General features: G+C 64.5%; 53 protein-coding genes and 2 tRNA genes (2 of these 55 only partly in view). 29 read left to right on the forward strand and 26 right to left on the reverse strand.

The window, feature by feature from the left end; translation table 11 throughout:
* Positions 1–767: the 3' portion of a ThiF family adenylyltransferase gene (locus OU999_09370; GenBank protein WAC21983.1), read on the forward strand. The gene continues 622 nt to the left of window position 1, outside the view; 767 of the gene's 1,389 nt are visible here — the last part of the coding sequence; the start codon falls outside the window, past its left edge; it ends in the stop codon at positions 765–767.
* Positions 764–1,129: a DUF6527 family protein gene (locus tag OU999_09375; GenBank protein WAC21984.1), complete on the forward strand. Its 366-nt coding sequence runs from the start codon at positions 764–766 to the stop codon at positions 1,127–1,129. Before OU999_09370 ends, OU999_09375 begins: the two co-directional genes overlap by 4 nt.
* 176 nt (positions 1,130–1,305) lie before the next feature.
* Here OU999_09375 and OU999_09380 read toward each other — a convergent pair whose 3' ends face one another.
* Entirely contained in the window at positions 1,306–2,508 is a 1,203-nt protein-coding gene (locus OU999_09380; protein WAC25396.1) for a tyrosine-type recombinase/integrase, read from the reverse strand.
* A 176-nt stretch (positions 2,509–2,684) separates the two neighbouring features.
* Positions 2,685–2,771 (reverse strand) — tRNA-Leu (locus OU999_09385).
* 237 nt (positions 2,772–3,008) lie between these two features.
* On the opposite strand from OU999_09385, the gene OU999_09390 reads away from it, so the two are divergent.
* The gene (locus tag OU999_09390; GenBank protein WAC21985.1) at positions 3,009–3,953 is read left to right on the forward strand and encodes a complex I NDUFA9 subunit family protein; all 945 of its coding nucleotides are present in this window, start codon (positions 3,009–3,011) and stop codon (positions 3,951–3,953) included.
* Between the two features lie 21 nt (positions 3,954–3,974).
* On the opposite strand, the gene OU999_09395 is transcribed toward OU999_09390, so the two are convergent.
* Positions 3,975–4,571, reverse strand: coding sequence for a TetR family transcriptional regulator (locus tag OU999_09395; GenBank protein ID WAC21986.1), 597 nt, complete (start codon positions 4,569–4,571; stop codon positions 3,975–3,977).
* A 60-nt stretch (positions 4,572–4,631) separates the two neighbouring features.
* On the opposite strand from OU999_09395, the gene OU999_09400 reads away from it, so the two are divergent.
* Positions 4,632–5,540: a metal-dependent hydrolase gene (locus OU999_09400; protein WAC21987.1), complete on the forward strand. Its 909-nt coding sequence runs from the start codon at positions 4,632–4,634 to the stop codon at positions 5,538–5,540.
* Between the two features lie 115 nt (positions 5,541–5,655).
* Here OU999_09400 and recR read toward each other — a convergent pair whose 3' ends face one another.
* Complete coding sequence (gene recR, locus OU999_09405) at positions 5,656–6,252, reverse strand: recombination mediator RecR (GenBank protein ID WAC21988.1); 597 nt, start codon at positions 6,250–6,252, stop codon at positions 5,656–5,658.
* 50 nt (positions 6,253–6,302) lie between these two features.
* On the opposite strand from recR, the gene fmt reads away from it, so the two are divergent.
* On the forward strand, positions 6,303–7,208 hold the full coding sequence (gene fmt, locus OU999_09410) for a methionyl-tRNA formyltransferase (GenBank protein ID WAC21989.1): 906 nt from the start codon (positions 6,303–6,305) through the stop codon (positions 7,206–7,208).
* Positions 7,205–7,945, forward strand: a complete 741-nt coding sequence (gene truA / locus OU999_09415; GenBank protein WAC21990.1) for a tRNA pseudouridine(38-40) synthase TruA — start codon at positions 7,205–7,207, stop codon at positions 7,943–7,945. The genes fmt and truA overlap by 4 nt, the downstream gene beginning before the upstream one ends.
* Here the strand turns inward: truA and OU999_09420 are convergent.
* From OU999_09420 to OU999_09440, 5 genes are all read right to left on the reverse strand, one after another.
* Positions 7,942–9,261 carry an ATP-binding protein gene (locus OU999_09420; protein ID WAC25397.1) on the reverse strand — a complete coding sequence of 440 codons (1,320 nt, stop codon included), beginning with the start codon at positions 9,259–9,261 and terminating at the stop codon, positions 7,942–7,944. The two genes, truA and OU999_09420, sit on opposite strands and share 4 nt — an antisense overlap.
* A 76-nt stretch (positions 9,262–9,337) precedes the next feature.
* Positions 9,338–10,015, reverse strand: coding sequence for a response regulator transcription factor (locus OU999_09425; GenBank protein ID WAC21991.1), 678 nt, complete (start codon positions 10,013–10,015; stop codon positions 9,338–9,340).
* Between the two features lie 118 nt (positions 10,016–10,133).
* Positions 10,134–10,454, reverse strand: coding sequence for a PepSY domain-containing protein (locus tag OU999_09430; protein ID WAC21992.1), 321 nt, complete (start codon positions 10,452–10,454; stop codon positions 10,134–10,136).
* Positions 10,455–10,606: 152 nt separating this feature from the next.
* On the reverse strand, positions 10,607–11,338 hold the full coding sequence (locus OU999_09435) for an SIMPL domain-containing protein (GenBank protein ID WAC21993.1): 732 nt from the start codon (positions 11,336–11,338) through the stop codon (positions 10,607–10,609).
* Positions 11,339–11,578: 240 nt separating this feature from the next.
* Positions 11,579–12,430 carry a D-amino-acid transaminase gene (locus OU999_09440; GenBank protein WAC21994.1) on the reverse strand — a complete coding sequence of 284 codons (852 nt, stop codon included), beginning with the start codon at positions 12,428–12,430 and terminating at the stop codon, positions 11,579–11,581.
* A 120-nt stretch (positions 12,431–12,550) separates the two neighbouring features.
* Between OU999_09440 and OU999_09445 the strand changes: the two genes are divergently transcribed.
* Positions 12,551–14,371 (forward strand): ABC-F family ATP-binding cassette domain-containing protein, encoded by a 1,821-nt coding sequence (locus OU999_09445; protein WAC21995.1) that lies wholly within the window; start codon positions 12,551–12,553, stop codon positions 14,369–14,371.
* A 58-nt stretch (positions 14,372–14,429) separates the two neighbouring features.
* Here the strand turns inward: OU999_09445 and OU999_09450 are convergent, their stop codons facing one another.
* Entirely contained in the window at positions 14,430–14,957 is a 528-nt protein-coding gene (locus OU999_09450; protein ID WAC21996.1) for a DUF6456 domain-containing protein, read from the reverse strand.
* Between the two features lie 96 nt (positions 14,958–15,053).
* Here OU999_09450 and OU999_09455 point away from each other — a divergent pair, with 96 nt between their 5' ends.
* Both OU999_09455 and OU999_09460 read left to right on the forward strand, forming a co-directional pair.
* Positions 15,054–15,617, forward strand: a complete 564-nt coding sequence (locus OU999_09455) for a helix-turn-helix transcriptional regulator (GenBank protein WAC21997.1) — start codon at positions 15,054–15,056, stop codon at positions 15,615–15,617.
* Positions 15,618–15,630: 13 nt separating this feature from the next.
* Positions 15,631–16,794 carry a glycosyltransferase gene (locus tag OU999_09460; GenBank protein WAC21998.1) on the forward strand — a complete coding sequence of 388 codons (1,164 nt, stop codon included), beginning with the start codon at positions 15,631–15,633 and terminating at the stop codon, positions 16,792–16,794.
* On the opposite strand, the gene OU999_09465 is transcribed toward OU999_09460, so the two are convergent.
* Together OU999_09465 and OU999_09470 are read right to left on the reverse strand one after the other, a co-directional pair.
* Entirely contained in the window at positions 16,791–17,138 is a 348-nt protein-coding gene (locus OU999_09465; GenBank protein ID WAC21999.1) for a PilZ domain-containing protein, read from the reverse strand. The two genes, OU999_09460 and OU999_09465, sit on opposite strands and share 4 nt — an antisense overlap.
* 231 nt (positions 17,139–17,369) lie before the next feature.
* Positions 17,370–17,657 (reverse strand): hypothetical protein, encoded by a 288-nt coding sequence (locus tag OU999_09470; protein ID WAC22000.1) that lies wholly within the window; start codon positions 17,655–17,657, stop codon positions 17,370–17,372.
* Between the two features lie 531 nt (positions 17,658–18,188).
* Between OU999_09470 and OU999_09475 the strand changes: the two genes are divergently transcribed.
* Positions 18,189–19,178, forward strand: coding sequence for an aldo/keto reductase (locus OU999_09475; protein WAC22001.1), 990 nt, complete (start codon positions 18,189–18,191; stop codon positions 19,176–19,178).
* Between the two features lie 30 nt (positions 19,179–19,208).
* Here OU999_09475 and OU999_09480 read toward each other — a convergent pair.
* Positions 19,209–19,285, reverse strand: a tRNA-Pro gene (locus tag OU999_09480).
* 280 nt (positions 19,286–19,565) lie between these two features.
* Between OU999_09480 and yajC the strand changes: the two genes are divergently transcribed.
* The 4 genes from yajC (at position 19,566) to OU999_09500 (ending at position 22,979) form a co-directional block, all read left to right on the forward strand.
* Positions 19,566–19,820 (forward strand): preprotein translocase subunit YajC, encoded by a 255-nt coding sequence (gene yajC, locus OU999_09485; GenBank protein WAC25398.1) that lies wholly within the window; start codon positions 19,566–19,568, stop codon positions 19,818–19,820.
* Positions 19,821–19,952: 132 nt separating this feature from the next.
* Entirely contained in the window at positions 19,953–21,557 is a 1,605-nt protein-coding gene (gene secD, locus OU999_09490) for a protein translocase subunit SecD (protein ID WAC22002.1), read from the forward strand.
* Between the two features lie 15 nt (positions 21,558–21,572).
* Positions 21,573–22,559: a protein translocase subunit SecF gene (secF, locus tag OU999_09495; protein WAC22003.1), complete on the forward strand. Its 987-nt coding sequence runs from the start codon at positions 21,573–21,575 to the stop codon at positions 22,557–22,559.
* A 27-nt stretch (positions 22,560–22,586) separates the two neighbouring features.
* Positions 22,587–22,979 carry an Mth938-like domain-containing protein gene (locus OU999_09500; protein WAC22004.1) on the forward strand — a complete coding sequence of 131 codons (393 nt, stop codon included), beginning with the start codon at positions 22,587–22,589 and terminating at the stop codon, positions 22,977–22,979.
* A 103-nt stretch (positions 22,980–23,082) separates the two neighbouring features.
* Here the strand turns inward: OU999_09500 and OU999_09505 are convergent, their stop codons facing one another.
* Positions 23,083–24,030, reverse strand: coding sequence for a DUF3137 domain-containing protein (locus tag OU999_09505; protein WAC22005.1), 948 nt, complete (start codon positions 24,028–24,030; stop codon positions 23,083–23,085).
* 59 nt (positions 24,031–24,089) lie between these two features.
* Here OU999_09505 and OU999_09510 point away from each other — a divergent pair, with 59 nt between their 5' ends.
* Together OU999_09510 and OU999_09515 are read left to right on the forward strand one after the other, a co-directional pair.
* Positions 24,090–24,647: a LemA family protein gene (locus OU999_09510; GenBank protein ID WAC22006.1), complete on the forward strand. Its 558-nt coding sequence runs from the start codon at positions 24,090–24,092 to the stop codon at positions 24,645–24,647.
* Between the two features lie 78 nt (positions 24,648–24,725).
* On the forward strand, positions 24,726–25,538 hold the full coding sequence (locus tag OU999_09515; protein WAC22007.1) for a formate/nitrite transporter family protein: 813 nt from the start codon (positions 24,726–24,728) through the stop codon (positions 25,536–25,538).
* Positions 25,539–25,568: 30 nt separating this feature from the next.
* Here OU999_09515 and OU999_09520 read toward each other — a convergent pair whose 3' ends face one another.
* From OU999_09520 to OU999_09530, 3 genes are all read right to left on the reverse strand, one after another.
* Positions 25,569–26,339 carry a sulfite exporter TauE/SafE family protein gene (locus tag OU999_09520; protein ID WAC22008.1) on the reverse strand — a complete coding sequence of 257 codons (771 nt, stop codon included), beginning with the start codon at positions 26,337–26,339 and terminating at the stop codon, positions 25,569–25,571.
* 37 nt (positions 26,340–26,376) lie between these two features.
* On the reverse strand, positions 26,377–28,866 hold the full coding sequence (locus OU999_09525; protein ID WAC22009.1) for a TonB-dependent receptor: 2,490 nt from the start codon (positions 28,864–28,866) through the stop codon (positions 26,377–26,379).
* Positions 28,867–29,009: 143 nt separating this feature from the next.
* A complete protein-coding gene (locus OU999_09530) occupies positions 29,010–29,171 on the reverse strand; it encodes a YezD family protein (GenBank protein ID WAC22010.1) in 162 nt (53 codons plus the stop codon).
* 281 nt (positions 29,172–29,452) lie between these two features.
* Here OU999_09530 and OU999_09535 point away from each other — a divergent pair, with 281 nt between their 5' ends.
* Entirely contained in the window at positions 29,453–30,454 is a 1,002-nt protein-coding gene (locus tag OU999_09535; protein WAC22011.1) for a DUF4118 domain-containing protein, read from the forward strand.
* A gap of 18 nt (positions 30,455–30,472) precedes the next feature.
* Here the strand turns inward: OU999_09535 and OU999_09540 are convergent, their stop codons facing one another.
* The 3 genes from OU999_09540 to OU999_09550 form a co-directional block, all read right to left on the reverse strand.
* Positions 30,473–30,916 carry an Rrf2 family transcriptional regulator gene (locus OU999_09540; protein WAC22012.1) on the reverse strand — a complete coding sequence of 148 codons (444 nt, stop codon included), beginning with the start codon at positions 30,914–30,916 and terminating at the stop codon, positions 30,473–30,475.
* Between the two features lie 78 nt (positions 30,917–30,994).
* Positions 30,995–33,514: a PBP1A family penicillin-binding protein gene (locus tag OU999_09545; protein WAC22013.1), complete on the reverse strand. Its 2,520-nt coding sequence runs from the start codon at positions 33,512–33,514 to the stop codon at positions 30,995–30,997.
* 198 nt (positions 33,515–33,712) lie between these two features.
* Positions 33,713–34,972 carry an N-acetylmuramoyl-L-alanine amidase gene (locus OU999_09550; GenBank protein ID WAC22014.1) on the reverse strand — a complete coding sequence of 420 codons (1,260 nt, stop codon included), beginning with the start codon at positions 34,970–34,972 and terminating at the stop codon, positions 33,713–33,715.
* Positions 34,973–35,528: 556 nt separating this feature from the next.
* On the opposite strand from OU999_09550, the gene OU999_09555 reads away from it, so the two are divergent.
* A complete protein-coding gene (locus OU999_09555) occupies positions 35,529–38,315 on the forward strand; it encodes a ribonuclease E/G (GenBank protein WAC22015.1) in 2,787 nt (928 codons plus the stop codon).
* 86 nt (positions 38,316–38,401) lie between these two features.
* On the opposite strand, the gene OU999_09560 is transcribed toward OU999_09555, so the two are convergent.
* A complete protein-coding gene (locus OU999_09560) occupies positions 38,402–39,865 on the reverse strand; it encodes a hypothetical protein (protein ID WAC22016.1) in 1,464 nt (487 codons plus the stop codon).
* A gap of 123 nt (positions 39,866–39,988) precedes the next feature.
* Between OU999_09560 and OU999_09565 the strand changes: the two genes are divergently transcribed.
* The 5 genes from OU999_09565 to OU999_09585 all read left to right on the forward strand — a co-directional run bounded on the left by OU999_09565 (position 39,989) and on the right by OU999_09585 (position 45,280).
* Positions 39,989–40,996 carry a phosphoribosylglycinamide synthetase gene (locus OU999_09565; protein WAC22017.1) on the forward strand — a complete coding sequence of 336 codons (1,008 nt, stop codon included), beginning with the start codon at positions 39,989–39,991 and terminating at the stop codon, positions 40,994–40,996.
* A gap of 94 nt (positions 40,997–41,090) precedes the next feature.
* Complete coding sequence (locus OU999_09570) at positions 41,091–41,873, forward strand: succinate dehydrogenase iron-sulfur subunit (protein WAC22018.1); 783 nt, start codon at positions 41,091–41,093, stop codon at positions 41,871–41,873.
* A gap of 64 nt (positions 41,874–41,937) precedes the next feature.
* Positions 41,938–42,399 carry a PaaI family thioesterase gene (locus OU999_09575; protein ID WAC22019.1) on the forward strand — a complete coding sequence of 154 codons (462 nt, stop codon included), beginning with the start codon at positions 41,938–41,940 and terminating at the stop codon, positions 42,397–42,399.
* On the forward strand, positions 42,396–43,526 hold the full coding sequence (zapE, locus tag OU999_09580; protein ID WAC22020.1) for a cell division protein ZapE: 1,131 nt from the start codon (positions 42,396–42,398) through the stop codon (positions 43,524–43,526). Before OU999_09575 ends, zapE begins: the two co-directional genes overlap by 4 nt.
* Before the next feature lie 113 nt (positions 43,527–43,639).
* A complete protein-coding gene (locus OU999_09585; protein WAC22021.1) occupies positions 43,640–45,280 on the forward strand; it encodes an ATP-binding protein in 1,641 nt (546 codons plus the stop codon).
* Between the two features lie 4 nt (positions 45,281–45,284).
* Here OU999_09585 and OU999_09590 read toward each other — a convergent pair whose 3' ends face one another.
* The gene (locus OU999_09590; GenBank protein WAC22022.1) at positions 45,285–46,787 is read right to left on the reverse strand and encodes an aldehyde dehydrogenase family protein; all 1,503 of its coding nucleotides are present in this window, start codon (positions 46,785–46,787) and stop codon (positions 45,285–45,287) included.
* Positions 46,788–46,979: 192 nt separating this feature from the next.
* Here OU999_09590 and OU999_09595 point away from each other — a divergent pair, with 192 nt between their 5' ends.
* From OU999_09595 to OU999_09605, 3 genes are read left to right on the forward strand one after another with little or no spacing between them, the layout of a single operon-like run.
* Positions 46,980–47,693: a response regulator transcription factor gene (locus tag OU999_09595; GenBank protein WAC22023.1), complete on the forward strand. Its 714-nt coding sequence runs from the start codon at positions 46,980–46,982 to the stop codon at positions 47,691–47,693.
* A complete protein-coding gene (locus OU999_09600) occupies positions 47,690–49,018 on the forward strand; it encodes a FecR domain-containing protein (protein WAC22024.1) in 1,329 nt (442 codons plus the stop codon). Before OU999_09595 ends, OU999_09600 begins: the two co-directional genes overlap by 4 nt.
* On the forward strand, positions 49,008–51,215 hold the full coding sequence (locus tag OU999_09605; GenBank protein WAC22025.1) for a CHASE2 domain-containing protein: 2,208 nt from the start codon (positions 49,008–49,010) through the stop codon (positions 51,213–51,215). Before OU999_09600 ends, OU999_09605 begins: the two co-directional genes overlap by 11 nt.
* Here the strand turns inward: OU999_09605 and OU999_09610 are convergent.
* The 4 genes from OU999_09610 to OU999_09625 form a co-directional block, all read right to left on the reverse strand.
* A complete protein-coding gene (locus OU999_09610) occupies positions 51,212–51,751 on the reverse strand; it encodes a hypothetical protein (GenBank protein WAC22026.1) in 540 nt (179 codons plus the stop codon). The genes OU999_09605 and OU999_09610 overlap by 4 nt on opposite strands.
* Entirely contained in the window at positions 51,748–53,004 is a 1,257-nt protein-coding gene (locus OU999_09615; GenBank protein ID WAC22027.1) for a M20/M25/M40 family metallo-hydrolase, read from the reverse strand. Before OU999_09615 ends, OU999_09610 begins: the two co-directional genes overlap by 4 nt.
* A gap of 134 nt (positions 53,005–53,138) precedes the next feature.
* Positions 53,139–53,312, reverse strand: a complete 174-nt coding sequence (locus OU999_09620; protein ID WAC22028.1) for a hypothetical protein — start codon at positions 53,310–53,312, stop codon at positions 53,139–53,141.
* Positions 53,309–54,682, reverse strand: a complete 1,374-nt coding sequence (locus OU999_09625; GenBank protein ID WAC22029.1) for a 3-deoxy-7-phosphoheptulonate synthase class II — start codon at positions 54,680–54,682, stop codon at positions 53,309–53,311. The genes OU999_09620 and OU999_09625 overlap by 4 nt, the downstream gene beginning before the upstream one ends.
* A 154-nt stretch (positions 54,683–54,836) precedes the next feature.
* On the opposite strand from OU999_09625, the gene OU999_09630 reads away from it, so the two are divergent.
* The 3 genes in view from OU999_09630 to OU999_09640 are tightly spaced (at most 8 nt apart) and all read left to right on the forward strand, a layout consistent with a single transcriptional unit that may run on beyond the window.
* Positions 54,837–55,319, forward strand: a complete 483-nt coding sequence (locus OU999_09630; protein WAC22030.1) for a YbgC/FadM family acyl-CoA thioesterase — start codon at positions 54,837–54,839, stop codon at positions 55,317–55,319.
* Between the two features lie 8 nt (positions 55,320–55,327).
* Complete coding sequence (gene tolQ / locus OU999_09635; GenBank protein WAC22031.1) at positions 55,328–56,029, forward strand: protein TolQ; 702 nt, start codon at positions 55,328–55,330, stop codon at positions 56,027–56,029.
* A protein-coding gene (locus tag OU999_09640) for an ExbD/TolR family protein (protein WAC22032.1) crosses the window boundary here: on the forward strand, positions 56,029–56,394 show its 5' portion. The gene runs 93 nt beyond the window's last position; 366 of the gene's 459 nt are visible here — the first part of the coding sequence; its start codon is at positions 56,029–56,031; the stop codon falls past the right edge of the window. Before tolQ ends, OU999_09640 begins: the two co-directional genes overlap by 1 nt.

Consider the following 56,394-nt stretch of genomic DNA (forward strand, 5'->3'; position numbering starts at 1 on the left):
CCCGAAATTGCGTCGGCGAACTGGTGCTCGTCGACCCGGACGTGATCGAAGAAAAGAACCTCAATCGCATCGTCAATAGTACGCGCTCCGACGCCGAGGCCCGCCGGCCCAAGGTCGAAGTGATGGCCGATGCCATCCACCGGCTCGCGTTCGGCACCGAGATCGAGACTTATAAATCGTCGCTCTTTGCACCCGAAGCCGTGAGGGCCATTGCATCCTGCGATATCGTCTTCGGCTGCATGGACAGCATAGACGGGCGGCATTTACTCAATCGCCTCGCGACCTTCTACGGGCTCGCCTATTTCGATCTGGGAGTGAAGCTGGAGGCGGACGGCAGAGGCGGCATCGAACAAGTGTGCGGAACAGTCCATTATCTGAAGCCCGGCGGCTCTAGCCTTTTCAGCCGACACGTCTACTCGATGGAGCAGGTTCGTGCTGCGGGCCTGATGCGGGCCGACCCCGCTGGCTACCAAGCGCTGAAGCGTGAGGGCTATATCAGGGGGATCGACGAGGACCGCCCCGCCGTCATCCAGCTTAATAGCCTCATCGCTTCGCTCGCGGTGAATGAGCTGCTGGCACGGCTGCACCCCTACCGCCTCGATTCTAATGGCGAATTCGCGGTGCACAGGATCAGTCTCAGCCATGGCATTTACGAGTATCTCGAAGACGGCGAACCCTGCGCCCTTCTGGCCCCACATGTCGGGCGCGGCGATATAACGCCTCTTTTGAACCTTCCAGAACTCAGCATGGAGGCAGCTGCGGCATGAATTTCTTCGAGCGACTTAAGCAATGGCTCGACAGGCTGTTCGGGCGAGATTTATGGCTGGTCGAGCATTGCGAAGACCCGCCGGAAGTGCCGCGTCCTCGGCGCGTTTATCTCGTCGGCGACCCTGGCCTTCAGTGGGCAGCGGCCTTCCTTTGCCCGTGCGGATGCGGTGAACTTGTCAAACTCAGCCTGATGCGCGACGACGACCCGAGCTGGATCGCATGGGGCGAACCGGGCGCGAAGGCCAGCCTCCACCCCTCGATATGGCGTGTGCGCGGTTGCCGAAGTCACTTCTTCATCAAGGAAGGCAAGGTAGTCTGGGCCAAGGAGGCCAGACCAGACCGACGATTGCCCGCCAACTAGTAACCGCGAACGACCGGTTCCGGCGAGTTAGGACGCTCAATACTGATGACCTGGGCGAACGGAGTTGGGTCGGAGTTGGCCGATCAGCAACACTTCAGCTTCAGGGCAAGTCGGCGCGTTGGAGCGGTCCTGCGTCGCCTCACCAGAGGTCCCGTAGTTCCGCTCCGGATGCTCGCCTAATTGACGGCTTTGCCCGCCCTTAGATCATCGAGATAGTCGCTCCACCACTGCGCCATCTTAACTCGCTCATCCCAGTACTGGCCCCGATTGTAGGTTCCACGGATCGCGTTGCTGTCTCCATGGGCAAGCGCGCGTTCGATGGCATCAGGGTGCCATAGCCCACTTTCGTTGAGCAGGGTTGAAGCCGTGGAACGGAACCCATGTGCAGTCATGTCATCTTTGCTGTAGCCCATACGGCGAAACGACGAGTTGATCGTGTTCTCGCTCATCGGGCGCAGACGGGTGTGGAAGGCAGGGAAGATATAGCCTTGCCCCCCGGTGATGGCCCTCAGCTCCCTGAGCAGTTCGAGCACCTGGCGTGACAGGGGCACGGCGTGGGTGCGCCGGGCTTTCATCTTTCCCGCGGGGATGGTCCAGATCGCCTTGTCGAAGTCGATCTCCTGCCACTCCCCATGCCGCATCTCGCCCGGTCGAACAAAAATGTGCGGGGCGACTTTCAAAGCCAACTTCGTGATCGGGTAGCATTCGAACGCGTCGATAGCGCGCAGCAGCTCGCCCAGCTTTTCCGGTTCGAGGATGGCTGCGTAGTGGCGCGCTTGCGGGGTCAGCAGTGCGCCCTTGAGAATGGCCGTCGGGTCCGTCGTGCAGCGGCCGGTGGCCGCGCCATAGCGGAACACCCTGCTAGCAAAGGAGCGGCATTTCTTGGCGGTCTCGCGGTTGCCCCGCGCCTCGAGCTTCTTGAGTGGAGCCAGCATCATCTGCGGGTCGACATCCGAAATCGGCATTTGGCCGATCGCAGGCTTGAGAAGATCGAGGAACCAGCGAGCCTTGAGCAGGGTGGCCTCGGCACGGCCTTCGCCGACCATCTTGTTCTCGATATACTCGCGCGCGACCGACTCGAAAGTGTTGGCGGCGCTGATCTTGGCTGTGGCCTTGCTCTTCTTTCGCGTCAAAGCAGGGTCTTCGCCCTTCGCAATACGCAGCCTGAGTTCATCGCGCTCGAGGCGGGCCGCCTGAAGACTAACTTCGGGCCAGGCACCAAGAGCGATACGCTTTTGCTTGCCGGCGAAGTTGTACTTCAGCCGCCAGAGTTTTGAGCCGTTGGGGAAGACCTCAAGGTAGAGCCCGCGTTCATCAGTTTTCTTGTAGGGGGTGGTTTCCGGCTGAAAGCTACGGATTTGCAGTGCGTTAAGAGGCATTTCGTGGCATGACCTTTCTGGAAAAAGGGCAAATGCGGGCCAATGGCCCTTTCCATGCCACGAATTCGCGTGGCATGGCGTGAAACGGCCTGAAACGCAGAGCATCAAAACCTGTCCAAAAATGGCAGATTTCTGCGGTTTTTTCAAGGTTTTTGATGCCACTCCCGCAGGAGTTTTGGTGCCCAGAAGAGGACTCGAACCTCCACGCCCTTGCGAGCGCCAGCACCTGAAGCTGGTGCGTCTACCAATTCCGCCATCTGGGCACGGGGTAGGAGCGCGCCTCTAGCCGGAGTGTTTGCAGGCGTCAACCGCCTCTTGCCACATTCGGCAAAGAAAATTGCTGCCGCCCCCAAACCATCGCGTAAAACCGCAACTGGAACGTTGCGCGGCGCGTTAGGCTGATGCAAAGGCGGTGGCGGAGACGCATTGGCTCATCGCCCCGCGCGCCCCTTGCGGGACAGCGCAGGACCTGGCCGAGAAGAATCACGGGACGTAACAGCATGCGCGACACTTTGATCACGATTTTTGGCGGTGGCGGTTTTCTGGGTCGGCATATCACCCAGCATCTGACGGCTGCAGGCGCGCGGGTGCGCATCGCCCAGCGCAACATCCGCATCGCGCAGGATGTGAAGCCGCTCGGCAATCTGGGGCAGACCCAGCTGGTCGCCGCCGATATCCGCAAGCCGGAAACCGTGGCGCGCGCGGTGCATGGCGCCGATGCGGTGATCAACCTCGTCGGCATCCTCAAGGGCGATTTCGACGCCTTCCACCATGAAGGCGCGGCCAATGTCGCCCGCGCTGCCGCAGCCGCGGGAGTGCAGGCGCTGGTCCATGTCTCGGCGATCGGCGCGGATGCAGGATCCAAAAGTGCCTATGGCCGCAGCAAGGCCGAAGGCGAGGCCGCGGTCCGCGCTGCCTTTCCGCAGGCGACCATCTTGCGCCCCTCGATCGTGTTCGGGCGCGAGGACCAGTTCGTCAACCGCTTCGCCGGGCTGATCGCCAGCCTTCCTGTCGTGCCGATCATCGGCGGCAAGGCACGCTTCCAGCCGGTCTATGTCGATGACGTGGCCGAGGCCGTGAAGCAAAGCCTTTCCGATCCCGCACGCTTTGGCGGCAGGACCTTCGAGCTGGGCGGCCCCGAAACCATCAGCATGGCCGATCTCAACAAGCGCATCGCCAAGGAGATTGGCGAAGACCCCAGCTTCATCGACATGCCCGATTCGCTCTCCGGCCTGATGGCGGGGATGACCGGATGGCTGCCCGGCGCGCCGATCACGCGCGACCAATGGGCGATGCTGCAGACCGACAATGTCGTTGCCCCCGGTGCCGACGGGCTTGAGGCGTTCGGCATCACCCCCACCCCGATGGCCGCGGTCATCGGCGACTATCTGGTGCGCTTCCGCAAGCACGGCCGGTTCGGGGTACGCGCCAAGCGCTCCAGCTGACCCGCCGCGCGGCGCTGCGGCTCAGGCGGGCTGTTCGGCCTGCCAGCTGAGCAGCGACGCGGCGAGCTGCCGTTCCGCGATGGCGCGGCCCGTGTCGCGGTCCAGCCCCAGCGCGCCGGCCAATTGCGCGCCCATCAGCGCATCGCCCAGCGCCATGGTGCACAGCGAGAGCGTATCCTCATGCAGCGTGCGGCCTTCGGGCGCGTGTTCGGCCAGTTCGTCGACCAGCTGATGGATCGCCTCGACAATCGGGTCGAGCGCATCCTCATTGCCCGATAGCAGCATCCAGCAGGCCAGCGCCCCTGCCCCTTCGCGATCAAAGGCGTCGAACGCCATGTCGACGATATCGCGCGGCGTGCCATCGCCATTGCGCAGCCGGATGACCGCCGCACCGATCATCTGACAGATCGATTGCGCGAGATACTCGGCCAGCGCCTTTTGCAGCCCCGATGCCGATCCGAAATGGTGGAGCAGATTGGCATGGGTGCGGCCGATGCGACCGCTCACCGCCTTCAGCGTCACGGCCTGGGGTCCTGTTTCGATCAGCAGCTCACGCGCGGCGACCAGTGCGGCTGTGCGGCTCTGCTCGGGGCTCAGCCGTCTTTTGGCTATTGACATCTATGTAAGTAACCTTATTGTCATCAGTGTAAGCAACAACTCAGCATTATGGACCCTGGCATGAACGCTCCGCAATCCTTTTCCACGCCTGAACCGATTGATCGCAAGCACACGCCGGCCGATCTGGAGCTTGTCATTCGCGACCGCCGCTTTGGCCGGGGCAATGCGATGCGCCGCTGGTGGATGGGCGGCGATCCCATCGGCACGGCTTTCTACAACGCGCTGTCGGTGACCTTCCCCAAGGGCGAAGCGTTCTTCATCGAAAGCGTCAAGGAATTCCGCGAAGGTACGCCCGAGCGGCTGGCGAACGAGATTCGCGCCTTTGTGAAGCAGGAGATCAACCACACGCGCGAGCATGTGGCATTCAATCGCCGCGTCGTGGACGCCGGTTACGACGTGAAGCTTCTGGAAGAGGATGTCGACAAGGCGCTGGCGCTGACCAAGGGCCGTCCGAAGATCGCCAACCTCGCCTCCACCATGGCGCTCGAGCATTTCACCGCGATCCTCGCGCAGCAGCTGCTCGCCAACCCCAGGCATCTGGAAACCGCCGATGCGGATTCGCGCGATCTGTGGCGCTGGCACGCGATGGAAGAGATCGAGCACAAGGGCGTTGCGTTCGATACCTGGAACCACGCAACGAAGGACTGGAGCCGCTGGCAGCGCTGGAAGGTCAAGTCGCTGGTGATGCTGGTCGTCACCAAGAATTTCCTGCACCATCGCGCCGTCGGCATGCTCGAACTGCTGCGCCAGGATGGCCTCACGGGGCCCAAGGTCTGGGCACAGCTGTTCTGGTACGCATTCGGCAACCCCGGCATGGCGCGCAAGATCATCCTGCCCTGGATGAGCTATTTCCTGCCCGGCTTCCACCCCTGGAAGCATGACGACCGCCACCTGATCCAGCTGGCCGAAAGCGACTATCAGGATGCGGTGATGGCCAAGGCAGAACCGGCGCTGGTTCCGGCGGAATAAGGCGATCCCACTCATGCTGTTCTCCGGCGAAAGCCGGAGGCCAGAGCGGCATGGCACAACCTGATTCCTGGACTCCGGCTTTCGCCGGAGAACGGGTAAATCAGGGGAAGCCCCGTTAGACTACCGGTTTCCTCGCTCTTAGCGCCTGCGCCAAAGTACCCTCGTCGAGATAGTCCAGCTCGCCACCCATCGGCAGCCCCTGTGCGAGCTGGGTGAGGCGGACCGGATAGCCCTCAAGCCGCTCCGCCAGATAATGCGCGGTGGTCTGGCCCTCCAGCGTCGCGTTCATGGCCAGCACCACTTCGTCGATGCCGCCTTCGGCCACGCGCGCGATCAGCGAGACGATTCCCAGATCCTCCGGCCCGATGCCGTCGAGCGCCGACAGCCGCCCGCCCAGCACATGATAGCGCCCGACGAACAGCCGCGAGCGGTCGAGCGCCCAGAGGTCCGACACCTCCTCGACCACGCACAGGCTGCGCGGGTCGCGGCGCGGGTCGGTGCAGATGCCGCAGGGGTTCTGCGTATCGACATTGCCGCAGATGTCGCAGGTCGAGAGGTTCGCGCGCACCCGCTCCATCGCCTCGACCAGCGGGGTGAACGCGCTCTCGCGCTTCTTGAGCAGATACAGCACCGCGCGGCGCGCCGAACGTGGGCCCAGCCCCGGAAGACGGGCGAGCGCAGCGGCCAGATCCTCAATCTCTTGCGATGCCATGGCCTGAGCTTTACGGAGCCGCATCGCCACCTGCAAAAGAAAAGTCCGCCATGCGCCTCGCCTTTATGGGAACTCCCGATTTCGCCGTGCCGACACTTCAGGCGCTGGTCGATGCCGGGCACGACATCGCGGCGGTCTACAGCCAGCCGCCGCGCCCGGCCCATCGCGGCAAGAAGCTGACCCCCTCGCCCGTGCACCAGCTGGCAGAATCGCTGGGGCTTGAGGTGCGCACCCCGGTGTCGCTGAAGGGCGAAGACGAAAAGGCAGCCTTTGCCGCGCTCGACCTCGATGCGTGCGTGGTCGCCGCTTATGGCCTGATCCTGCCGCGCACGGTGCTCGATGCGCCGCTCCATGGCTGCCTCAATGTCCATGGCTCGCTGCTGCCGCGCTGGCGCGGTGCCGCGCCAGTGCAGCGCGCCATCCTGGCCGACGACGCGACGACCGGCGTTACCATCATGCAGATGGAGGCCGGGCTCGATACTGGGCCGATGCTGCTCAAGGGAGAGACCCCGGTCGCGGGCAAGACGGCAGGCGAGCTGACCAGCGAGATCGCGGAACTCGGCGCACGGCTGATGGTGCAGGTGCTGGGCGACCTTGCCGCCTTCCCGCCGGTGGTGCAGCCTGAGGACGGCGTGACCTATGCCGCCAAGATCGACAAGACCGAGGCGCGGCTGGATTTCACCTGCAGCGCTGACCAGGTCGAGCGTCAGGTGCGTGCATTCAACCCGATGCCGGGCGCGTTCTTCGAGTTGAATGGCGAGCGGCTGCGCGTGCATGCAGCCGAGATGGTGGCAGGCACCGCCGCACCCGGTACCGTGCTCGACGAGCAACTCACCATCGCCTGTGCCGAGGGCGCGATACGTCCGCGCATCATCCAGCGCGCCGGGCGTCCGGCCATGCCGCTCGATGATTTCCTGCGTGGCTTTGCCATTGCACCGGGCACCGTCATCGCATGACCCGCTATGCGCTGACGCTGGAGTTCGACGGCGGCCCGTTCATGGGGCTGCAGCGCCAGGCGCATGGCCCCAGCGTGCAGCAGCATGTCGAAGAGGCGGTGCAGGCGATCACCGGCGAAGCGGCGGTCCTGCACGCCGCCGGGCGCACCGATGCGGGCGTGCATGCGCTGGCGATGCGCGCGCATGTCGATATCGCCAAGCCCTTCGACCCGTTCCGCCTGATGGAGGCGTTGAACGCGAAACTCCGCCCCCAGCCCATAGCTGTGCTCGCCTGCGAGATCGTGCCCGATGACTGGCACGCGCGCTTTTCCTGCACCGGCCGCGCATATATCTACCGCATCACCAACCGTCGCGCACCGTTGACGCTGGAGCGGGGCAAGGCGTGGCAGGTCTCTGCACCGCTCGATGTGCCCGCGATGCACGCCGCTGCGCAGCATCTGGTCGGCCATCATGATTTCACCACCTTCCGCTCGGTTCATTGCCAGGCGGCAAGCCCGGTCAAGACGCTGGACCGGCTGGAGGTCATCCGCGATGGCGACGAGATCGACATCCACGCTGCCGCACGTTCGTTCCTGCACCATCAGGTGCGATCGATGGTGGGCTGTCTGGTGCTGGTCGGGCGCGGCAAATGGACGGGCGATGACCTGAAAGCGGCGCTCGACGCGCGCGACCGCGCCGCGCTCGGCTTCAACGCCCCGCCCGACGGCCTGTATTTCGCGGGCGCAACCTACGCCTAAAGCGCGCGCGGCAGGCGCAGCCGCACCAGCAGCCCGCCCAGGTCCTCGCTCTCGTCGAGCTCGACCTTGCCGCCGTAAATTTCCGCCACATCGCGCACGATGGCAAGGCCCAGCCCGGTGCCAGGCTTGCCCGTATCGAGCCGCGCGCCGCGATCAAAAATGCGCTCGCGCTCGCGTTCGGGAATGCCGGTGCCATCGTCCTCGATCCAGATATCGACCAGCTTCGGGTCGGTTGCATCCTTGGGGTCGATGGTGACGAACACGCTGCCGCCGCCATATTTTCCGGCGTTTTCAACCAGGTTGCCCAGCATCTCTTCCAGGTCCTGGCGCTCGATGGCGACCTCGGCGGTCTTGCTGCCATCCAGATCGCAGCGGACATGCGGATAGAGCCGCACCACCGCGCGTTCGACAGCCTGCGCGCTTTCCCAGACATTGGCGCGGGCGAGCGCCTGGCCGCGCCGCCCGACTGCGCGCGCGCGGGCAAGATGGTGGTCGACCTGGCGGCGCATCACCGCTGCCTCGCGGATGACAGTATCGGCCAGGTCATCGGCGCGCGCGGTGGCGCTGTTCATCACCACCGTCAGCGGCGTCTTGAGCGCGTGCGCCAGGTTGCCGGCGTGCCGCCGAGCCTCTTCCGCCTGCTTTTCGTTATGCTCGAGCAGCGCATTCAATTCCTCGACCATCGGCATCACCTCGATCGGCATCGGATCGCGCACCCGGTCCATCCGGCCGGTCCGCATCGCCTGGATCGCCTCGCGCACCTTGCGCAGCGGCCAGAGGCCATAGAGCGTCTGCAGCCCCGCCATGATGATCAGCCCCAGCGCGAGCAGCGCGAAGCTGTAACCGAGCGTCTGGCGAAGCTCGCGCAGCTGCAGGTCCATCTCCTCGCGCGACTGCGCCACCATGAAGCGCCAGCGCACCCGCGAGCCGGGCAGGTAGATCGACTGTTCGATGATGCGCAGCTCGTGGTCGGGAAACTGGTCGCTGTCATAGATATGCGGCTGCGCGTCGCTATGATCGGTCTCGATCTTCAGCGCGCGATCCCAGAGCGAACGCGAAGTGAAATCGGCATGGCCGCGCCCGCTGATCTGCCAGTACAGCCCGCTATTGGGCTCCAGAAAGCGCTGGTCGCCCAGCGGCCGGTTGAAGAACACCTCGCCATCAGGCCCGATCTCGGCCGAAGAGATCATCGCGGTCAGCACATATTCGAGCTGGTCGTCGAAGCTGGTGGTGATGGTGTTGGTCAGGATGCGGTCGAGCGCCAGGCCGCCGCTCAGCAGCAGCACGAATATCCATGCCGCCGCGATGCCTATCATGCGGCGGCTGAGCGACCCGGTATTGGGCAGTGGCGCGGGTGCGGGCACAGCCTCTCCCGCGCCGCCATCAAGAATTTCAGCTGCCGGCACGCTCGGCGGGGTCTTCAAGGCTGTAGCCCAGGCCGCGGATGGTGGTGATCACATCGGGGCCCAGCTTCTTGCGGATGCGCGTGACGAACACCTCGATCGTATTGGAATCGCGGTCGAAATCCTGGTCATAGATATGCTCGATCAGCTCGGTACGGCTGATCACCTTGCCCTTGTGGTGGAGCAGGTACGACAGCAGCTTGTACTCCTGCGCGGTCAGCTTCACCGGCTCGCCGTTGAGCGAGACCTTGCCCGAGCGCGTGTCCAGCCGGACATCGCCTGCGGTCAGCTCGCTTGAGGCATTGCCCGAGGCGCGGCGGATCAGCGCGCGCAGCCGTGCGATCAGCTCTTCGGTCTGGAAGGGCTTGGCGAGATAATCGTCCGCGCCCGCATCGAGCCCCGCCACCTTGTCCGACCAGCTGTCGCGCGCGGTGAGCACCAGCACCGGGAAGGTGCGGCCTTCCTTGCGCCACATGCCCAGCACGGTCAGGCCGTCAATCTCGGGCAAGCCAAGATCCAGAATCACCGCGTCATAATCCTCGGTCGACCCCATGAAATGGCCGTCCTCGCCATCGACCGACAGGTCGACAGCATAGCCGGTCGCCTCCAGCGTGGACTTGAGCTGTTTGCCAAGGGTGGGTTCATCCTCGACGATCAGAATGCGCATGGGCAACTCCTGGAATACGGGTGCAATTCCGGACGACGGACGCCGCCCTGTTGGGAAAGCTCCCCATATCGGGGAAAAGCAAGGGGGTTACAAGATTGGACGGACTGACGGCACCGGATCAGCCGGCCTGGCGCAGGATCGCGCCAGTACGGGCGTCGACATCGACAAAGATGACCCTGCCATTGTCGAGGAACTTCAGCCGATAGACCTGTGATCCGGCGTCATATTCAGGGCCCAGATACTGCATGCCTCGCATTCTGGGGAGAATGCGTCCTTCGATTTCGCGCAGCGACTTGACCTGGCCCGCCATGAACTGTTCGCGCGCCTCGCTCTGTTCGCCCCGGCGCTTGCCATCGAGCGCATCCACCTGGGGCGAACCCATGACGAGCACGGCGGACGCCAGCGCCAGAGCAGACAGGGAGGAAGCAAGCAGGTTCATGATGTTTGTCTAGACCAGCCTCATTGAATGACCGCTGAATACCCCGCTAACGCCTTGTGCAGCCTTTGACCAGAGCCTCGCGACCGCTCGCCGCCCCTCCCCCGTCATTCCCGCGCACGCGGGAATGACGGGTTGAGCTTGAGGGAAAACCGTCAGCGCGTCATCTGATAGGTGACGTTGACGGTGACGCTGGTGCCGACCTGGCCACCTTCCACCGGCGGAGCGGCGGCGACGATGCCGCGCGGCGCCATCATTTTCATATCTGCGCCGCCAAAGGGCGAGGCATTGTAGGTCGCCTCAGACACCGCAAGCACCTGCACGCCGGTAAAGCCGATGCGCTTGGCATAATCCATCGCCTGCATCTGGGCGCGCTTCATCGCCTTGTCGCGGGCTTCGTTCTGCGCGGCGCTATCATCGTCGATGCTGAAGAAAGGCCCGGAAATGTTGTTCGCGCCCTGCGAGACGACCGCATCCAGGATCGCACCCAGCCGGTCGACCTGGCGTACCTTGACCGTTACGGTGTTGGTGACCTGATAGCCGATGAACCGCGGCGCGCGGCCATCACTACCATATTCATAGTCCATGTTGAGGTTGATGCCCGAGGTCTGGATGTCCTCGCGCTTGATGCCCAGGGCCACGATCTGCTTGATCACCTTGTCCATGTCCGCCGAATTCTGGCGCAGCGCGGCCGATGCGGTGGGGGCCTTGCTGGTCACGCCGGTGCTGAAGGTCGCGGTATCGGGCGCACCGAGCACGGTTTCGGTGACGCTCAGTTCCACGACCGGCGCGCCGGCGCTGGGCGTGATCTCGACGGCAGCCATGGCAGGCGTGGCCGCAGCAGCGAGGATCGCAAGGGGAAGTGCGCGGACGAGCGAGGTGGTCATGGGGTATTTCTCCAGTAATCAGAACGGTTTGGCCGCTTTTGTCTCATCCCCTTCGTCACCCCCGCGAAGGCGGGGGTCCCGCTTCACTCTCAATCGTTGAACGAGAAGCGGGATTCCCGCCTTCGCGGGAATGACGGAAGGGCTTGTTCAAGCGAACGGCCATCCATCTACGCCTCTGCACGGTTCAGCGTTGCGCGCGGCTGAACGATGAGATCAGACGCCCGACAGGAATGTAAACATTCAACCCTGCGCAAGCGCGTGGTCGATATAGGCCTTGCGCAGCGCCATCGTTTCCATGCCGGGGCGGCCATCGCCGACGCTGAGCCCGTCAATCTCCACCACCGGCATCACGAACAGCGAGGCGGAGGTGACGAACGCCTCGGCCGCGCCCTGTGCCTCGGCGATGGTGAACGGCCTTTCCTCGACCGTGATCCCGCTTTCGCGCGCGATGTCGATCAGGCTCAGCCGGGTGACACCGGGCAGGATGTGATGGCCCAGATCGCGGGTCACCAGATGGCCAGCCGGTGTGATGATGCAGGCGTTCTGCGACGTGCCCTCGGTGATCACATCACCCTCGACCAGCCAGCAATCGTCGACGCCTGCGGCCTTGGCCTCCATCTTCATCATGCTGGCATAAAGCAGTTGCACCGTCTTGATATCGCGCCGTCCCCAGCGCCGGTCTGGCCGGGTGATGATGCGCATGCCGCGCTCGGCCATCGGACTGGCGACCAGCGGCCGTGCCTGGGTGAAGGCAAACACCGTGGCGGGCGTACCCGCTGCCGGAAACAGAAAATCGCGGTCCGCAGCGCCCCGGCTGACCTGCAGATAGATGGTACCCTCGGTGAGCGCGTTGCGCTCGATCAGCGTGGCGACCACGCCAGGCCAATCGGTCGTGGCGACATCATGCGCGATCATCATTTCCGCCAGCGAGCGCTCCAGCCGCGCCATATGCGCCGCATAGTCGATGATCCGCCCTTCAATCACCGAGAACACCTCGTACACGGCATCGGCGAACAGCAGCCCGCGATCAAAGATCGACACATGCGCGGCATCTTCCGCGACGAACTGCCCATTGAGATACACTGTGCGCACGGCCGACCCTTTCTGGCTGTTTTGCCCGCGTTCTGCGCCGGGCACGGGCCGGGGGTCAAGCCGGTTGTCGGACCGCGCGCGGGGATTGCGCCCCGCCGCGCCCCCGCCTAAGTGGCAGCCATGTCCACTCCCCCCGTCCTTTCCTATGAAGACCTTGGCCTTGTCCAGGGCACCGGCTGGCTGTTCCGCGATATCAACCTGCATATCGGGCCGCGCGATCGGCTGGCGCTGATCGGGCGCAACGGCGCTGGCAAGACGACGATGCTGCGGCTGATCGCGGGCGATATCGACGCGGATCGCGGACGGCGCACGGTGCAGCCGGGTGCCCGCGTGGTGATGCTGGCGCAGGATCCGGACTTCAAGGGCTATGCGACGTTGAACGACTGGGCACTGGCGGGCGACGATGCACCGCCCGCGCACGAGGTGGCCGCGATTGCCGACCAGATCGGCATCGACCTGTCGCGTGATGCCCAGACCGCCAGCGGCGGCGAGCGGCGTCGTGCTGCGATCTGCCGGGCGCTCGCCAGCGAGCCCGATGTGCTGCTGCTCGACGAGCCGACCAACCATCTCGATCTTGCCGCCATCGACTGGCTGGAAAGCTGGCTCGGCCGGTTCAACGGCGCCTTCGTCGTGATCAGCCACGACCGTACGTTCCTGGAACGGCTGACCCGCCAGACCTTGTGGCTCGATCGCGGCAATCTGCGCCGGCAGGAGATCGGCTTTGGCGGCTATGAGGCCTGGATGGAGCAGGTCTATGCCGAAGAGGCGCGCGCTGCCGAAAAGCTGGATGCCAAGCTGAAGATCGAGGCGCACTGGCTGGAACGCGGCGTCACCGCCCGGCGCAAGCGCAACCAGGGCCGCCTTGCCAAATTGTGGGACATGCGCGCCCAGCGTGCAGCGATGCTGGGGCCGCAGGGCACCGCCAAGCTGGAGGCGGTGAGCGACAACAGCAAGACCAAGTCGGTGATCGTCGCCGACCGCGTGTTCAAGACCTTTGGCGAGGATGAGGCGAAGCGCACGATCATCAAGGACTTCTCGCTGCGCGTCCAGCGCGGCGACCGCATCGGCATCGTGGGGTCGAACGGCGCGGGCAAGACCACACTGATCCGGCTGCTGACCGGCGAACTGGAACCCGACAGCGGCACCATCACGCTCGCCAAGACGCTCGACGGCGTCATCATCGACCAGCAACGCAAGCTGATGCAGCCCGAAAAGCGCGTGCGCGATGTGCTGGCCGAGGGCGGCGACTGGATCGACGTGCGCGGCGTGCGCAAGCATATCCAGGGCTATCTGAAGGAATTCCTGTTCGATCCTGGCCTGGTCGAGGCGCGGGTCGGTACGCTATCAGGCGGCGAACGCTCGCGGCTGCTGCTGGCGCGCGAGTTCGCCCGAGCGAGCAACCTGCTGGTACTCGACGAGCCGACCAACGATCTCGATCTCGAAACGCTCGATCTGCTGCAGGAGGTCATCGCCGATTACGATGGCACCGTGCTGATCGTCAGCCATGATCGCGACTTTCTGGACCGCACCGTCACCGTGACCCTGGGGCTGGACGGCAGCGGCACGGTGGATGTCGTGGCCGGCGGCTATGCCGATTGGGAGAAACAGCGCAAGCAGCGCATGGCGAACTGGGTGAAATCCGGCGCGTCCAAGGCCGCGGCTGCTGCCGCCGCAGCGGCTGCACCGCCCCCGCCCAAGCCGCAGCGCGCCAAGCTCAGCTACAAGGACCAGCGCGACTATGACAGCTTGCCCGAGCGGATCGAGGCGATCGAAGCTGCGATTGCGCGGGACGAGGCCGCGCTGTCCGACCCTGCGCTCTACACCCGCGACCCGGCCAGGTTCGCCGCTTTGACCCAGGCGATCGAAAAGGCCCGCGAGGAAAAGGACGCTGCCGAAATGCGCTGGCTGGAGCTGGCCGAGCAGGTCGAGGCCATGGGCTGACCCTGGCCGCGCCGCACAAGTTGGCACAAGCGCGGGGCGTGGAGACTTCAAAGGCCTGTCAGCCTGGCAGGCGGTAGTAATCGGCCAATCGGTCGAGCGCGAGGCGGAGCACGAGCCTGCCCGAGCGCACCGGCCAGCCCAGTGCCTTTTCGGCCATCGGCATCGCCTCGCCCGAGCAGATGACGCGCCAGGCGATATCGTTGAGGTCGCGGCCCAGCGCGGTCATCGCCGCATCGAAGCGCTGGCGCGCCGCGGTCTGGCGTTCGGTCGGCTCGAGATGATCGTCGCTGCCGCGCCGCGCACCGCTGCGGGGAGCAGCATCCCAGCGCATGGTAAGCGAGGGCGCAAGATTGGCGCGCTCCCAGTCGGCGCGCAGCTTTTCACCGGCATCGAACTGCCGCTGGTCGATCAGCCCGCGCGCCAGCAGCCAGCCGAGCGGCGATTCCCCCAGATTGACCGTAACCGAACGGGCGGGGCGCCGCGCGCCATCCACCCGCCTGCCCGGGGTTTCGCCTTCCATCACCCGTTCCGCCAGCAGCCTGCCCGCCTCTGCCCGGATGCTGCCTGTCGCCTGTCGTCCTGCCATGTCCTGATCCCCATTGGTTCACCTGATCAAACAGGCTTGCCACAGGCGTTGGAATGTAGGAAAGGTGTTTATCCATATAGGTTAGGATCGCATCTCATGATCAACCGTATCCGCGATGTCCGCCGTGCCCGCAACCTGACGCTGGAAGAGGTGGCGCAGCGCTGCGAGCCGCCCACCACCGCGCAGACTATCGGCCGGCTGGAAACCGGAACGCGTACGCTCTCGCTCGACTGGCTGAACCGCATCGCTGCCGCGCTCGAGGTCGAAAGCAGCGCGCTGGTGAGCAGCTCGGCCGCCGCCGACCTGCCTGTCGCAGCGTTGCTGGCCCCCGATGGCGCGCGCGCGCCGACCCGGGCCGAACGCGCCCTTCCCCCTGCAGCGGCGGACAATCTGATCGCGCTGCGCGTCACTGGCAGCATCGGCGAGTATCGCAGCGGCGACGTGCTGTGGCTGCGGCGGATCGAGCAGGCCGATCTGGCGAGCGCGCTCAACCGCGACGTGCTGGTCCCGCGCCCTGCCGGTCGCTTTGTCTTCGGGCGGCTGATCGCGCGCGAGGAAGGACGGATGCAGATCCTGCCGCCGGGTGCAGGCACCCGCCAGCAGGTGGTGAACGATCCGCCCTGGCTGGCAGTGGCAGAAACGTTAATCCGCCCGCTGTAGAAGCAGCGGCTCCATGCGCATCCTTACCCTCGCCACCCTGTTCCCCAATGCCGCTCGGCCGAATTTCGGCATTTTCGTCGAGCGCCAGACGGCCGCGATTGCCGCACGCGAGGGTATCGACATCACCGTCATCAGCCCGCAGGCGCTGCCACCCTGGCCGCTGTCACGCCATGCGCGCTACCGGGCGCTGGGCGCTCTTCCCGTGCACGAGAATTGGCATGGGCTCAGCGTCTACCGGCCTCGCTTCGTGCACATTCCCGGCATCGGCGGGCACTGGCAACCGCAGCTGATGGTCCGCGCGATCTGGGCGCTGGTCGAGCGGCTGCACCGCGAGCGGCCGTTCGACCTGATCGATGCGGAATTCTTCTATCCCGACGGCCCGGCGGCGCGCATTCTGGCGCAGCGGCTGGGGATTCCCTTTTCGGTCAAGGCGCGCGGGGCGGACATCCACCATTGGGGCCATGCCGAAAAGACGCGGGCGCAGGTGCTGGAAGCAGGGCGCGATGCCGCAGGCCTGCTCGCCGTGTCGGCAGCACTCAAGCAGGATATGGTGGCGCTGGGCATGGCCGCCGAGAAGATCACCGTCCACTATACTGGCTGCGACCAGGCGCGCTTCAGGCCGCAATCCGGCGATGCGCTTCGCGCCGAGCACGGCATTACCGGCCCGATGCTGATCACGGTCGGCGCGCTGATCGCGCGCAAGCGGCAGCATCTGGTGATCGAGGCGCTGACCGAACTGCCCGGCACCACGCTGGTGCTGGCAGGCCAGGGAGAGGAAGAGCCGCGCTATCGTGCGCTCGCCACCAGGCTGGGGGTTGCCGATCGCGTCCTGTTTGCAGGTTCGGTGCCGCATGACGATCTGCCGCGCTGGCTGGCTGCCGCCGATGCGATGGTGCTGCCCTCACGCTCCGAAGGGCTGGCCAATGCCTGGGTCGAATCGCTCGCCTGCGGCACGCCGATCGTGATCTGCGATGCCGGCGGTGCGGGTGAACTGCTCACCGATCCGGTGGCGGGGCGGATAGCTGAGCCCGATCCGGCGAGCCTTGCGTCCGCGATCCGCGAGGTTCTGGCATCCGGCGCACAGCCCGAGCAGGTGCGCGCCACGGTCTCCCACTTCACCTGGCAGCGCAATGCCGACGAACTGCACCGGCATTTTGAGCGGATTGTCGCGGGTTAGCGCTGGTCCTGCTGCTGACGCAGCGTGCGGATGATGCGATTGCAGATGGTCGGGCTCAGCGCTTCGGCAAAATGGCAGCCCATAAGCTTGCCCTCTGCCCAGACGATCTCGCCCTGGATCGGATCGACGCCCTCGATGGTCAAGGTGATCGGCGCGGGCATCCGCAGCGGCTGGTCGGTTTCAAAGCGGCAGCCGGTGATCGACAGGTTGGTCAGCGTGACGGTGCAATGACGCCGGCCCTGATCGACCAGCTCCGCCTCGATATTGACGTTGATGCGGATGGCATAGCGACGGTCCGTCGCCGGCTGGCTCGCCGCATGCCGATTGCCTGTCCACGCTGCCATCTGCGCTCTCCGGAACCTCCTGCCGACCGCAAAGCTACCGTTCGGGGGAAAACGGCGCGGGGTTCGGCTGGCGCTGCTTGTAACGCAAAGTGCCTAAGCGAGCGTAAACATTGGTGAAGATCAGGTGACCGCCGCTCGCGCAGGGCGAAGACGCAAAAACGCCCGGTAACCCCAAAGGGCTACCGGGCGTCTCTGAAACTTTGCCTTATTCAGGCGAAGTGAAGCCTAGGCTTACTTCTTTTCTTCAGCCGGAGCAGCGGCAGCGTCAGCGGCCGGAGCAGCGGCTTCGGCGCCAGCAGCGGCACCAGCTTCAGCACCGGCTTCGGCGCCAGCTTCTGCACCGGCTTCCATGCCAGCTTCAGCGCCTTCAGCGGCCGGAGCTTCCATGGCTTCTTCAGCGGGAGCTTCGGTGGTGGCTTCTTCGGCGGGGGCTTCTTCAGCCTTTTCCGGCGAGCAAGCGGCGAGAGCCAGAACGCCAGCGACGGCGAAAACCGGGCTCAGCTTGAAAATGGACTTCATGGTACTTTTCCCCTTCGTTGCGGAAACAAGAGCCCGCGTTGTATCGACACCCTAGGGACTCTGGCAAGATATATTTCTTGCACTGGCGCAGGAAGGACACGCCGCGATGGCCCGACCCCTTTCCCCCGCACCCTTGGGAACCGTGCATATAGCCGGTTTGTGGGGGGTGGAAAAGAGGATAAAATATTGACAGCGCAGGTGTCTTTTTCGGGAACGGAAGCCTGGCTGACGAATGTCCAGCAGGCCCTTGCATGACCCCGCCCCAGCTGGGGTTCAACCACTCGGCTCATCATGAAACCCGTTTGTTATCTGTATATTAACCGCGTGGCGTAGCAGCATTTCAAACAGGCGCAGCATGCGATTGGGCCTGCTTGGGCCCGTGTGCTGCGCAGCCAGACAGGGCCCGCAAGGTGTGGCGCGGGACAGCCGGAGCGGTGCAGCCGAATCATCGGCTTGACCCGCCCTCGCCATCTGTGCGAGCGCGGCGCAAACGGCGGCACCGGCCGCGCCTCAACCAGGAAGGCACCTCCCGTGACCACACGCACGATCAACTCCCGCCCCGTCCGCCCGATCGGCCTTGGCTGCATGTCGCTGAGCTGGGGCTATGGCACCCTGCCCCCGCGCGAGACCGCGACCGCGCTGCTCCACCGCGCGCTCGACCTGGGCTATGACCATCTCGACACCGCCAATATCTATGGCCTGGGCCATAACGAGACGCTGATCGGCGAAGCGCTGAAGGGGCGGCGCAGCGAGTTCTTCCTGGCGACCAAGATGGGAATCGTCATCGAGGGCGAAAAGCGCGGCGTCAGCTGCCGCCCCGAAGCGATCCGCCGCTGCATCGATGAATCGCTCACCCGGCTGCAGACCGACCATGTCGACCTTTATTATATGCACCGCCGCGACCGCGATGTTCCGATCGAGGAATCGGTCGGCGCAATGGCGGACCTGATCAAGGCGGGCAAGATCGGCAGCATCGGCCTGTCCGAGATGTCGGCCGAGACCTTGCGCCGTGCCGCCAGGGAACACCCCATCGCGGCGATGCAGACCGAATATTCGCCCTGGACGCGCGAACCGGAAATCGCGGTGCTGGAAGCCTGTGCAGAGCTGGGCACGACCTTTGTCGCCTTCTCCCCTGTTGCGCGCGGTGTCCTGGCCAATGGCGTGCAGGACGTCGAGACGCTGACCGACAAGGATCTGCGCCGCGGCATGCCACGCTTCAATGCAGACAACTGGCCGACAAACCGAACGCTGGCCGACCGGTTCTGCGCCATCGCTGCCGAGTTTGAGGTCACACCCGCGCAGCTTTCGCTCGCATGGGTACTGTCGCGCGGCGAGCATGTCGTCGCCATCCCCGGCACCGCATCGATTGCGCATCTGGAAGAGAATTTCGCCCGGGCCGACTGGACCATCCCCGCCGACGCCGCAGCGCGCATCGACGAGCTGATCAACGAACGCACCGTCAGCGGCCCGCGCTACAGCGACGCGATGCAGCGTACGATCGATACCGAACAATTTGCGTAAAATCTGCGCGCGGCGATTGCGGCGATAAATTGGTCGGGACGAGAGGATTCGAACCTCCGACCCCCACACCCCCAGTGTGATGCGCTACCAGGCTGCGCTACGTCCCGACCGTGGCCTTGCCGCGCCTGCGGCAAAAGCGAAGCGCGCCTATATGGCGATGCGACGCGGTTGGCAACCCCGTGATGCACAAGAACGCGCAGGTGATCGCCAATTGCCTTGCGCTGCCGATAATGATAGGCGCGCGCATCGCTGCGACCGGCTGTTTATCGGCCTGACGCTCACTTTTTCCATTCAGACATCCGGATATTACAGCCCATGGACTCGACACTCCTGCTCGCACTGGCCGCCGCCGCTCCCGGCGCTGCACCGGCCTGGACCCAGCTTTTGATGTTCGTGCCGCTGCTGCTGATCTTCTATTTCCTCATCATCCGCCCGCAGCAGCGCCAGATGAAGGCGCACAAGGCCAAGATCGATGCGGTCAAGCGCGGCGATCAGGTGATTACCGGCGGCGGTCTGGTCGGCAAGGTGACCAAGGTCGATGACGCCTATGTCGAAATCGATCTGGGCGGCGCCAAGGTGCGTGCGGTCAAGGCCACGCTGAGCGATGTCATCCAGCCCGGCGGCGCGCCTGCCAACGATTGAGCCGCGGCCCAATCTGCCTGCCGCCTTGCCGCCTGTCCCGCGCATGAATATATGGCGCGCACATCCGGCCCGCGCTCGCTGGACACGGCAGCACGCCGCATCTGAGCCAGCACTGCCAAGGAAGCGATAAGAATGTTAGATTTTCCGCGCTGGAAAACGATCTCCATCAGCCTGTTGCTCGCCTTTGGCGTGTTGATGGCGATCCCCAGCCTGCTGCCCGTAGGCGCAGCCAAATATTATCCGTCCTTCCTGCCGCAGGAAAAGATCAACCTGGGCCTCGACCTGTCCGGGGGCAGCCACATCCTGCTCGAAGGCGATCCCAAGGATGTCGCCGCGCAGCGCTTGCAGAACATGGAAGAGACCGTGCGCGCCGCGATGCGCAACGCCAAGCCGCGTATCGGCATCGGCGATATCTCGCGCGAAGGCGGCAAGCTCTCCTTTCTGGTGCGTGATGTCGGCCAGGTGGATGCCGCGCGCGAAGTGATCCTGCCGCTGACGTCCGGCGCGGGACTGACCGGCCAGCGTGACTGGAATATCGAAGTCCGCGACACCAGCCGCATCGTGCTGACGCCGACCGAGGCCGGCCTGACCGAGGCGCTCGACCAGGCAATGGAAACCGCGACCGAAGTGGTGCGCAAGCGCATCGACGAAATGGGCACGCGCGAGCCGACCATCATCCGCCAGGGCGACAACCGCATCGTGGTGCAGGTGCCCGGCCTCGACGACCCCGAAGCGCTGAAGGACCTGCTGGGCCAGACCGCCGAGCTGGAGTTCAAGCTGGTCGATCAGACCGCCAGCCCCGAAGATATCGCCGCCGGCCGTGCGCCAGTGGGTAGCGAGATCGTGCCCTACCCCACCAACCCCGCTGGCGGCACGCCGATTGCGGTGCGGCGGCTGGGCGGCATTCGCGGCGACAAGCTGACCAATGCGCAGGCGAGCTTCGACCCGCAGACCAACGAGCCGGTCGTGTCGATCACCTTCGACCGCGACGGCGGTGCGCGCTTTGCGCGGCTGACGCAGGAGAATGTCAACAAGCCTTTCGCCATCATCCTCGACGGTGAAGTGCTGTCCGCCCCCAATATCAACGAGCCGATCCTGGGCGGTTCCGCCCAGATTTCGGGCAGCTTCACCACCGAAAGCGCCAACCAGCTCGCCATCGCGCTGCGATCGGGCGCGCTGCCGGTGGAACTGAAGGTGGTCGAGGAACGCTCGGTCGGGCCGGACCTGGGCGCAGAATCGGTGCAGCTCGGCCTGCTGGCGGGCGGGATCAGCACCTTGGCGGTGCTGGTGCTGATGGCGGTGACTTATGGCCGCTTTGGCATCTACGCCAATATCGCGCTCATCCTCAACGTGTTCATGATCCTGGGCATCATGGCGCTGATGAATGCCACGCTGACACTGCCGGGCATTGCCGGTTTCGTGCTGACCATCGGCGCGGCGGTGGATGCCAACGTGCTGATCAACGAGCGCATCCGCGAGGAACGCAAGAACGGCAGGCGCATCATCCAGGCGATCGAGGTCGGCTATACCGAAGCTTCGCGCGCGATTTTCGATGCGAACATCACCAATGTCATTGCTGCGGTGCTGCTGTTCCTGTTCGGATCCGGTCCGGTGCGCGGCTTTGCCGTGGTGCTGATGATCGGCATCGTCACATCGGTATGGACCGCCGTCTATGTCACGCGCATGCTCGTGGCGCTGTGGCTCAAGCGCGCACGTCCGCGCGAACTGCACATTTAAGGAAGGCTTGATCCCATGAAGCTCCTCAAGCTTGTTCCCGACAACACGAATTTCCGCTTCCTGCGCTGGCGCAAGCTGGCGATGACGATCAGCATGCTGTCGATCGTGGCTTCTTTCGTGCTGGTCGGCGTGCGCGGCCTGAACCTGGGCGTCGATTTCGTCGGCGGCCAGATGATCCAGGTGACGTTCGACAAGGTGGCGGAGGCCCCGGTGGCCGATCTGCGCGACGATATCGAGGCGCTGAACCTCGGCGAATCGACCATCCAGCGCTTTGGCCAGCCCAATCAGGTTTCGGTCCGCATGCGCCTTTCGGGCGACAATGTGGATGAGGTCAACGCCGTCACCAAGCGCGTGACGACGATGATCACCAAGGAATATGCCGCCCAGGGTGCGCGGATCGACGGGGTTGATTCGGTCTCCGGCAAGGTGTCCGAAGAGCTGCTGACCACCGGCGTCTATTCGCTGGTGTTCGCGATGCTGGCGATTGCGGTGTATATCTGGTTCCGCTTCGAATGGCAGTTCGGCGTCGCGGCGCTGTTCGCGCTGTTTCACGACGTTGCATTGACCTTCGGCTTTTTCGCGCTGACCCAGCTCGAGTTCAACCTGAACATCATCGCCGCGCTGCTGACCATCATCGGCTATTCGCTGAACGACACCATCGTCGTGTTCGACCGCGTGCGCGAAAATCTGCGCAAGTACCGCAAGATGGACATGATTGCGCTGCTTGACCTGTCGACCAACGAAACGCTGTCGCGCACGGTGATGACCTCGCTGACCATGCTGGTGGCGCTGCTGGTGCTGCTGTTCATCGGCCCGGGCGTGATCTTCGGCTTCACTGCGGCGATGACGCTGGGCCTGTTCGTCGGCTGCTATTCGTCGATCTATATGGCCAACCCCATCCTCGTCTGGCTGGGCGTGGGGCCGCACAGCTTCGTTCCGCAGCAGAGCGAAGCGGACAAGGCCGAAGCCAAGCTGAAGGAAGGCATGGGCGGCCAGCCCTGATCGGCTGACCCCCGGATCGTCTTCGACATGGCCGAATTCAATCAGGATCCACGCGCCTCAGGGCCAGTCATCACCGGCTTTACCGCGAATGGGTTCAAGCTGGATGGCGACAATCTGGGCCCGCGCCGGGTGGATTCGCACCTGGTGCTGACCCCGGTTTCGGCCATGCCCTGGGATGCGCCGACGATTGGCGCGCTGGATATCACCGCGATGGCACAGGTGCTGGCGCTCGATCCGCAACCCGAATTCATGCTGCTGGGGACCGGGCCTGGCCTGGTCCATCCGCCCCGCGCCTTCATCCGCGCGATGGAAGAGCGCGGCATCGGCGTCGAGGTGATGGACAGCCGCGCCGCCGCCCGCGCCTGGGGCATATTGCGATCCGAAGAACGCTGGATCGCGGCGGCGATCATGGGGTTGTGACCGCCCCATAACTACCAAAGCCGTTCTCCGGCGAAAGCGGGAGTCCAGGAGTCAGATCAGCGCAATCTCGCTCTGGGCTCCGGCTTTCGCCGGAGAACAGTAATCAGGACGTACCGGTCCCCTCGCGCCGCCGCTCGTTCAGGCTGGCGATCATCTCGGCCAGCGCGCGGAACTGATCGATCGTCCGGCCCAGCAATTCGCGGTCCTTTTCGGGGTTCAGCGAGGCGCTTTCGAACAGGTCCTCGCTATCCACCACCACCACGACATCGCCCTTATGGAACAGCGCCTTCAGGCTCTTGCCCTGGAACCGCTCTTCCAGCGCCACCAGCCGTTCGGCATAGGCCGGGTGCACCAGATAGCGCGCCTCGACCTGATCGCTGCCATAGACATCGAAGGTCTTTTCAAAGCGCGGATCGACCATCTTCACCCGGTCCAGCTTCATGCCGTTCCTGGTCAGGCTGTCGCCAAACAGGGCCAGGCGCATCTTCTGCCGCTCGACCAGCGTCACCCCGTGAAATTCGCGCGCAAAGCGGATGGTGAGGATGACTCCGCGAAACACCGTGACATCCCGGCGGTCCTTGCCCGATCCGCGCCGCTCGATCAGCGTCGCCTCGTACAAGCAGAAGCGCGTGCCGCCGAGTTCGCCTTCCCACAGGTCCTCGCAGGTCTTGCGGGTATAGCCGGGCAGCAGATCATAGGCATAAGCCAGGTTGAATTCATCGCCGAAGCGCGCCGCCGGATCGAAGCTGATCCCCAAGGTGCGGGCCAGCGCACCGTTCATTTCGCGCTTCAGGCTGCTCACCATGTTCTGGCGGATGATCCCGCCCAGGGTGAAGCCGATCGCGACGATGCCCAGGCCAGCATAGCCCAGCGCCTGCCAGACGAACCCTTCGCCGCCAAAGCACAACAGCAGCGGCGCCCCCAGCACCAGCCCGCCGATCCAGCGCTGCCACGCCTTGCGCTTGGCTTCCTGGCGCGCCTCGGCCTGGCCCTGAAGCCACCGGCCCAGATCGCCTGCCAGCAGTGTGTCGACATCGGGTATTGTGATCACCGGCATTCCCCCACCCCAGCGCGCGTGATAATGCTAGGCCTTACAGAGGGGGACTGTCTATGGAATGGATCATACTCGTCATCGTCATCGTCGTGCTGCTGGCGGTGATCATGATCTATAACCGGCTGGTGGCGCTGCGGGCGAACTGCCGCCAGGGCTGGGCGGATATCGATGCGGGCCTGCGCCAGCGGCACGACCTGATCCCCAATCTGGTGAGCACCGTCCAGGGCTATGCCGCGCATGAAAAGAGCGCGCTGGAGGCGGTGATTGCGGCGCGCGGCAATGCGCTTGCCGCGCGCGGTCCGGCCGAGGCCCAGGGCGCGGAAATGGCGCTGGGCGGCGCGCTCAAGAACCTGTTCGCGCTGGCAGAGGCCTATCCCGACCTCAAGGCCAACACCAATTTCCAGACGCTGCAGCACGAGCTGGCCGATGTCGAGGACAAGCTCGCCGCCGCGCGCCGCGCGTATAATGCCGCCAGCGCCGACTATAATACCGGCATCGAATCCTTCCCCGCCGTGCTGTTTGCAGGCGCGCTGGGCTTCAAGCCGCAGGGCTTCTGGGAACTGGGCGGCGACGAGCGCGCGACCGTTGGCGCAGCGCCCAAGGTCAGCTTCTGAGCCGACGGTGGCGACCAACCGCAACGAACCCTCCCCCAGCGCGTTGGACAGCGATACGCGCGTTCAAACGGGGGGCATATGGCACGACAAAGCAGGCGAAAGACAAGCGAGCCCGCGCTCGATGATCTGGCCGATGTCACCACCGCGCTGATCTATCGCGCGATCAGCCGGTCGGGCCGACATGAGCTCGCGCGCTCGTTTTCCGCCCTGTGGTGGTCTGGCGTCGGCGCAGGGCTGGCGATCAGCCTGTCCATCCTGTGCAAGGGGCTGTTGACCGCGCTGCTGCCCGATACCGCCTGGGCCCCGGCGGTCACCAACCTGGGCTATTCGGTCGGCTTTCTGGTCGTCATCATGGGCCGGATGCAGCTGTTCACCGAGAATACCGTCACGCCGATCCTGCCGTTGCTGGCCTATCCTTCCGCATCGCGGCTGGCCCAGACCGCGCGGCTATGGGGCATCGTCTTTGCTGCCAACATGACCGGCTGCCTGATGGCGGCCGTGCTGATGGTCCATGCCGGGATCATCCCCCCGCTGCAGATGGAAGGCGTGGTCACCGTGTCGCGCCATTATGCTGAGGTGGCACCGCTCGACCACCTGCTCTGGGGCATGCCCGCCGGCTTCATGATCGCATCGCTGGTCTGGATGCTGCCGCGCATCGAAAGCGCAGGCGAGGTGCTGATGATCATGCTGGTCACCTATATGATCGGCCTGGGCGGTTTCTCGCATGTGGTGGCAGGATCAACCGAACTGTTCATCGTCATGCTGATGGGAGAGATCAGCCCGGTTCAGGCGGTTTTTGGCGGAATCCTGCCCGCTTTGGTGGGCAATGTCATCGGCGGCACGGTGATTTTCGCGGCGCTGGCTTATGCGCAGGTCCGCGAAGAGATCTGAGCGCACCGCCTCGACAGGACGCGCCCCGTCTCAGCTGAGCGCCTTGTAGATGCTGTAGATGCTGGTGATGGTCAGCACTGTGCCGACCATGAACAGCAGCACCCGGGGCCTGACGTTCTTGGCCAGGATCGCTCCGAACGGCGCGGCCAGCACCCCGCCGATCAGCAGGCCTATCGTGGCGGTGGTAAAGGCCTCGAACCCCATGGTCAGGATGAAGGTGACCGAGATCGACACGGTCAGGAAGAATTCGGATGCGCTTACCGTGCCGATGGTCTTGCGCGGTTCGCCGCCCTGGATCAGCAGGTTGGAGGTTACGACCGGACCCCATCCGCCGCCGCCTGCAGCATCCAGGAACCCGCCTGCCGCGCCCAATGGCGCAACAATGCGCGGGTCTTCGAAGCGCGGCGTCGGGAAACGCCAGGCGCGGTAGAGCAGCACCAGCCCGATACCGGCCAGATAGGCCATCACCAGCGGCCTGGCGACGCCGGCATCGATATTGGCCAGCACATAGGCGCCCAATATCCCGCCCGCGACCCCCGGCAGCACCAGCTTGGTAAACAGCCCCCAGTCGATATTGCGATGCCAGGCATGGCTGAGGCCCGATGCGCCGGTCGTGAACACTTCTGCCAGATGCACTCCGGCCGAAGCCTGGGCCGGTGGCACGCCGAGCACGGAGACCAGCAGCGTGCTGGATATGACGCCGAACGCCATGCCCAGCGCGCCATCGACCATCTGCGCCGCAAACCCGACCAGCAGATAGGGCCACAGATCGGCAAAGTTCAGTATTGCAAGGTCCGGCACGTGCGGTCCCTTCTTCTGGAGGAAAGTTCAACCACCCTCAAAACCGCGCCGAGACCGTGAGGCCGGCGGTGCGGGGATCGGGCATTTGTGCAGAGATAAGGCCAGTGTTGCCGGGGGTGACCGCCAGCGATTCGAAATAGTCTTCGTCAAATGCGTTGCGGATCCACACGAAGACATCGAAGCTGTCGATGCGGAATCCGGCGCGGACATTGTGGAGCGCATAGGCATCGATATCGGTGTAGATCGACCGCGAGGCGTTTGACGAGAATTTTGAGCGGAAATTGGCGTCATAGCCAGCATAGGCATTGCCCTCGAGCCCGAACACCGTCGCCGGAACGTTATACTCCGCGCCCCAGGAAAAGGCCCATTTGGACACGCCCGGCAGCCACTGGCCGGAAACATCGCAATTGGCCGGGCTCAGCGCGCCGGGCGTGGCTGCAGGCCCCGGCACCTGCGTGCCGGTGACCGTGGTGCCGCCGGCCAGTTCGGGCGGGCAAGGCGCATCGACGAAGCGGACGAAACTGGCATCGGTGAACGCCCCGCTGACATAGGCGGTGAACCGGTCCGAAGGCTGCACGCGGAAATCCGCCTCGACGCCGCGGCTGCGCACCTTGTCGGCATTGGCGAGATAGCCGCGCAGCACGTTGCTGCCGCTAATATTGCTGATCACGCTGGCCTGGAAATCCTGAATGTTGGTCCAGAACGCTGCCAGGTTCAGGGTTGCCTTGTTGTCCCAGAACTTGGTCTTCAGTCCGATTTCGAAATGATCGACCTTTTCCGGCTTGATGACCGCGACTTCCAGCGCGGCCGAGCCATCGGCGCGGCTGGGCACGCCGTTCAGGTTGACGCCCCCGGTCTTGAACGAACGCGCATAGGTCGCATAGGCGTTCACGTCCGGGCTGATCTCGTACCCCAGATTGAGGTCGTACGAGAGGTTCCAGTCGCTGAAATCCACCTCGAAGAATTGCGAGGCCTGCACGCCGCGCTGCGCCGCGATCCAGGGATCGTTGAAGAACGGGCTGGTCGGCACGTTGCTGACGATCTGCCGGGTGCCGTTGGAGGCGTTGCCGGTGACCACCGAGTCGTACTGGCCCTCCTTCTTGTCGTAGTTGATGCGGATGCCGGGCGAAACCGTGAACCGGTCGGTGACCTTCCAGTTCAGCTTACCGAAGGCCGCCAGGCTGACATTGTCGAGCCGGATGTCGTTGTTCGCGACCACCCCGTTAAGCACAGCCGGATTGTTCGACAGCGCGCTGGTCGGGTTGAGCAGCCAGGCACTCGCCGCCGGGCCCTGCTCCTGGATGCCCTGGGTGCGGATCTCCTGGTAGAAGGCAAAGGCACCGAGCACGAAGTTCAGCCGCTCGGCCTCGTAATTCAGCCGGAATTCCTGGGTGTACTGCTTTTGCTGGGTGGGATTGTTGACCTTGAGGAAGATGGGCAGACCGGTAAAGTCGCGGTCATTGGCCGGGGTCCAGTCCCAATAGCGATAGGCACTGACCGAGGTGATCGAAAATTTGTCGAGATCCCATTCGACCAGGGCCGATACGCCGCCATGTTCGTTGCGCGCGCGGATATTGGCGTCAAGATCGGTGACGCGGTGGAACGGATCGGTGCTGGGCACCCGATAGCCCGGGAAGCGCGCGATCAGCGCGGCATATTGCCGGTTCGCCGCGCGCTGGGTGGTGCCGACACGGGCATAGATCTGCACGCAGCAGATCGGATCCTGGATGTTGTAATCGCCCGACAGGGTGACCTTGAAGCTGTCGCTCGGCTGCCACAGCAGCGCGCCGCGAATGCCCAGATTGTCCAGGCTGTTGACGTTCTGACCGGTCTTCACGTTGAGTATAGTGCCGCGCCGATCGGTCGAGGACTGGCTCAGCCGCGCCGCGAGGGTGTTCGAGATCGGGCCGGAAATCGTCGCCTTGGCCTGCTTGAAATCGTAATTGCCGACGCTCAGTTCCGCACGGCTTTCAAAGGTGAAGCTTGGCGCGCGCGTCCGGATGTTGATCGCCCCTGCGGTGGTGTTCTTGCCGTACAGCGTGCCCTGCGGTCCGCGCAGCACCTCCACCTGTTCGATATCGACAAAGTCGAGCGTCGCAGACGCGATGCGGTTGTAATAGACCTGGTCGATATAGATGCCGACGCCCTGTTCGAAGCCATCGTTTGTCAGGCCGAACGGCGCGCCGATACCGCGGATGTTGATGAGGGTGTTGCGCGGATTGGTCGAATAGAATTGCAGCGCGGGCTGGATCTGGGTGAGCCGGCTGATGTTGAACAGGCCTTGCGAATCGACCTGCGCCGCATCGATGACGGACAGCGCGATCGGCACGTCCTGAATGTCTTCGTCGCGGCGGCGGGCGGTCACGATGATCACATTGTCACCCTGATCATCGGCAGCATCGGCCTGAGCGGCGGAATCGGCCTGAACGGCATCGCCATCGGTGTCGGCTGCCTGCGCCTGGAAGGGAAAGGCGAGCGCAAAGGCCAGCGCGGCAAGCGATGCGCGCGCGGGAACGGAAATGGACATTTGGAAAGACCCCCGGATATGGAAGTGCTTCCGGATGTCCGGTCGGCACGCAACGTGTTGGGCAGCATGGAAAAACGCTCAAAAAAATGCCGGTCCGGTTTGGCCGGTCCCGGCAATCAGAGGGATAGGCGAACGGTGCGCGCTCAGCTGAAACGCTGGCGCTCGGTCACGTCCATCTGCACCAGCTTGCCGTCGTGCACGGTCAGCACGATGGCACCATAACGCAGGCGCGAAATGGCATCGGAGATGGTGGAAAACGGAAGCGGCGCGCGGAGCGCTGCATTCTCGGGCTTGGCAGGAGGCATCGGCTTACTCCTTGAAGGAAACTGGTGCGGACCGGCTGCATGCAGCATGGCCCGCAAGAGGAAAGCTATTCTCTACCAATCCAGTTGGCAACATAGTTTTTCTTGCCCCCCTACCTCGCAGGACGAAACGCCCCGCAGCATCGCCCAAGCGCAAGACGCTTCCTGAATTGGAGCATTTGCAGCGCTGGTGACCCTTGCCCCGCCATTATCCGGCTTCTAAACAGAAAGACTGTGCCAGCCGGTCGGGTTTGTCCGCCCTAGCCTGCGTGACGAGAGTGACGATGGATCGATTGTTAAGGGCTGGCAGCAAGTTTCGCAGCGACTGGCGGCTGGGCTATGGCCTGTCTCTCGCATCGTTCGCGATCGCGCTTGTCTCGCGCTTCCAGCTTCAAGGCACGCTGCCGCCGGGCTTCCCGTACCTTACCTTCTTCCCCGCCGTGATCGTCACCACCTTCCTCGCCGGATTGTGGCCGGGCGTGCTGTGCGCGGTGCTGTCCGGGCTGGCGGCGCTCTATTTCTTCATCCCGCCGTTCAACAGCTTTGCCATGGATGGATCGAGCACGATCGCCATCGGCTTCTACATCTTCATCGTCACCGTCGACATTGCTCTGATCCATTTCATGCATCGCGCTGCCGAGCGGCTGGAGGCCAAGAAGCAGGTGACGGAACATCTGTACGATCAGCAGCGCACGATGTTTCAGGAACTGCAGCACCGCGTCGCCAACAATATGACCTTTGTCGCGGCCCTGCTCCACCTGCAGAAGCGCAAGATCACCGCCGATCCGGCCTCGGCCAGTTCCGCTCTCGACGAGGCGCAGAGCCGGATCGAGACGATGTCGCGAATCCACCGGCGGCTCTACGATCCTGCCTCGGTCGACCTGCCGGTCGCGGAATATTTTCAGGAGATCTGTTCCGACCTGCTGCAGGCCACTGGCGCGCGCAACATCGTGTGCCTGGTCGACATGCCGGCGGTGACGCTCGACATCGCGCGGCTGACCACGCTGTCGCTGCTGGTGACGGAACTGGTGACCAACAGCCTGAAACACGCCTTTGCCGATGATGGCGGGACGATCTCGCTGAAGCTGGAGCGGCTGGACCCGGAACGGCTGGCGCTGACGGTGAGCGACAACGGCCGCGGCGTGCCGGAAGGCGTCGACATGGCAGCCAGCAAGGGTCTGGGCACGCGCATCGTCCAATCGCTGGCGTCGCAGCTGGGGGGAGAGGTCCGGGCGCTGACCGGACTGCGCAAGGGCGCGGCCTGGCAGGTGGTGTTCGCGGCCTGAAGCCTGAGCCGTGGCGGCTCAGCCAGCCATCTCGCTGTCGAACGCGCCGACGGGCTCGATCGGATCGGCCAGGGTGATCTCGTCCAGGATGACCGCCGTTTCGTCGCGCACCTTCAGCATCAGCGCACGCAGGCGGCATTCATCCTCCGCCAGGCAGTTCTTGCACTTTTCATAGGCATAGCGGCTAGCACACGGCACCAGCGCCAGCGATCCGCTGGTGATGCGCACGATATCGCCATAGCGGATATCGACCGGGGCAAGGCCAAGCGCGTAACCACCATCCTTGCCGCGCTGCGAATGCACGAGCCCGGCGCGCGCCATTTCCGACAGGATGACCGTCAGGAACTTGGGCGGAATATTCTGGGCGTCGGCGATCTCGTCCAGATGCACCAGCCCCTGGCCGTAATGATCGGCCAGATGCTGCAAGGCGCGGATGGTGTAGCGGACTTTCTGGCTGAGCATGGTCCAATGCCCGATACTCCGACCCGCCCGATTTTTCAACCCGAACGGTAGAGTGAATGTCCTGCCCGGTTTGCGCGCCTAGTAGATGCCGCCCTGTTGCTGCAGGAACTCGCTGTCGCTGCGCGCGCGCGAAGCCGGGCCGGTCCGCTTCTGCACCGCCTTGACCGCTGCTGCCATTTCCTCCTGGCGGATCGAGCGGCGTGGCTCGGTCTCGGGCTTGAACGCTTCCCAGATCACCGCTGCCTTGGCCTCATCGCCGGGCCAGGCACCATAGACGCGGCGACCCGAGCGGCGATCGATGCGCACCATGCGCGTACCCGGAGGGGCCAGAAACTCGCTGACCGGCAGGCTGGGGAAGATTTCCTTGGCGAACTGCTTGAACACCGGCGCGGCCAGGCGGCCACCCTGGGCATAGCCGCCCATGCTGCGCGGCTGGTCAAAGCCCAGATACACGCCCGCCACGACATCGGGCGTGCCGCCGACGAACCACACATTGGTCGGGCCGCTGGTGGTGCCGGTCTTGCCGAACATCGGCCGCTTGAGATCCGCCAGCGTCACCGCAGTACCGCGCGAGATCACGCCTTCCAGCATGTGGACGACCTGATAGCTGGTGATCGGATCGAGGATCTGGCGACCGCGCTGGGCAAAGCGCGGCATCGGCTTGCCATCCCATTTGGGCATGTTGCACCGCTCGCACACGCGCGGATCGGAGCGGAAGATCACCTTGCCGCGACGGTCCTGCACATAATCGATCAGGGTCGGCTTCAATTCGCGGCCATGGTTGACCAGCATCGAATAGGCGTTGGTAATCTTCATCACCGTGGTGTCGCCGGCACCCAGCGCGATCGAGAGGTAGGGCTTGTAATCGCCGATACCGACCGCCTTGATCGTCTTGACGACATTGGTCATGCCCGCATCATTGGCCGCGCGCACCGTCATCAGGTTGCGCGACTGTTCCAGGCCCCAGCGCATCGTCTGGGCCCCTGCCCCTGCCGATCCGCCGAAGTTGCGGAAGCATTTGTTGCCCAGGCTTGCCGACTGATAGACGCAGAAAGTTCCATCGACGATCTGGGTCGCCGGGGTCATGCCATTGTCGAGCGCGGTCGCATAGACAAAGGGCTTGATCGTCGAACCGGGCTGGCGATCGGCCTGGGTGGCGCGGTTGAACGGGCTGATCTGCGAATCGAACCCGCCCTGCATCGCATAGACCCGGCCCGAACGCGGGTTCTGCACCACCATGCCGCCCGAAATCTCGGGCACGTTGCGCAGCGCGTAGCTATCGCCCGACATAGGCGCGACGGCGATAATGTCGCCGGGCTTCATCGAATCATAGGCGGTGCCGCCGACGCGCTTGCGCGGCATGGTCGCGGTCGAGCGCGGCAGCACGCCCTTGTCGCCATTGGCAAATCCGATTTCCGCCGCACTCGCGGACTTGTCGATCACCACCGCAACGCGCCAGTTGTCATAATCGATATCGATATAGGTCGATGCCAGGCGCGAGGCCCATTGGTCGTCCATCTCGATCTTGTTCAGCGGACCGCTCCAGCCGCTGCCACGGTCATAGCGCAGCAGTGCATCGCGCAGCGCCTCGGTGGTGGCGCGCTGCATCGCGGGGTTCAGCGAGGTGCGCACCCAAAGGCCGCCGGCATAAACGCTGTTAGGGCCGTCCTCGCGCTTCTCGCCGAATTTCTCGACGAGCTGGCGGCGGACTTCCTCGACGAAATAGCCGCCGACCTTGTCGAAATTGTCGCCGGTGCGCGGAATGGTGCCCAGCGGCTCGGACTGTGCTGCCAGCATCTGTTCGCGCGTGATCCAACCGTTGGTCTGCATCGCGCCCAGCGCCCAGTTGCGCCGCTCCAGCGCGCGTTCCATGTTGTTTTCGGGCCGGTAGTTGGACGGTGCCTTGGGCAGGATTGCCAGATAGGCCGCCTCGTGCAGCTTCAGATCGGCAACATCCTTGCCGAAATAGGCGCGCGCTGCCGCCTGCACGCCATAGGCGTTGCGGCCCAGGTAAATCTCGTTGAGGTACAGCTCCAGGATTTCCTGCTTGGTCAGCACATCCTCGATGCGATAGGCAAGAATGGCCTCGCGGATCTTGCGGGTGATCGAATATTCGTCGCCCAGCAGCAGGTTCTTGGCGACCTGCTGGGTGATGGTCGATCCGCCGCGTGCACGCTGACCGGAGCCCAGCTTGGTCACGTAATCGAACACCGCCGATGCCAGGCCCGGATAATCCAGGCCGTTGTGCGAGAAGAAATTCTTGTCTTCGGCCGAGAGGAACGCGCGGATCAGCGGCAGCGGATAGTCCTTGTACTGAAGTTGGACGCGGCGTTCGCGCGCATAGCTGTTGACGATCTCGCCATCGACCGCGCGCACCATGGTGGGCAGGTCCGGCTCGTAATCGACCAGCGTTTCCGCAGACGGCAGGTCGCGCGCGAAGATCACCCAGATCAGGAACACGCCGACCAGTGCCAGCCCGAGCAGATAGGCTGCCCAGCGCACCCAGCGCTTCTGCCACGCGTCGCGCAGGGCCACGCCTGCCCCGTTACCGCCGCGCCTGATACTATAGGCGGAACTGCCGCTTTCACCCTCGCTCATGGCTGGGCGGTTAGCACAGGATTCCTGAATATGGCCAGAGCGGATTGGCGGCGGTTGCGATAGTTGACATCGGCCGGTCGGACCACGCCTTTCGTTTCCGTCACCCCCGTGCAGGCGGGGGTCCCGCTATTGAAGCAGAGGTCTGCGACGGAGCGGGATTCCCGCTTTCGCGGGAAAGACGGGGAACTGCGTCCGGAATTAACGGGAAGCCAGCTTGCGGGCGAAGAACACCGTAACCGCCTGGCTCACCGATTCCGCAATGCGCCTGCGATAGCCGGCAGAGTTGAGCAGCGCGATATCATCGGCGTTGCTGACATAGCCCGTTTCAAGCAGCACCGACGGCACGTCGGGTGCCTTGAGCACCATCAGCGAGGCGAAGCGGTGGGAATCGCTGCGGAAGTTCATCTTCGCATCGCCCTCGCGGCGGAGCAACCGCGCAAAGTCAGCCGAAAGGTTCATCGTCTCGCGCTGCGTCAGATCGATCAGGATCGACGACACATCGGACGGCGCATCGGCCAGGTTCACCCCGTTGAGGATGTCCGCCTTGTTCTCGCGCGCGGCAAGCCTGGCGGCCTCACGGTCGGATGCGACCTCGGACAGCGTGTAGATCGTTGCGCCGCGCGCGGTCTGCGAGGCTGCGGCATCGGCATGAACCGAGATGAACAGGTCCGCGCCCAGGCGGCGCGCAATGCCATAGCGTTCCTGCAGCACCAGAAAGGTATCGCTGTCGCGGGTCAGTGCGACCCGCACGCGCCCGGTCTTGAGCAGTTCATCGCGAATGGCGCGCGCGACCTGCAGCGTCACCTTGCTCTCGCGCGTGCCGTCATGCGGGCTAATGGCGCCCGGATCATGCCCGCCATGGCCGGCATCGATGACCACCAGCGGCCGGGTGTCGTCCTTGGGACCCTCTATCCTGGGAAGCGGCGGCGCCTTGCTGGCCTTGGGCAACGGAATGCGCACGCTGTAGCGGCGCGGCGGCGGCTCTGCCCGGAAATTCGCCGGCGGCACGAACGACTGGCGCGGCGCATTGAGCACCCCGGTCAGTTCGGACGAGCCCAGTTCCTTCACGGAAAGCGTCAGGCTGCGTCCATCTTCGGAAAAGGTGCCGGCACTGACCATTGCGGGCCGATCAAGATCGAGCACCACGCGCGCGGTGTCACTATCGAACTGTGCCATGCGGACATTGCGGAACAGGCCGGACTGGGTGAGCGCATTGGAGCGCGCCGTGGCCCCCTTGATGTCGATCGCGATCCGGTCAGGTCCGCTCAGGACGAAGCTGCTGGCGCTGTCGATTACGTCATTGAAGTGCAGCACCACCTGATTGGCGCGGATTTCGACATTCGACACCTCCCCCGCCTGGGCGGGTGCGGCGCATGCCACCGACACGCAGAGGGAAGATAGCCACAGCATGGCCGTATTATGCCCCCGGCGCGAATGTCCGGTCCAGTCCAATTTCATGATTCCCGGATTCCTGCCTGATCACTTGATGAAGGCAGGATTAGGGTTAAGCGGGAAAAACCCTGTGAAACGACCTGGTTAACAGGAATTTCAGCATGAATTGCCGAATTGGGGTTCAGGACAAGGGGACATGCGGCAACGCTGTTGCGCCGCCTGCCTGATGAATAACGGCAGGCGAAAGCGCGGATTGAGCTTTTTGTTGCTGTATTGCGTCAGCGATGCTAGCAAAGCTTTGCGGCTCATTGGCTTAACCGGCCATCGCCCGTACTCACAGACAGCATTGCGGCCCCAATTGCCGCGATTGCCGTATCACCAGGTTGACGCTTTATGGGTTTGAATACCGCCTTTTCCGCCACCCCGCTTCCGGGCGGTTGGCTGCGGAAAAGCGACGCGGCCAGTGCGCTTGACGCCCTGCGAACCTGTACAGCAGACACAATCCATCTTGAACAAACCCGTTTGCGCACCGCCCCCATTATCCGGGGTGGCAGCGCTACAGCAAACAGAAGCGCAGCGACCCGGCCGGTTCCGCCCGGTGCGCGCGCACGGAGAATATTGAATGACAACGCGCATGTTGATCGATGCGCGCCACCAGGAAGAAACCCGGGTGGCGGTGCTCAAGGGAAACCGGATTGAGGAGTTCGACTTTGAATCTGCCGAACACAAGCAGATCAAGGGCAATATCTATCTAGCCAAGGTTACCAGGGTAGAACCCTCGCTGCAGGCGGCCTTTGTCGATTATGGCGGCAACCGCCACGGCTTCCTCGCCTTTTCGGAAATCCACCCCGATTATTATCAGATCCCGCGCGAGGACAAGATTGCGCTGCTGGCTGAAGAAGCCCGGCACGCCCGGGAAGAGGCCGAGGCGCTCGCTGCCGAGGAAGAAGCCGATGATGCGGCTGGCCGTGGCGGCGAAGAAGGCAGCTATGACGACGGCCTGTCCGACGAGGGCCTGATCGAGACCGATGAGGAACCGATCGTCGCCGAGACCATTTCGGGCGACAGCGATGGCGATTCCGACAGCGATGAAGGTGACGGCGAAGGCGAGAGCGAGGAATCGCGCGAGGCCAATGGCGAAAGCACCGGCAATGGTCGTGGCAATGGCCGCCGCCGTCGCCGCGATGGCCGTGGCGGCAAGGCCAAGGCCAGCGACGAAGCGCGCACCAGCCGCATGGCGCTGCGCCGTCGCTACAAGATCCAGGACGTCATCCAGCGCCGCCAGGTGATGCTGGTGCAGGTCGTCAAGGAAGAGCGCGGCAACAAGGGTGCGGCGCTCACCACCTATCTGTCGCTGGCGGGCCGCTATTGCGTGCTCATGCCCAACAGCGCGCATGGCGGCGGCATCAGCCGCAAGATCAGCAATGCTTCGGACCGCAAGCGGCTGAAGACCATCATCGCCGAGATGAAGCTGCCCGCGACCATGGGCTGCATCGTCCGCACCGCTGGCCTTTCGCGCACCAAGCCCGAAATCAAGCGCGACTTCGATTATCTCGCTCGTCTGTGGGACGAGATCCGCGAAAAGACGCTCAAGGCCTCAGCGCCCGAGATCATCCACTCGGACAGCGACCTCATCAAGCGCGCGATCCGCGATATCTACAACCGAGATATCGAGGAAGTGCTGGTCGAGGGCGAGGCGGGATACCGCGCGGCCAAGGACTTCATGAAGTTGCTGATGCCCAGCCACGCGCGCCGGGTGAAGAGCTATTCGGACCCCGTGCCGCTGTTCCAGCGCTATGGCACCGAAGACCAGCTCTCGGCGATGTACGAGCCGGTGGTGCAGCTCAAGTCGGGCGGCTATCTGGTCATCAACCCGACCGAGGCGCTGGTATCGATCGACATCAACTCGGGCCGCTCCACCAAGGAGCATGGCATCGAGGCGACGGCGCTCAACACCAATCTTGAGGCGGCACGCGAAATCGCCCGGCAGCTGCGCCTGCGCGACATGGCGGGCCTGGTCGTCATCGACTTTATCGACATGGAATATGGCTCGAACATCCGCAAGGTCGAGAAGGCCATGCGCGATGCGCTGAAGAGCGACCGGGCACGCATCCAGGTCGGCCGCATCTCGGGCTTTGGCCTCATGGAAATGAGCCGCCAGCGCCTGCGCACCGGCGTGCTCGAGGCATCGACCCGCACCTGCCCGCATTGTGACGGCACAGGCCTGGTCCGCACCGCATCGTCGGCCGGCCTGTCGGCGCTGCGCCTGCTGGAAGAAGAGGCCGCACGCGGCCATGGCAGCATCATCACGCTGCGCACCAGCCAGGAAGCGTCGATCTACGTCCTCAACAACAAGCGCCGCGACATTGCCGAGATCGAAGAACGGTTCGGCGTGCGCATCGAAATTCTGCCCAATGGGGAGAATGAAGGCGCGAAGATGGAAGTGACCGCCAGCGGCCCGCGTCCGGAAAAGGTCGTGACCTTCCAGCCGATCATCGACGAAGATGACGAGGACATCGAAGACGAGATCGACGAGGTCGAGGAAGAAGAAGAGGTCACCGAAAAGCGCAGCGGTCGCGGTGATCGTGGTGATCGCGGCGAGCGGGGCGAACGCCCTGCCCAGCAGCGCAGCAGCGAGGAAGGCGAAGGAGGGCGCTCCAAGCGCCGCCGCCGCCGTCGCGGCAAGCGCGGCAGGCGCGATGGTGATGCCCCTCAGGGTGAGTTCGAAGCTGGTACCGAGAGGGAGGCTGGCGAACAGTCCGACGAGGCGATGGTGCCGGGCGATGCCGAAGCCCCTGCCGAAAGCGAAGCGGTGGAAGCTGCTGCCGAGGCTGGTGACGATAACGGCGAGGCCAAGCCGCGCCGTGCGCGCCGGGGTCGTCGCGGCGGTCGCGGTCGCAAGAATGGCGAGGCCGGTGACGACAGCGCAGAAGCTGCGGGTGACGAAGCCAGTGCGGAAGCGCCTGCCGAAACGGTGACCGAAGAGGCCGCTGCGCCTGCAGCGGAACCGTTGGAAGCCGAAGCCGAAGCCGTGGCCGAGCCTGTGGCCGAAAAGCCCAAGCGCAAGCGGGCCTCGCGCGCCAAGAAGCCGGTGGCAGAGGCCGAAGCCTCCGCCGAGGCTGAAGCACCGGCAGCCGAAGCCGAGCAGCCTGCTGCTGAAGCCGAGCCTGCCGCCGAAGCCGAGCCCGCTGCCAAGCCGAAGCCCAAGCGCGCACCGCGCAAAAAGGCGGCACCCAAGGCCGAGGCTGCCGAAGCCGTCGTGGCTGAATCCGCGCCCGAGCCTGTGGCCGAGCCGGCAGAAGACCCCGCTGACGCAACGCCCGCCGCCAAGGCGAAGGCCGCCGAAGCACCCGCCGAAAGCACCGAACCGCCGCGTCGCGGCTGGTGGCAGCGCACTTTCGGCAACTAACGGGTCATAAGTCGCAAACAAAAGGGGGTGCCCCGCCAGACCGGCAGGGCACCCCTTTTTTGTTGACCGTCTGGCTCCAGCTGAGTTCAGTCGCTGGCCAGCGCTGCCTCGAACGCGTCGCCAATCGCCGCCATATCGCGATCGAGCTGGGCTTCGGCCTCACCCTCCATCTGCGCCAGCGCCACCATCTGCGGCATCGAGATACCGATGCGCAGCGTCCCGCGCACCTTGCCGGCCATGTCCAGCCCCTGGAAGCGCGCGCATTTGACCGGCTGGCCCAGCCGCACGCCCGACTGCATCATCTTGAGCTGGATCGCGGTGGCGCCGTCAAAGTCGATCGCGCGCCGTTCGCCGCTCAGATCCACCGTGGTCAGCGTCCGCATCTCGATCGGATGGGTACCGGCCTGATCACGGTCGGCAAAGGGATAGGGCGTGACCCGCGTACCGCCGATCCGGTCGACCAGCGCCAGCGATGCGCAGCGGAATTGCTCGACCACCCTGGCAAGGGTGTGGAAATCCAGCGCCTGGAACCGCTCGAGCTCGAAAAGGGCTGCTGCGAGCCGCACGGTCAGGCCGGCATTGCCGCTATCGGGCAGGCGCTCTGCCCCGGCCCAGCCTTCGGGCAATTCAGCGCGGCGGAAGATCGTGGCCATGCCCTCGCCCAGCGGCGAAATGCGCGCGCCAAGCTGGCGCGGCACAAGCGCAAAGCCGGAGAACGGCGGGCCACCCATGAACTTGGAGCCGGTCATCAGTACCACGGCCCCGCGCACCAGATACGCGCAGATGGCCGGGCTGGTGATCCGCGCCTGGCAGGCGTCGACGACGAAACCGATCGAGTCGCCATATTGGGTGATCAGCGCATCGATATCGTCGAGATGCGGCAGGATCAGACCGGTCTTGGAGCCGTGCACGACATGCAGCAGCGGGAACTTGCCCGCCAGCAGCGCACGCTCGATCTCGCTGCGCATTGCCGCGACGATCACCGCACTGTCGAACGCCTCGCCAAAGCCATTGCGCACCGAAACCTCGGACAGCGAAATGGAGGCGAGACCGGGAACGACCGCGCCCTTCGATGAGGGTATGCCCATCGCCGTCTGCGCTGCGAAATACTGACCCGCGGCGCTCAGGATGCAGCCGCTGCCGACCTCGTCCGCCCCCAGCAGCACATTGTGGATGCCGTGGACGGCCCGGCCCGAAAACGCCTGAAGTGCGATATACTCAAGGTCTGTGCCCGATGCCGAAAAGGCGATGTCGGTGCCCTGCGGCAAGCCATAAGCCGCCGCGATCCGGTCGCGCAGCACGCTGAGATGCCCGGCATAGTCTGCCCCCGCCATCTCGGCGGTCATCTCGTGATCGGACACAAACTGGCACAGATGATCGAACGCCGGCTGCGAGATGTCATTGGCCGTCGACGACGCATAGGTCACCGTTGCGCGCGGGAAAGGTGAACTGAAATATTTGTTGGTGCCATCGGCATGGGCGGGGACGATTCGCTCGTCTCCACCGATGGTGAGAAGATGGCTGACCGTCTTATGCAATTCCTGTTGCATCAAACTTATCTTTCGCTGCGCCCCCGAAGCGGATAAGGGCGCGGCTATAGGGGCGCTGGCCATTATGGCAAGCTGCTTTGACTGGACGCCCCCCTGCAAACCCAAAAGAAAGTGCGTTTTGCCGTGAACCAATATCCCGCCCCGCTGACCATCGATGCCAAAACGCGTGAGACGCTGAAGGTATTGTTCCTTGCCAAGCACGCGCTGGGCGATGGATCGCTGCACCCGGAGGACGGCAACCATGCCGTGTACCACAACGAGGTCCGCACGATCCTGGAAGGGCTTTTCGACAATCTGACGGTCGGCAACCAGTATGCGATGCTGTTCGATCCCCCGGAAGTCGACTTCGTGTTCTCGCTGCTCAACCGCGGCGGCTTCGTGAATTCCGAGATGCTGGTGCCGCTGCTGTGCAACCGCAAGGGCCTGCCCTATCTGGGTGGCAGCCCGATCCTGCGCGGCCTGTCCGACGACAAGCACCTCTCCAAGCTGGTCGCGCGCGCCCGCGGCATTCCGACGGCCGACTGGGCGATCTATCGCAAGGGCGGCCCGGTCGATGAAAAGCTGTGCCCGATGGCCGAGCGCATGGTGATCAAGCCCAACGCCTCGTCCGCCAGCTGGGGCGTGCGCGATGCCGGCGACTGGGCGGGCGTCAAGGACGCCATCGCCGCGATCCACGAGGAAGGCCATGACGCGATCGTCGAGCCGTTCCTGACCGGCAGCGATGTCGAGGTGCCGGTGGTGACGATGCACGGCCGCCCGCTGATCCTGCCGATGATGCTGTTCGAACAGGCCGATCCCACGCACCTGCGCACCTATTGGGAAAAGCGCGATCTGGTCGAGCGCGCCAGCAAGTACGAGCTGGTCGATTTCGAAGGATCACCGTTCGAGGCGCAGATTGCCGCGCACACCGCCAATCTGGCGCAGGAATTCGTGCCGTTCGATTATGGCCGCTACGAATTCCGGCTCGATGCCGAAAAGGGCGAGCTGCACTTCCTCGAGGTCAACCTCAACTGCAACCTGTGGAGCCAGAAGGTCTTCGGCCGCTCCGCCGTCCGCGCCGGCTGGACGCAGGAACAGCTGATCGAGACGATCGTGGCGGAAAGCCTGCGCAGCCACGGTCTGATGGGGTAAATATCCTTTTTACCCGCTATCGCCATAGGGCGTTGAGCCTTGGGCGCAAAATGTCTATCTAGGCTCCGGACGCATTGAAGGACGAGGGATTTCCATGGCTACGTTTACGCTCCCGGCGAACAGCAAGATCACTGGCAAGGGCCAGGCGTTCAGCGCGAAGACCGGCGGGCGGCTGAAACGGTTCAAGGTCTATCGCTACGATCCCGACAGCGGCGAGAACCCGCGCTACGACACGTTCGACATCGATCTGGACGATTGCGGCCCGATGGTGCTCGACGCGCTGATCAAGATGAAGTCGGAGCAGGATTCGACGCTGACCTTCCGCCGCTCGTGCCGCGAAGGCATTTGCGGATCGTGCTCGATGAACATCAACGGCCGCAATGGCCTGGCCTGCACCACCGCGATCGAGGACTGCAAGGGCGATGTGCGCATCACCCCGCTGCCGCATATGGACGTGATCAAGGACCTGGTCCCCGATTTCAGCCATTTCTATGCGCAATATGCCTCGATCCGCCCTTGGCTGCAGACCGTGACGCCGGTGCCCTCGGGCAAGGAGCGGCTGCAGTCGCCCGAAGACCGCGCCAAGCTGGACGGTCTGTACGAGTGCATCCTGTGCGCCTGCTGCTCGACCAGCTGCCCCAGCTATTGGTGGAATTCGGACAAGTTCCTGGGCCCCGCCATCCTGCTGCAGGCCTATCGCTGGCTGGCCGACAGCCGCGACGAGATGACCGGTGAGCGGCTCGACGAGCTGGAAGATCCCTTCCGCCTGTATCGCTGCCACACCATCATGAACTGCGCCAATGTCTGCCCCAAGGGCCTGAACCCGGCGCGCGCGATTGCAGAGATCAAGAAAATGGAGGTCGAACGGCACGTCTGATCGGCCACCAGGCCGACAGACCCGTTCGATTCCCTACCGCAAGGTGGACCTGCAAACCCTGAACATGCCAGACGATTTCGCGTTCGGCCTGGACCCGGATCGTCCGGGCTGGATGCGCTGGGCATTGCGGGAGCAGAACCGCTATAACAGCACGCTCGGCCCGATGTGGGTGATGAAGCGCGATGACGGCGTGGTCGTCGTGCGGACCGAGCCGGGTCATCTCCAGGGCAACCTGGCCAACAATGTGCATGGCGGCGCGATCCTCACCCAGGTCGATATCGCGCTGTTCGTCTGCGCCCGGCTCAACGGATCGTTGCGCCATGGCCCCGGCGTCACGCTGGATCTGACCAGCCATTTCATGGGGGCGGGCAAGATCGGCCTTCCGATCGATGCCGAGGTCGAAATCCTGCGCGAAACCGGCCGCCTGCTGTTTTTGCGCGGGCTGGTGGTGCAGGACGGCGAGACGGTCTGCGCGTTCAGCGGCACCATCCGCAAGACCCCCGCACCCCGGGGCGACAGGGGATGACCGGCACCCTCGCCCGTTATGACGCGCTGGTCAGTGCGGGCGAATTGCGGCCCGATGCCGATCAGCGCGCCGCCGCGGTCCGGTTGCAGGCGATGCAGGATGCACTGGAGGCAGTGCCCCCGCGCGGCTCGCTGCTCTGGCGGCTGATGGCGCGCGAGGCCAAGCCCGATCCGGTGCGCGGCCTCTACATGTTCGGCGGTGTGGGCCGCGGCAAATCGATGCTGATGGACCTGTTCTACGAATCGGTCGCCATCAACCGCAAGGTCCGCGTCCACTTTCATGAATTCATGCAGGATATCCACGCGCGCCTGCGGGTCGAGCGCGACAAGATGCAGGGCGACCCCATTCCCCCGGTGGCGCGCCAGTTCAGCGACAATTACCGGCTGATCGCGTTCGACGAGATGGTCGTCAACAACAGCGCCGATGCGATGATCATGTCGCGCCTGTTCACCGCGATCATCGAGGCGGGGGTGACCATCGTCACCACATCCAACCGCCCGCCCGACGATCTGTACAAGGATGGCCTCAACCGCGAGCATTTCCTGCCCTTTATCGCGCTGATCAAGGCGCGGCTCGATGTGCTGTCGCTCAACGGCCCAGTCGATTACCGGCTGGAGCGGCTGTCCGGCACCGATACCTGGCACATGCCCAACGGCCCCAAAGCCACTGCGGCCCTGCGCACCGCCTTTTTCCGCATGACCGATTATTCGCCCGATGATGCGGCGCACGTGCCGTCTGCCGACGTGCCGATCAGCGGCGGACGGACGATCCATGTGCCCAAGTCGCTGAAAGGCGTGGCGGTCTTTTCGTTCAAGAAGCTGTGCGGAGAGGCGCGCGGGGCGCCCGACTATCTCGCCATCGCCAGGCGTTATCACACCGTGTTCCTGGTCGGCATACCCCGATTGGGGCCTGAAAACCGCAACGAGGCGGCGCGCTTCGTCACGCTGATCGATGCGCTGTACGAGATGAAGGTGAAGCTGATCGCGGCAGCCGATGCCGAGCCGGGCGATCTTTACGCGAGCGGCGATGGCCGGTTCGAATTCGACCGCACAATATCCCGATTGATGGAAATGCAGTCGGACAGCTATCTGGCCCTGGGCCATGGCGCACGCTCCGCCGGGGAGTAATCTGCGCGGCATTTGCAATGATGCGCATGCAAAGCTTTGCAAAACCAACATAAGTTTGCGTCGCGCGGGCGAACCTGTCTATCAGGGTCGAATTCTCCTGGCGGACACATCTGATGCTGAAACGACTGGCCATCGCTACCGGATGGGCCCGCATGACGCGGCGCTCGCTGGTCTTGCGCATCGGCATCGCGCTGCTTGCCTGTGCGGCCGGGGTCGGCGCGCGGCTGGCGCTGGAACCTTATCTGCACGGCCTGCCCTTCATCACCATGTTCGCGGGCATTGTCTTCGCAGCGTTTTTTGCCGGCTTCTGGCCCGCCATGCTGACGCTGATGCTCAGTGCTGGGCTGATCCAATGGGTCATCATCCCGCAGACCGACAGCATCGCAGCTGTCCAGGCATCCTGGGTGCCGATGATCTTCTTCCTGTGCACCGGGTTCCTGATCGCGATCATCATCGAAAGCGTGTTCCGAGCGCATGAAGACCGCATCATGGTCTCCGACCAGCTGGCGAGATTGAACGCCGATCTGGACGGCCTGGTCGCGCAAAGGACGCAGCAGCTCCAGGACGAGATCGAGGAGCGCCAGGCGACCGAGGCAAGGCTGCATCAGGCGGAAAAGATGGACGCCATCGGCCATCTGACAGGCGGAATCGCGCATGATTTCAACAATATGCTGGCGATCATCACCGGCTCGCTGGATCTCGCCAAGCGGCGGATGGGGCAAGAGGGCGATCCCAGGATCGTCAGCCATATCGACAATGCGGCCAATGCCGCAGACCGCGCCGCCGCGCTCACGCACCGGCTGCTGGCCTATGCCCGCAAGCAGCCGCTCGATCCCCGCCTGCTGAATGTGAATGCGCTGGTGGGATCGGTCAACGCGCTGCTGGAACGGACGCTGGGCGAGCAAATCGTGATCGACATGCAGCTCAACCCTGAGGTCTGGCCCTGCACGGCCGACCAGACCCAGCTGGAGACCGCGATCATCAACCTGGCGGTCAACGCGCGCGATGCGATGCCCGGCGGCGGCAAGCTGGTGATCGAGACCGCCAATGTCACGCTCGATGCGGCCTATTGCAGCCAGCATGAAGACCTTGCCCCCGGCGATTACGTGCAAATTGCGATCAGCGACACCGGCCATGGCATGTCGCCCGAGGTCCGCGCACGGGCGCTGGACCCGTTCTTCACCACCAAGGATGTCGGCAAGGGCACCGGGCTGGGCCTCAGCCAGGTCTATGGCTTTCTCAAGCAGTCGGGCGGCCACCTCAACCTCTATTCGGAAGAGGGCAAGGGCAGCACGATCAAGCTGTACGTGCCGCGCACCACCAGCAGCGAGGGTGCCGACGAGCGGAGCCAGAGCTCCGCGCTGCGCTATACGCCGCCGCAGAACCTGACCGTGCTGGTCGTGGAAGATGATGACGGCGTGCGCGCGATGGCCCGCGCCAGCCTGATCGAGCTGGGCTTCATCGTGCACGATGTCGACAGCCCACACGAAGCGGTGCAGCTGATCGAAAGCGGGCTGGCCATCGACCTGCTGTTCACCGATGTGGTGATGCCGGGCATGAATGGCCGCCAGCTTGCGCATCGGCTGCGTGAGACGCGCCCCGACCTCAAGGTGCTCTACACCACCGGCTACACGCGCAACGCCATATTGCACAATGGCGTCATCGACAGCGACGTGGTGCTGCTGGTCAAGCCGTACAGCGTCGATGACCTTGCGCGCAAGATCATGGATGCGCTCAACCCGACGCTCAACTGATCAGCTACAGCTCGAACCGCACGCCCTGGGCCAGCGGTAGCGCGCGCGAATAGTTCACCGTGCTGGTCTGGCGGCGCATATAGGCCTTCCAGCTGTCCGACCCGGATTCGCGGCCGCCCCCGGTTTCCTTCTCGCCGCCAAATGCGCCGCCGATTTCCGCGCCCGAGGTGCCGATATTGACATTGGCGATCCCGCAATCGCTGCCCGCTGCCGCAACAAAGGCTTCGGCTTCGCGCAGATCGTTGGTGAAGATCGACGAGGACAGGCCCTGGCTGGCGGCGTTGTTGAGCGCGATGGCTTCATCCAGATCGTCGTAGCGCAGGCAATAGAGGATCGGCGCGAAGGTCTCGCGCAGCATCGGGCCGGTCTGGGCCGACATCTCGACCACCGCCGGGCGGACATAGACCCCCTGGCCCGGCCCGGCGATCCTGTCGCCGCCATGCACGACAGCGCCGTCGGCACGCGCATCGGCCAGCGCATCGCGCATCGCGGCATAGGCCGCGCCGTCGATCAGCGGGCCTGCCAGATTGGTGGGATCGCGCGGATCGCCGATCGGCAGCCGCGCCGCTGCAGAGATGATGCGCGGCACGAAGCTGTCATAGATCGAGCGGTGCACCAGCAAACGCCGGAGCGAGGTGCAACGCTGGCCCGTCGTGCCCATGAAGCCAAAGGCACAGCCTGACAGGGCAAGGTCCATATCCGCGCTCGGCGCGACGATGGTGGCGTTGTTGCCGCCCAGTTCCAGCAGGCTGCGCGCAAAACGGCTTGCCGCCGCCTGCCCGACGATGCGTCCCATCCGCGTGCTGCCGGTGGCGGAGACGAGCGCGATGGCCGGATGATCGACCAGTGCCGCGCCGGTCGTCGCATCGCCCAGCACAAGCTGCGCCAGGCCTTCGGGCGCGTCGGAGCCGAACGCCTTTGCCACCCGGTCGAACAGCGCCTGGACGGCGATGGCGGTCAGCGGTGTCTTTTCCGAAGGCTTCCACACCACGCTGTCGCCGCAGACCAGCGCCAGCGCGGCGTTCCAGGCCCAGACCGCGACGGGAAAGTTGAACGCGGTGATGATCGCGACCGGGCCCAGCGGATGCCAGGTTTCGCTCATGCGGTGGCCGGGGCGCTCGCTGGCGATCGTCAGACCGTAGAGCTGGCGCGAAAGACCCACCGCAAAATCACAGATGTCGATCATTTCCTGCACTTCGCCCAGACCTTCGGACAATGGCTTGCCGCAGTCGAGCGTCACCAGCAGCCCCAGCTCTGCCTTGTGGGCACGCAGCGCTTCGCCGAATCGCCGGACCAGTTCTCCACGCCGCGGTGCTGGAACATTGCGCCACTGGGCAAATGCCCGCGCAGATCGTGCTGCAACCTGATCGACCTCGACAGCCGGAGCCGCCGTAAATCCGCCGATTTCAATCCCGTCAACCGGGCTGAATACGCGGATGTTTCCTTCAGGAATGGCAAACTTCAAAGTCGATGCAATGTAGCCGAGATCAATTTTGCTGGGGTTCATTTCAGTCTCTATGGTCTTGTTCTTGATTCAATGTGCAGCGCCTCTGCGTCCAAGTTGACGCGATGCCGGCCCTGACCTGTGTAAAGCTATGTAAAAACGTATACGCGGGACTCGCCATCGACAGCAAAAACAGGCAATTGACGTGCTTAACAAGCGTTTAATTGCAACCGGGGCGCACGTCGGGGGAAATCAATGCGCATCGCAATCGCGGACGATGACGTCACCAGTCTGGCCTTTCTAGAAAACGTTGTCACCGGCATGGGGCATATATGCGCCAAATTCGCTGATGGGGACAGGCTCTCGGCTGCCCTGTTGCGAGACACATTCGATCTGGTCATGCTCGACTGGAACATGCCTGGCAAGACCGGTCTTGAGGTGCTGGAATGGATGCGGACAACGGTGGAAAGTTCGCCGCCGGTGATCATGCTGACCGCGCGCACCGCCAAGCGCGACGTGACCGATGCGCTGAATGCCGGTGCCGATGACTATATCTGCAAGCCCGAGGAAGAAGGCGTGATCGCGGCGCGCATTGCTGCAGTGCTGCGCCGGACGACCGGCAATGCCAGCATGGACAAGATCGCCGAATATGGCGGCTATCGGCTGGACCGCATGGCGCAGACCATTCGGCACGAGGGCGAGGATATCGTGCTGACCGCCAAGGAATTCGAACTCGCCGACCTCTTGTTCCGCAACCGCGACCGCACATTGTCGCGCGCCTATATCATGGAGACGATCTGGCGGACCAGCGCGGACCTTGCCACGCGCACGCTGGACATGCACATTTCGCGCGTGCGTTCGAAGCTCAGCCTCAAGCCGGAGAACGGCTTTCGCATCTTCACCGTTTTCGGCTATGGCTATCGCCTTGAAACCATCGATCCGGCCAAGGACCCTGTAGCCACCGAATGACCCTGCGTGCCGCGCCGACACTGTGGCTGATGCTGCTGACGCTGCTGCTGGGCAGCGCTTGGGCTCTGTCGTCCCCTGTTGCTGCACAGGCGCGCAATGACGATGCGATCATCTACACCGTCCGCAAGGGCGACACGCTGATCCAGCTGGCGCGCGATTACATGGTGCGCCCGACCGACTGGAAACAGGTGCAGCAGATCAATCGCGTCCCAGATCCGCACCGCCTGCCGGTCGGCAGCAAGCTGACCTTGCCGGTGCGGCTGCTGAAAGCGCGCCCGGCCAGCGCGACGGTTGCGGCCTTCCGAGGCCAGGCACTGGCAGCGGCAGCGGGCAACGCGGCACAGGCGGTCGCCATGGGCCAGATGCTGGGCGAAGGCGCGCGGGTGACGACGGGCCCTGCCTCGTCGCTGTCGCTGGCGCTGACTGACGGCTCGGTCATCACCCTGCCCTCCAACAGCGCCTTGAAGATCGGCCGGCTGCGCAAGCTGCTGATCACCGACAGCATCGATTATGACCTGATGCTGGAAAGCGGGTCGGTGCGCAGCCGGGTCACCCCCTTCCGCAATCGCGACGACCGCTTCCGCCTGCGCAACCCGGTGGCGGTCTCCGCCGTGCGCGGGACCGATTTCCGCACCCATTTCGATGCCGCCAGCGAGACCGCGCGGTCGGAACTGATCGAAGGGGGCATCGCTCTGCGGGCTGGCAGCAATACTGAAACACCGCTGGCGCCCGAATTCGGGGCTGTTATCGGCAAATCCGGCAGCATTGCCGTCGAGCCGCTGCTGCCCGCGCCGCAACTGACCAGCGGCGGCGGTGTCCAGCGTGCCCCGGCGATCAGCTTTGCGGTCGATAATGTGCCGGGTGCCACCCGCTATCGCCTGCAGATCGCGCGCGACAGCGGCTTTGTCGATATCATCGAGGATATGAACGGCAGCGATCCCGGCTTTAGGCTGGAAGGGCTGGCCAACGGCAATTATTTCGCCCGCTTCACCGCCATTGCGACATCGGGACTGGAAGGCATTCCGGGCACCGTCGCCTTTCGTCGCAGGCTCGCCACCGCGACACAGGGGGCCGTCGCTGGCGAACAAGGCTATATCTTCCGCTGGGTCGGGACCGGCGACGGCGTGCGGCGCTATCGCTTCCAGTTGCGCCGTGAAGACAATCCATCCTTCCTGGTCGACGAGGCTGGGCTCACCGGATCGTCGATCGTGCTGAGCGAACTGCCCCCGGGACGCTATCTCTGGCGGGTGGGCACCACGACGCACAGCGCCGAGGAAACCGACACCGACTGGACGGCGTTCGAGAGCTTTGCCCTTGAAGAGTGAGCCGGGCGGATCGGCGGGTCTCAGACGCCGTTTCCGCATCGAATGGGCCTGGGTAACGGCCCTGGCCTCGGCGATCATCGTCGCGACCGTGCTGGGCGGATGGACGCGGCCCGCAGACGACCTGCTCTATGACGCGGCGATGCGCCTGGCCCCGGCGGACGCTGACTCGAGCCTGCTGATCGTCGCGATCGACGAGCCCAGCCTGGAGGCACTGGGGCGCTGGCCCTGGCCGCGACGGCTGCACGCCGAACTGCTCGACCGGCTGGCCGAAGCCCGCCCGCGCTCGATCACGCTCGACCTATTGCTCACCGAGCCTGCCGCCGACGACCCCGCGCTTGCGGCGGCCATGCGCGCGGCACCGGTCGGTCTGCCCGCGCAGTTCCTGATCCCCGGCCGCGATGGCCGCGCGTTCGAGCGGATCGACCCGGTCCCGGCCCTCGCCCGGGCGGCCCGGATCGGCCATGCCAACACGCTGATCGACAGCGACGGCACGGTGCGATCGGCCGCATCCTGCTTCAACCCCGCCCCCGGCATCGCGCCGCTGCAGCACCTTATGCGGATCCAGGGCACTCCTGGGTCTGGCAACGGCTGCGCGCCGCAGCGCCTGCGCTTTGCGCCGCCCGAAAGCTTCGCCACCATTTCCTATGTTAGCGTGCTGCGCGGCGAGGTTCCGCCTGCACTGATCGCGGGACGCCGGGTGCTGATCGGCATGACCGCGCAGGGCCTGGGCGATCGCTATCCGGTGCCGGTATCGGATGGCGGCAACATGCCCGGCGTGGAGATTAACGCCAATATCGCCAATGCCCAGCTGCAGGACGCATGGGTGCACAGCCCATCGCTGCCGGTCCGCCTGGCAGCGGCGCTCGCCCCGGCCTGGCTGCTGATGATCGCCTTCTGGCGCATTCGTCCGCGCGCGGGCAGCCTGCTCGCGCTGGCGCTGATGCTGGCGACGCTGGCGATCAGTACCGCCGCGCTCGCCGCGCATTGGTGGATCGCGCCGGGACCGGCATTGCTCGGGTTGGCCCTGGTCTATCCGCTCTGGGGCTGGCGCAGGTTGCAGGCGACCAGCGACTATATGGGCGGCGAGCTGGCCAGGCTGGAACAGGAAGAGGCGCTGCCGCTGACCCGGCAGGACCCGATCGATACCGACCATGTCACCCGTCAGGCGCGGCAGTTGGCCCGCGCCATTGCCCAGCTGCGCGATCTGAAGCGGCTGGTCGGCGATGCGCTGGCCGGGTTGCCCGATCCCGCGCTGGTCAGCGACCTTGCCGGCCGCATCGTGCTGACCAATGGCGCAGCGCGCAGCGCCTTTGGCGACGAGCTGGAGGGCGTGGACGCCGCCGCGCTGCTCGCCGATATCGGGCTGCCCATGGCGCGGCAGACGATTGCGGCCTATCTCGCCAGCCCGGCCCAGGGCCATATCGAGTTCGAGGCGCGCGACGGCCGGGCCTTTGTGCTGCGCCGCGCGGCGATCATCAGCGCGGATGGCCAGCCCCAGGGCCAGATCGATTACCTCACCGACATCACCGCCATCGCGCTGGCGCGGCGGGAACGCGAGCGGATGCTGCAGCTGCTGTCGCACGACATGCGCGCGCCGCAGGCGGCCATCCTGGCGCTGCTGGCGCAGGACGATGCCGGAATCGACCGGGCACGCATCGCCCGCCATGCGCGGCAGACGCTGACCCTGGCCGACAGCTTTGTCGATCTTGCCCGCATGCAGGAACGCGGCTTCGATCCCGAACCGGTGATCGCGGCGGACCTCGCCAGTGAAGCGGCGGACAGCTTGTGGCCCATCGCCCAGCAGCGCGGCGTGCAGATCACCGTCATCGATGAGAGCGACTGCGCCTTTGTCGCGGCCGAGCGCGAAAGCCTGTTCCGCGCGTTCGTCAACCTGATCGACAATGCAGTGAAATACAGCCCGGACCAGGGCGAGGTGAAGGTCCGGATCGACTGCGCCGCTGATCAGGTGCGCCTGAGCGTGCGCGATCACGGCAAGGGCATCGATCCCGCCATCCTGCCGCGCCTGTTCGAACGCTTTGCCAGCGACGGTGCTGGCGACATGGTCAAGGGCATCGGTCTGGGGCTGAACTATGTCGCCGCCGTGGTGCAACGCCATGGCGGCACGATCACCGCGCAGCCGGCCAATGGCGGCGGCGCGGAATTCATCATCACCCTGCCGCTGGATGCTTCGGCCTAGCGCCTGCCCTTGCGCGCCACCTGAAGGGTGCCGCTGCCCGCATCCAGCCGGTCCACCGCTGCGCTGACCAGATAGGGCAGAGTATCGTTCAGCGCTGCCTTGCAATGATATTCGGACGCAGCACCGGAAAAGGCGATGGCACCGCTGACGCGGTCGGTCAGCGTGATCGTCAGCCGATGGTCGCGCTTGGCACAGCCCTGGTTGTTGCTGCGGTCGGCAGCGGGTGCCAGCGTGGCGACAGGCTTGCCGAAATCGTCGCCAGTCTTGAGCGTGATGGTCGCCGGGCGATCGGCCAGCGTGACGGCGAGCAGATAATCGCCTTCCTGCGCCTGCCTCCAGCCGCGCTGGCGCAGCGCCGCTGCCACCATGTCGCGTGCCTGGCCGGGCAGCACGCCCAGATCATCCGGCACCGGCGCGATCGCAAAGCTGGCACGCGGCGCGATCGGCACCGGTGCGGTTGCATCGATCCGGGTGACCACCGGCGATGCACATCCGGCGAGCAGCAGCACCGCTGCAAAGGTGACGCCGCGCATCATTTCGCAGGCCATTCGAGATTGGCGATCGCCACGACCAGCGCCAGCCCGGAGGACAGGCCGTTGACAAAGGCGTTGCGCTCCACGTTCACATATTCGTCGACCGAATGCGCGCGGCCACCGCCACCGCCCGAGCCGATGGTGATGGCCGGAATGCCCATGCTCATCGGGATATTGGCATCGGTGGACGATGCCTGGAGCTGGGTCTCGAACCCGTGATCGGCCAGCACCCGGCGGCTGGTGACGACCAGCGGATGCGTATCCGCGGTGCTGCCCGCAGGCCGGTCGCCGATCCGGGTCTTTTCCGCCGCGATCATCCCGACATTGGTCGAGCGGGCATAATTTTCTGCAGCCACGGCTTCATCGACGATGGTCAGGAAGCGCTGCTCCAGACGGTCGAGCGCTTGTGGATCGGGCGAGCGCATGTCGACCTGAAGCTCGATGCGGTCGGGGATCGAATTGACCGAGGTGCCGCCCGAAACGACGCTGGCCGCATAGCTGGTGCGGGGATTGCCGGGCACATCGGTCTCGTATAGCCGTCGCACGGTATCGGCCATCGCCACCATCGGGTTGACGATGCCGAACGCGCCATAGCTGTGCCCGCCCGGGCCAGTGAACGCGATATTGTAGCGCTTGGACCCGACCGCCTGATTGACGATGCGCGAGGGATCCGAACCGTCGACCGAGACAAAGGCGGCAATCCTGTCCTTGTACGCGTTCTTGGTGAACAGGTGGCGCACGCCGCGCAGATCGCCCGGCCCCTCCTCGCCCACCGTGGCGACGAACAATATGTCGTTCCTGGTCTGGACCTTGGCGGCGTTCATCGCGCGGATCCAGGCCAGCAGACCGGTCAGCCCGACCGTATCGTCGCCAACGCCCGGTGCATTGAGCGTATTGCCTTCACGCCGCACCTTCACATCGGTGCCCTTGGGGAAGACCGTGTCGAGATGCGCGGTGATCGCCACCAGCGGACCGCCGGCTGCGACCGTCCCGCGGCGAATTCCGGTGACATTGCCCTCGGCGTCAATGGTGACCTCGGCCAGGCCCAGCGCCTTGAACTGCTGCTGGAAATATTGCGCGCGCGCCTGCTCGCCGAACGGCGGCGCGGGGATTTCTGTGATCGTGATCAGTTCCTTGACGATCCGGTCGTAATCGGCCGCCAGCGCGGTCTTGGCGGCGCTGGCATCCTGCGCGAGCCCGGGCGCGGTGAGGCTGGCGCTGAGCGCCAGTGCGGCGATGAAACGGCGGATGGTCATGTGTTCCCCTTGTTCAATTCTGACTCCCCTCCCTGCAAGGGAGGGGTTGGGGGTGGGTAGAGCGTCCAGGCGCAAACGTCGCGCAGACGACCCACCCCTGCCCCTCCCTTGCAGGGAGGGGACCACCTTGTTTATCAATCCCGCGTGAGCAGGAAATACACCACATAGAACCACGAGAAAAAGCCGTGGATGATCGCCCAGAGCACCGATTTGTGCGCGGTATAGCTGATGGCAATCGCGAGCGCGCTGCCGAAGCCGACGCCGTTGCGGACGACTTCCTTCTGGACGATGATCCGCCGCTCGCTCATGCCGCCTTGCGCGCCGAAGCGGAGACTTCCGCGTTGAGCATCTCGGCCACCTCGAACGCCACTTCGAGCGACTGCGCCGCGTTGAGCCGCGGGTCGCAATGCGTGTGGTAACGATCGCCCAGCGCCTCGTCGGTAATCGCGATCGCGCCGCCGGTGCATTCGGTGACATTCTGCCCGGTCATCTCGATATGGATGCCGCCCGCATGCGTGCCCTCGGCGCGGTGGACCGCGAAGAAGCCGCGCAATTCGGCCATGATCCGTTCGAACGGACGCGTCTTGAAGCCGCTGTCGGACTTAACGACATTGCCGTGCATCGGGTCGCACGACCAGATGACCGGATGGCCCTCCTTCTTCACCGCGCGGACCAGCGGGGCGAGGCCCGCCTCGACCTTGTCATGCCCGAAGCGGCTGATCAGCGTCATGCGGCCGGGAATGCGCGCGGGGTTGAGCGTGTCGAGCATCGCCAGCAGCGCATCGGTGCTGAGGCTGGGCCCGCACTTGATGCCGATGGGGTTGCCGATGCCGCGCAGGAACTCGACATGCGCCGAGCCCTCGAACCGGGTGCGGTCGCCGATCCACAGGAAATGGGCAGAGGTATCGTACCAGTCACCGGTCAGCGAATCGCGCCGGGTCATCGCCTCCTCGAACGGCAGCAGCAGCGCTTCGTGGCTGGTGAAGAAGCTGGTGCCCTGAAGCTGCGGCACGGTATCGGTGCTGATGCCGCAGGCGCGCATGAAGTCGAGCGCCTCGCTGATCCGGTCCGCCGTTTCGGCATAGCGCTCCGCCCACGGGCTGCGGCCCATGAAGTCGTGCATCCATTTCTGCACCTGCTGCAGGCTGGCATAGCCGCCGCTGGCAAAGGCACGCAGCAGGTTTAGCGTCGCCGCGCTCTGCGAATAGGCGCGGACCATGCGCTGGGGATCGGGCTCGCGCGTAGCCGCGTCGAATTCGATGCCGTTGATATTGTCGCCGAAATAGCTCGGCAGCTCGATATCGCCCTGGCGTTCGGTGGGTGCAGAGCGCGGCTTGGCGAACTGGCCCGCCATCCGGCCCAGCTTCACCACCGGGCGCTTCGAGGCGAAGGTCAGCACCACCGCCATCTGCAGCAGCACGCGGAAGGTATCGCGAATATTGTTCGGGTGGAACTCGGCAAAGCTTTCCGCGCAATCGCCGCCCTGCAGCAGGAACGCTTCTCCGGCAGCGACGCGTGCCAATTCCTTTTCCAGGCTGCGCGCTTCGCCGGCAAAGACCAGCGGCGGATAGTTTTTCAGCGTGGCTTCGGCCTCGGCCAGCGCAGCGGCATCGCGATACGCCGGGATATGCCGCGCCTCTTGGGTTCGCCAGCTATCGGGGGTCCACTTGCCTGCCACGTCATTCACTCCAAGAAAATCCACCCGGCAGGATAGGCCGGGCCGCGCCCCATAGCAATGTCGGGCGGGAAATGCAGCAGGCAAATGGCATTTATGGTCGCGCAGGGCCGCCAAGCCTTGCCTTTGATGTCGCAAAGACTCTAAGCGGTTTACCATGATCCCGCCCGATATCATTCCGTTCAGCGGCCGGTTTGAAGGCAAGACGCACTATTTTGCCCTGCGCGTCTATTTCGAGGACACCGATTTTTCCGGCATCGTCTATCACGCCAATTATCTGCGCTATCTGGAACGTGCCCGATCGGACATGCTGAGCTGCCTGGGGATAGACCAGCGCGGCACCTATGCGGCAGGCGAGGGCGTCTATGCCGTAGCCGATATGGCGCTGAAATTCGTGCGCCCGGCCAGGATGGACGATGCGCTGATCGTGATGAGCCAGATCACACGTTTGCGCGCGGCGGCGTGCATCATTCATCAACGAGTCATCCGACGCGGCCAATCTGTCGCCGATTCCTGCGAGACACTCTTGGAAGCTGACGTTACCGCCGCGTTTATCAACCCAGAGGGCCGTCCCATCCGCCAGCCGCGTGCCTGGGTGGACGCCTATAACCAGATCCTCGATCCCGACCAGAAAGACTGATCCCCACTATGATCGATACCATGGGCCTTACCCCCGATGCCGTCACGCTGTCGCCGCTCAAGCTGTTCATGGAGGCGGATCTCGTCGTCAAGGCGGTGATGATCGGCCTGGCGATGGCCAGCATCTGGACCTGGACGATCATCATCAGCTTCGGCCTCAAGATCGGCAAGATCGGGCGCGACAACACCGCGTTCGAGCAGGATTTCTGGAAGGCGGGCGATATCGACGCCTTTTACAAGTCGCGCGGGCATGAAAAGCTGCCGAGCGCGCGCGTGCTCGCCGCCGGTGTTGCCGAATGGCGGCGCACCACCAAGGGCCGGGTCACCGACCGCGACGGCGCGCGCCAGCGGCTTGCCACCGCGATGCAATCGAGCGTGGGGGCCGAGATCGACACCCTGTCCGACCGGCTGAACTTCCTCGCCACGGTCGGCTCGGTCGCGCCGTTCGTGGGTCTGTTCGGTACCGTCTGGGGGATCATGCGCAGCTTCACCGCGATCGCTGCAGAGCAGAACAGCTCGCTTGCGGTCGTCGCCCCTGGCATTGCCGAAGCGCTGTTCGCGACTGCCATCGGCCTGTTCGCGGCCATCCCGGCAGTGATCGCGTACAACCGCTTCTCGCACCGGCTGAACAAGCTCGAAGGCAAGCTCTTCCGCTTTTCTGACGCGTTCCACGGCGAGCTGAGCCGCGAACTCGAAAAGGACAGCTTCTGATGGGCATGCAGCTGGGGCCATCGGGCGGAGGCGGGCGGAGGGGCCGGTCGCGCGCGCCGATCGCGGAAATCAACGTCACCCCGTTTGTCGACGTGATGCTGGTGCTGCTGATCATCTTCATGGTGACCGCGCCGCTGCTGGTCGCGGGCGTGCCGATCGACCTGCCCGACAGCCGCGCCAACGCGCTGGAGCAGGAAAAGGAGCCGGTGCAGATCTCGCTCGATGCCGAGGGCCAGGCCTTTATCGATGACGCGCAGGTGAACATGGACGACCTTCCCGCGGCGCTGGAAGCGATCCGCAAGCAGCGCGGCGACGACAATGGCGATGCGCCGCAGGTGATGCTGCGCGCCGACCGCTCGCTCGAT

The sequence above is a fragment of the Blastomonas sp. SL216 genome, assembly GCA_026625625.1.
Classification (GTDB): Bacteria; Pseudomonadota; Alphaproteobacteria; order Sphingomonadales; family Sphingomonadaceae; genus Blastomonas.

What these genes read in the sequence shown, in the direction of transcription:
- OU999_09375 (WAC21984.1), top strand. Translation starts at nt 764, where the DNA reads ATGAATTTCTTCGAGCGACTTAAGCAATGGCTCGACAGGCTGTTCGGG.
- OU999_09380 (WAC25396.1), bottom strand. Translation starts at nt 2,508, where the DNA reads ATGCCTCTTAACGCACTGCAAATCCGTAGCTTTCAGCCGGAAACCACC.
- OU999_09390 (WAC21985.1), top strand. Translation starts at nt 3,009, where the DNA reads ATGCGCGACACTTTGATCACGATTTTTGGCGGTGGCGGTTTTCTGGGT.
- OU999_09395 (WAC21986.1), bottom strand. Translation starts at nt 4,571, where the DNA reads ATGTCAATAGCCAAAAGACGGCTGAGCCCCGAGCAGAGCCGCACAGCC.
- OU999_09400 (WAC21987.1), top strand. Translation starts at nt 4,632, where the DNA reads ATGAACGCTCCGCAATCCTTTTCCACGCCTGAACCGATTGATCGCAAG.
- recR (WAC21988.1), bottom strand. Translation starts at nt 6,252, where the DNA reads ATGGCATCGCAAGAGATTGAGGATCTGGCCGCTGCGCTCGCCCGTCTT.
- fmt (WAC21989.1), top strand. Translation starts at nt 6,303, where the DNA reads ATGCGCCTCGCCTTTATGGGAACTCCCGATTTCGCCGTGCCGACACTT.
- truA (WAC21990.1), top strand. Translation starts at nt 7,205, where the DNA reads ATGACCCGCTATGCGCTGACGCTGGAGTTCGACGGCGGCCCGTTCATG.
- OU999_09420 (WAC25397.1), bottom strand. Translation starts at nt 9,261, where the DNA reads ATGATAGGCATCGCGGCGGCATGGATATTCGTGCTGCTGCTGAGCGGC.
- OU999_09425 (WAC21991.1), bottom strand. Translation starts at nt 10,015, where the DNA reads ATGCGCATTCTGATCGTCGAGGATGAACCCACCCTTGGCAAACAGCTC.
- OU999_09430 (WAC21992.1), bottom strand. Translation starts at nt 10,454, where the DNA reads ATGAACCTGCTTGCTTCCTCCCTGTCTGCTCTGGCGCTGGCGTCCGCC.
- OU999_09435 (WAC21993.1), bottom strand. Translation starts at nt 11,338, where the DNA reads ATGACCACCTCGCTCGTCCGCGCACTTCCCCTTGCGATCCTCGCTGCT.
- OU999_09445 (WAC21995.1), top strand. Translation starts at nt 12,551, where the DNA reads ATGTCCACTCCCCCCGTCCTTTCCTATGAAGACCTTGGCCTTGTCCAG.
- OU999_09450 (WAC21996.1), bottom strand. Translation starts at nt 14,957, where the DNA reads ATGGCAGGACGACAGGCGACAGGCAGCATCCGGGCAGAGGCGGGCAGG.
- OU999_09455 (WAC21997.1), top strand. Translation starts at nt 15,054, where the DNA reads ATGATCAACCGTATCCGCGATGTCCGCCGTGCCCGCAACCTGACGCTG.
- OU999_09460 (WAC21998.1), top strand. Translation starts at nt 15,631, where the DNA reads ATGCGCATCCTTACCCTCGCCACCCTGTTCCCCAATGCCGCTCGGCCG.
- OU999_09465 (WAC21999.1), bottom strand. Translation starts at nt 17,138, where the DNA reads ATGGCAGCGTGGACAGGCAATCGGCATGCGGCGAGCCAGCCGGCGACG.
- OU999_09470 (WAC22000.1), bottom strand. Translation starts at nt 17,657, where the DNA reads ATGAAGTCCATTTTCAAGCTGAGCCCGGTTTTCGCCGTCGCTGGCGTT.
- yajC (WAC25398.1), top strand. Translation starts at nt 19,566, where the DNA reads ATGTTCGTGCCGCTGCTGCTGATCTTCTATTTCCTCATCATCCGCCCG.
- secD (WAC22002.1), top strand. Translation starts at nt 19,953, where the DNA reads ATGTTAGATTTTCCGCGCTGGAAAACGATCTCCATCAGCCTGTTGCTC.
- secF (WAC22003.1), top strand. Translation starts at nt 21,573, where the DNA reads ATGAAGCTCCTCAAGCTTGTTCCCGACAACACGAATTTCCGCTTCCTG.
- OU999_09500 (WAC22004.1), top strand. Translation starts at nt 22,587, where the DNA reads ATGGCCGAATTCAATCAGGATCCACGCGCCTCAGGGCCAGTCATCACC.
- OU999_09510 (WAC22006.1), top strand. Translation starts at nt 24,090, where the DNA reads ATGGAATGGATCATACTCGTCATCGTCATCGTCGTGCTGCTGGCGGTG.
- OU999_09515 (WAC22007.1), top strand. Translation starts at nt 24,726, where the DNA reads ATGGCACGACAAAGCAGGCGAAAGACAAGCGAGCCCGCGCTCGATGAT.
- OU999_09525 (WAC22009.1), bottom strand. Translation starts at nt 28,866, where the DNA reads ATGTCCATTTCCGTTCCCGCGCGCGCATCGCTTGCCGCGCTGGCCTTT.
- OU999_09530 (WAC22010.1), bottom strand. Translation starts at nt 29,171, where the DNA reads ATGCCTCCTGCCAAGCCCGAGAATGCAGCGCTCCGCGCGCCGCTTCCG.
- OU999_09535 (WAC22011.1), top strand. Translation starts at nt 29,453, where the DNA reads ATGGATCGATTGTTAAGGGCTGGCAGCAAGTTTCGCAGCGACTGGCGG.
- OU999_09540 (WAC22012.1), bottom strand. Translation starts at nt 30,916, where the DNA reads ATGCTCAGCCAGAAAGTCCGCTACACCATCCGCGCCTTGCAGCATCTG.
- OU999_09545 (WAC22013.1), bottom strand. Translation starts at nt 33,514, where the DNA reads ATGAGCGAGGGTGAAAGCGGCAGTTCCGCCTATAGTATCAGGCGCGGC.
- OU999_09550 (WAC22014.1), bottom strand. Translation starts at nt 34,972, where the DNA reads ATGAAATTGGACTGGACCGGACATTCGCGCCGGGGGCATAATACGGCC.
- OU999_09555 (WAC22015.1), top strand. Translation starts at nt 35,529, where the DNA reads ATGACAACGCGCATGTTGATCGATGCGCGCCACCAGGAAGAAACCCGG.
- OU999_09560 (WAC22016.1), bottom strand. Translation starts at nt 39,865, where the DNA reads ATGCAACAGGAATTGCATAAGACGGTCAGCCATCTTCTCACCATCGGT.
- OU999_09570 (WAC22018.1), top strand. Translation starts at nt 41,091, where the DNA reads ATGGCTACGTTTACGCTCCCGGCGAACAGCAAGATCACTGGCAAGGGC.
- OU999_09575 (WAC22019.1), top strand. Translation starts at nt 41,938, where the DNA reads ATGCCAGACGATTTCGCGTTCGGCCTGGACCCGGATCGTCCGGGCTGG.
- zapE (WAC22020.1), top strand. Translation starts at nt 42,396, where the DNA reads ATGACCGGCACCCTCGCCCGTTATGACGCGCTGGTCAGTGCGGGCGAA.
- OU999_09585 (WAC22021.1), top strand. Translation starts at nt 43,640, where the DNA reads ATGCTGAAACGACTGGCCATCGCTACCGGATGGGCCCGCATGACGCGG.
- OU999_09590 (WAC22022.1), bottom strand. Translation starts at nt 46,787, where the DNA reads ATGAACCCCAGCAAAATTGATCTCGGCTACATTGCATCGACTTTGAAG.
- OU999_09595 (WAC22023.1), top strand. Translation starts at nt 46,980, where the DNA reads ATGCGCATCGCAATCGCGGACGATGACGTCACCAGTCTGGCCTTTCTA.
- OU999_09600 (WAC22024.1), top strand. Translation starts at nt 47,690, where the DNA reads ATGACCCTGCGTGCCGCGCCGACACTGTGGCTGATGCTGCTGACGCTG.
- OU999_09610 (WAC22026.1), bottom strand. Translation starts at nt 51,751, where the DNA reads ATGATGCGCGGCGTCACCTTTGCAGCGGTGCTGCTGCTCGCCGGATGT.
- OU999_09615 (WAC22027.1), bottom strand. Translation starts at nt 53,004, where the DNA reads ATGACCATCCGCCGTTTCATCGCCGCACTGGCGCTCAGCGCCAGCCTC.
- OU999_09620 (WAC22028.1), bottom strand. Translation starts at nt 53,312, where the DNA reads ATGAGCGAGCGGCGGATCATCGTCCAGAAGGAAGTCGTCCGCAACGGC.
- OU999_09630 (WAC22030.1), top strand. Translation starts at nt 54,837, where the DNA reads ATGATCCCGCCCGATATCATTCCGTTCAGCGGCCGGTTTGAAGGCAAG.
- tolQ (WAC22031.1), top strand. Translation starts at nt 55,328, where the DNA reads ATGATCGATACCATGGGCCTTACCCCCGATGCCGTCACGCTGTCGCCG.